Source organism: Variovorax sp. PvP013 (assembly GCF_050435945.1).
Classification (GTDB): Bacteria; Pseudomonadota; Gammaproteobacteria; order Burkholderiales; family Burkholderiaceae_C; genus Variovorax.
On the sequence record NZ_JBNDLF010000002.1, the window covers coordinates 394,313 to 451,206 of the forward strand.

A 56,894-nucleotide genomic window follows, 5' to 3' on the forward strand; every position below is an offset into this window, starting at 1 on the left:
CCCCGACGGCATGGCCCTGCGGTACAACGGGGAGCCGTCATGAACCACTCCGCTTCCGACGCTTCCCCGTCCGACCTCGACCGCCTCGCCCGCCGCCGCGCCGGCGCCAAGATGGGCTGGTACGTCCACGCCTCGGTCTACGTGCTGGTCAACCTCGCCCTGGCCGGGCTGTCGGCCGCCCGGGGCCATGCAGGGGCGATCCAGCCGCTGCTCGGCTGGGGGCTGGGGCTGCTGGTCCACGGCGCGGTGGTCTGGTTCGCGGCCTCGGGCAGCGGCCTGCACGAACGGCTCGTGGCGCGCGAGCGCCGCGCGCTGGGCGACCGGGACCGCGCGTGAGCCCGGACCCGACCGCGACCACCACCCCCCGCTCCATCGGGGACGACCTGCGCCACATGCTGCGCCACGGCCTGATCACCGCCACCTTCTCCTGCGCGATCGCTGCCGCCCTGAGCATCGCCGGCGGCGGCCGATGGACCTCGCACCTGGTCTATTCGCTGTCGATCGGCCTGCTGAGCTGGCTGTTCATCGACACCGGCCGCCTGCTGGCCACCCGGCACCGCGAGGTCCGCTGGCCGCCGGGCGCCCGGGGCTGGGTGATCGTCGCCGTCGGCGCCACGCTGGGGTTCCTGGGCGGCAACCTGATCGGCGACGCCTGGGTCGGCGCCCCGACCCTCGACTTCCTGGACCTCGCCGGCCGCAGGCTGGCCACGGGGGTGATCGTCACGCTCGCCGCGACGGTCGGCCTGTGCCTCTTCTTCTACGGCCTGGGCCGCAGCCGTCATCTGCAGGGCCAGGTCGACCAGGCGCGGCGCGCGGCCACCGAGGCGCGGCTGAAGCTGCTGGAGACCCAGCTCGAGCCCCACATGCTGTTCAACACGCTGGCCAACCTGCGCGTGCTCGTCACCCTCGACCCGCCGCGCGCCGTGGCCATGCTCGACCGCCTCGACCGCTACCTGCGCATGACGCTCGGCGGCTCGCGCGCGTTGGCGCATCCGCTGTCCGACGAGTTCGACCGGCTGGACGACTACCTGGCGCTGATGGCGGTGCGCATGGGCGAGCGCCTGCGCTACGCCCTGGAACTGCCCGACGACCTGCGCGACATTCCCGTGCCGCCGCTGCTGCTGCAGCCGCTGGTGGAGAACGCCATCCGCCACGGGCTGGAGCCCCGGGTCGAAGGCGGACGGATCGACGTGCGCGCGAGCCGCCAGGGCGACCGGCTGGTGATCGAGGTGAGCGACACCGGCGTCGGGCTCGACGCGGCGCCCGCCGCCGACGACGGTGGCGGCTTCGGCCTCGCCCAGGTGCGCGAGCGGCTGGCCGCCGTGCACGGCGACCGGGCCCGCCTGGACCTCGCGCCTTCGCAAGACGATGGCGGCACCCGCGCCACGCTGAGCGTTCCGCTGCCCGAGCGGCATTGACGCGCCGGCCACGACGATCCCCAAGGACCCCCGATGCACGCCACCGCCCTCGTCGCCGAAGACGAACCGCTGCTCGCGCGGGCCCTCGTGGCCGAGCTGGCCGCCGCGTGGCCCGACCTGCGCGTCGTCGCCACCGTGGGCGACGGCCGCGCCGCCGTGGAGACGGCGCTGCGGTTGCTGCCGCGGGTGCTGTTTCTCGACATCCGCATGCCCGGCCTCGACGGCCTGGGCGCCGCCGCCGAACTGGCCGAGCGCTGGCCGGTCGACGCGGCGCCGTTGCCGCAGCTGGTCTTCGTGACGGCCTACGACGAGTACGCGACCCGCGCCTTCGAGGCCCAGGCCCTCGACTACGTGCTCAAGCCGGTGCGGCCCGAGCGCCTGCGCCGGACCGTCGGCCGGCTGCGGCAGGCGCTGGCCGCGAACGCGCCGCCGGCCGTGCCGCCCGCGCCGTCGATGCCGTCGTCCGCGGTCGCGCTCGCGGTCGACGAGGCGCTGGAACGCGCGCTGGCGCGGTGGCGCGGCGCCCTGGACGCGGCGGGCGCCGCCGCCGCGGCGGGCGCGCGGGCGCCGACCCCGCTGCGCCTGCTTCCCGTCGGCGATGCCGGCGGCGGCACCGTGCGCCTGGTGCCGATCGACGAGGTGCTGTGCTTCGAGGCCGCCGACAAGTACGTGCGCGTGCTCACCGCGACGCACGAGCACCTGATCCGCACGCCGCTGCGGCAGCTGCTGCCCCGGCTCGACGCCGAGGTCTTCTGGCAGGTGCATCGGGCCGTGGTGGTGCGCGCCGCGGCCATCGACTCGGTGCGGCGCGACGAGGCCGGCCGGCTGCACCTGACGCTGCGCGGGCGGCCCGGGACGCTGCCGGTGAGCCGGCTGCACGCCCATCGGTTCCAGACCCTGTGACCCGCGTGCCGACGACGAAAAAAAAGCGCCCCGACCGGGGCGCTTCTTCCATCTGCGTCGATGGGCATCGGACCGCCGATGCCCGGGGTCTCAACCCCGCGCGTTCTGCAGCGCCGCGATGCGCTCCTCGATCGGCGGGTGGGTCGCGAAGAGCTTGCCGATCGAGCCGGTGATGCCCATCGCCTCGACCGCCTTGGGCAGTTCGCCGGCGGGCAGGCCGCCCAGGCGGGCCAGGGCGTTCATCATCGGCTGCTTGCGGCCCATGAGCTGCGCGGCGCCGGCGTCGGCACGGAACTCGCGGTGGCGCGAGAACCAGGCCACCACCATCGCGGCGGCGAAGCCCAGCACGATGTCCAGCACGATGGTGCTGACGTAGTAGCCGATGCCCGGGCCCGAGCTGCGGTCGTCGCCGCGGCGCAGGAAGCTGTCCACCGCGTAGCCGATCACGCGCGAGAGGAACACGACGAAGGTGTTCATGACGCCCTGGATCAGGGTCATGGTGACCATGTCGCCGTTGGCGATGTGGGCCACCTCGTGGCCGATGACGGCCTCGACCTCCTCGCGCGTCATGCCCTGGAGCAGGCCGGTGGACACCGCCACCAACGACGAGTTCTTGAACGCGCCGGTGGCGAAGGCGTTGGGCTCGCCCTCGAAGATCGCGACCTCGGGCATGCCGATGCCGGCCTTGTCGGCGAAGTTGCGCACGGTCTGGACGATCCAGGCCTCGTCGGCGTTCTGCGGGTTGTCGATCATGCGCAGGCCGGCGGTCCACTTGGCCATCGGCTTGCTGATGAGCAGCGAGATGATCGCGCCGCCGAAGCCCATGACGAGCGCGAAGCCCAGCAGCGACCCCAGGTTCAGCCCGTTGGCCGTGAGGAAGCGGTTGACGCCGAGCAGGCTGGCGACCACGCCCAGCACGGCGACGACCATGACGTTGGTCAGGACGAAGAGAAGGATGCGTTTCAAGTTGATTTCTCCGTGGGAGGAAGGACGGTTCCGGACGCGGCGGTTCGGTCCCTCCGACAGATGGGGACCGGGCCGCGCGCTTCAAGCCGCAGGGGGAGGACGCCGGTCGGCCGTCGGGGCGGCGCGTGTGGTTGTCGGTGTGGGACGGCGCGGCGGCCGGAAGACGTCGGCGTCATCATAGAAGCCGGGCGCCTCATTCCCTGCCCACCACAGGGGCACTCCCAGCACCGGCAGCGGAACGAAGGGCTTGGCGCGCAAGTGCGCCGGATCGAGCGCGGCGGCCAGCGCGGCGTCGTCGTCGGTCAGGCGCCGCGCGCCGGACGTGCCCGGCAGCAGCACGTGGGCGGTGATCGGCTTGCGCGGCGTCGCGAGTTTTTCGAGCAGGGCGTGGCCGAAGAGCTGGAGCCGCGCCTCGCGCCACAGCGCGCGATGCGTCACGAACAGGCTCCGCCAGTCGCGCGCGACGAGGGCGCGCCACAAGGCCGGCGGCGCGTCGAGCACCGCGCCGTTCTCGTCGAACAGCGTCAGCGCGTCGCGCAGCGGCCCGCGCGTGGCGCCGATGCCGCAGCGCGCGATCTCCGCCGCCTGCAGTGCGTTGAGCCGGCGCTTGGCCATCGGGCGATGCAGCCAGACCAGGCCGTTGAAGAAGTCGTGCAGGTTGTCGCGCGTGGGCACGCCGCCGGTCTCGGCGATGAAGCGCTCGTAGGGCTCGCCCGGCGGCAACCGGGACTGGGCGACGAAGCGGACGGGGAACGGCGCGCCGGGCGGCACGCGGGCGTCGAGCGCCTCGGCGACCGACGTCGCGAGGACCTGGTCGGGACCCCCCGTCGGGCCGCCGTCGCCGGCGGTCACGGCCCGCAGCGCCGGCTCGCCGAGCGCGCGGTACGGCGCGAGCCACGGCGCGGTCCAGTCGACGGCCGGCGGGTTCACCGCGCGTTCGCGGCGCCGATCCAGCGGATGCGGTCGGGGTGGTGGAAGACGGCGAACTCGGTGGGCAGCTTCTCGAACAGCTTCACCGAACTGGCGTTCCGACCCAGCAGCCCGGCCGTGCGCAGGGCCTGGGCGATGTCGTTGAGCGCCACCTCGCCGCCGCCGCGCAGGCTGGGCGCGGCGTCGAGGATGAAGCCGGCCGCCTCGGCGGCGGCGGCCGCGGCGGCATCGACCGGCGGCGTCGCCGCCTTGGCGCCGCGGGTCTTGCGGGCGGCCGTCTTGCGCGCCGGCGGCGGGGCCGTCGAGGCCGGCGATGTCGGCGCCGACGATGGATCGGCGACGCCGGCCGGGACGCGGGAGGACGGGGTGCGGGAGGCCGTGGCCGACGCGGGTTTCGCGGCGTCCGACACCGACGCGCGCGACGTCGCCGCCGGAGCTGGAGCTGGAGCTGGAGCTGGAGCTGGAGCTGGAGTCGGAGCCGGGGCCGGGGCCGGGGCCGCGTGGGATGCCACGGGCGCAGGTGCAGGTGCGGTCCTGGTCGTGGATGCGGGCTCGACAGGCGCAACGCGCGTGCCGGACGCTGCGCGCGTGGCGGACGCGCCGCCGGCCCGGCGCGCCGGGGCCGCGCCGCCATCGGCGCGATGGCGCAGGTCGGTGAAGGCGTCGTAGGCGGCGACGGTGTCCTCGCCGGTCTTGCCCTGCTGGCCGATGCCGCAGACGCGGCAGCCCTTCTCGCGCAGCCGGATCACCAGCGGCGCGAAGTCCGAGTCGGACGACACCAGGTAGACCACGCGCGGCCGCTCCGCCACGACCAGGTCCATGGCGTCGACCGCCAGGGCGATGTCGGTGCTGTTCTTGCCGGCGGCGAGGTTGACCATCGGCCGCACGCCCAGGCGCTTGAACAGCATCTGGTGCTTGAGCGCCGCCTCGGCGGTGCAGTAGGCACGCCGCACGTGCAGCGCGCCGTGCTCCGCCAGCACCTGGTGCACGGCCTGCTCGATGACGTCCCCCGAGACGTTGTCGGCGTCGATCAGCAGCATGGTGCGGTCGTTCATGGCGTCGTCCTTCATCGTGGCGGTGTTCAGACGAGCTTCCATTTCAGCGTCTCGCCCCCGCGCAGGGGCTTGAGCGTGGCCTCGCCGTAGGGCACGGTCTCGGGCACGGTCCAGGTCTCGCGGCGCAGCGTGACGGTGCCGGTGTTGCGCGGCAGGCCGTAGAAGTCGGCGCCGTGGAAGCTGGCGAAGCCTTCCAGTTTGTCCAGCGCGCCGGCGTCGTCGAAAGCCTCGGCGTAGAGCTCGAGGGCGGTCAGCGCGGTGTAGCAGCCGGCGCAGCCCAGCGCGTGCTCCTTGAGGTGGGCGGCGTGCGGCGCGCTGTCGGTGCCGAAGAAGAAGCGGTCGCTGCCGCTGGTGACGGCCTCGACCAGCGCCAGGCGGTGCGTCTCGCGCTTGAGCACCGGCAGGCAGTAGTAGTGCGGGCGGATGCCGCCGGTGAAGATGGCGTTGCGGTTGTAGAGCAGGTGGTGCGCGGTGACGGTGGCGGCGGTGAAGCGGTCGGCGGCACGCACGTACTGGGCGCCCTCCTTCGTCGTCAGGTGCTCGAAGACGATCTTCAGCTCGGGGAAGTCGCGCCGCAGCGGGATCAGCACGCGGTCGATGAAGACGGCCTCGCGGTCGAACAGGTCGACCGCCGGGTCGGTGACCTCGCCGTGCACCAGGAACAGCAGGCCGTGCTTCTGCATGGCCTCCAGCGTCGGGTAGGCGAGCCGCAGGTCGGTCACGCCGGCGTCGCTGTTGGTGGTGGCGCCGGCCGGATAGAGCTTGAGGGCGCGCACGCCGGCCTCGGCGGCGCGCGCGATCTCCTCGGGCGGCGTCCGGTCGGTGAGGTAGAGCGACATCACCGGGTCGAAGGCCGTGCCGGCGGGCACGGCGTCGAGGATGCGCCGGCGATAGTCCAGGGCCTGTCGCGCGGTCGTGACCGGCGGACGCAGGTTGGGCATGATCAGCGCCCGGCCGACCTGGGCCGCGGAGTGCGGCACGACGGCCCGCAGCGCGGCGCCGTCGCGCACGTGCAGGTGCCAGTCGTCGGGGCGGGTGATCGTGAGGGTGGAGGGCGATGCGGCGGGGGTGGGCTCGGCGGAACGGGTCATGCGGCGATTCTCCCATCGCGCCCGCGCGGCGGCCCCTCGGGCGCCGCCCCGTCCGCGACGATCACTCGGCCTTGATGCCCGCGCGGCGCACCACGTCGCCGAAGGTCACCAGGCGCTCGGCCATCATCTTCTCGAAGGCGGCCGGCGGCAGCTCCTCCGGCGGGATCACGCCGCGCTCGTTGAGCGCCTGGACCATGGCCGGCGAGACCGCCGCCCGGCGCACGGCGTCGTAGAGCGCGCGCACCACCGGCTCGGGCGTGCCGGCGGGCGCGGCCAGGCCGGTCCACGAGGTGATGTTGAGCTGCGGGTAGCCGACCTCGGCGAAGGTCGGCACGTCGGGCAGCTGCGGCATGCGTTTGTCGGCGGTGACGGCGAGCGCGCGCATCTTCCCGGACTGGATGTGCGGCAGCATGATCAGCAGGTTGTCGAGGATGAACTGCACCTCGTTGCCCAGCACGGCCGTGATCAGCGGCGAGCCGCCGCGGTAGGGGATGTGCGTGGTGTAGATGCCGGTGGCGGCCTTGAGCATCTCGACGTTGAGCTGGCCCATGCTGCCGACCCCGCCGCTGCCGTAGTTGAGCTTGCCGGGGTTCTTCTTCGCGTACTCGACGAACTCCTTGAAGGTCCTGACCGGCAGGCTCGAATGCACCACCAGCACGTTGGGCTGGCGGCCCAGGATGGTGATGTTCTCGAAGTCCTTGACCGGGTCGTAGCCCAGCTTCGGCTGCGTCAGCGGATTGGCCAGGTGGCTGCTCTGCGACGACACCACCAGCGTGTAGCCGTCCGGCTTGGCGTGCGCCACCAGCTGCGACGACACCGAGCCGCCGGCACCGGGGCGGTTGTCGACGATGACCGGCACGCCCAGCGCGCGCGACATCGGCTCGGCGTACTGGCGCGCCATCAGGTCGACCGAGCCGCCGGCCGGGAACGGCACCATCAGCGTGACCGGGCGCGACGGGAATCTGTCCTGCGCGCGGAGGCCCAGGGGCGCGGCCAGCAGGCCGGCGCCCAGCGACAGGCCGGCGCCCAGGAGGCCGCGGCGCAGGGATCGGAAACGAAGGTCGGGAGCGGAAGACATGGTGCGTGGATTCGATGGAGATGGAAGAACGAAGGCGGTGACACCCGGTCGAGGTCCTCAGTCGAGGTCCAGCAGCGCCAGGGCCAGCGCCTGGGCGCGCGGCACGAGGGTGTCGAGTTCGCAGTACTCGCGCTCGGTGTGCGGATGCCCGCCGACCGGCCCGGTGGCGCACAGCGTGGGCACGCCGATCGAGGCGGTCAGGCCGCTGTCGGCGGCGCCGCCGGTGAACTCGCCCTGGACGTCGAAGCCGACCGCCTGCGCGCTGCGGCGATAGAGCGCGAGCAGCGCCTCGGGCGTCTGGCGCATCGGCAGCGTGCGGCGCTCGGCGACGATGCGGCCCCGGGTGCGCGGCGGGTTCTCCGCCTCGACGATGGCCCGCACGCGCGCAAGCACCTCGTCGGGATCGAGCCCGGCGGTGTAGCGCAGGTCGACCTCGGCGCTCGCCTCGGGCGCGACCATGTTGGGCACGATGCCGCCCCGGATCACGCCGACGTTGACCGTCAGGCCGCGCTCCGGATCGTTGAGCGCGTGCAGCGCCACGATCTTGCGCGCCAGGGCATCGATGGCGCTGGCGCCGGCGGACGGATTGATGCCCGCGTGGGCGGCCACGCCGTCCACCGCGAACTCCACCACCATCGAGCCCTTGCGGCTGGTCACGACGTTGCCGTTGGCGCGGCCGGGCTCGGCGTTGAAGACGGCGCGGGCGCCGAGGGTCACCTCCATGATGCGATCGCGCGTGGCGGGCGAGCCGATCTCCTCGTCGCACGAGAACAGCAGCCGCAACGGCGCCTTGAGGCCGGCGGCGGCGCCCGTGCGCGCCAGGGCCTCGGCCACGAAGACGTTGAGCACCAGGCCCGACTTCATGTCGGCCACGCCGGGTCCGAAGGCGCGTTCGCCCTCGACGCGGAACGGCCGGCGCTGCGCGGTGCCGGCCGGATAGACCGTGTCCATGTGCCCCATGAGGAACACGGCCGGGCCCTCGGCGGCGTCCGGCAGGCGGGCCTGCAGCATGGGGCCGTGGCCGGCGACCGGATGGAAGTCCACCGCCAGGCCGGCCGCCTCCAGGTGCCGCCGCAGCACCGTGGCGACGGCCTCGATGCCCTCGACCTGGCGGCTGCCGCTGTCGATGTCGACGATCTCCTGCAACAGCAGTTGCATCGAGTGGCGTTGGTCCGCCAGCCACGCCAGCACGGCGGCGCGTCGGGCAGCGGGGTCGGTCTTCGGCATAGTCTGCATGGGAGTGCCTGCGATCAGGCCAAGGTTGGAGTGTCCGAAGTTTCCCATTCTTCGGGTCATTCTGCAATTAGCATTGCAAAAACGAGACGATAAATGACGAATTCATTGCAGAACCGGTTGCTGCCCGAACGCCTGTCGCGCCATGGGGCCGCCCTCACCGGCAGCGAACGCGGCCTCGCACAGGCCCTGACCGACGGTTGGCCCCACGCGCTCCTCGACTCCGCCACCGCATTGGCGTCGCGCACCGGCACCAGCGCCTCGACCGTGGTGCGGCTGTTTGCCAAGCTCGGCTACGAGAGCTATGCGCAGGCGCAGAAGGAGGCGCGCGAGGAGGTCGCCTCGCTGCTGCAGACGGCCGGCCAGCGGGCACCGGCCGCGCTGGGCACCCGGCGCAGCCTGCGCGAGTGCGTGGACGACGCGGCGGCCCACGACCAGCGCAACCTGGCCGCGACGCGCGACGGGCTCGACGGCGTCGCCTTCGAGGCCATCGCCACGCGGCTCGCCAAGCCCGAGGGCCGCGTGTTCGTCTTCGCCCAGCTCAACAGCGCCCCCGTCGCCGGCTGGCTGGCCCTGCACCTCAACATGTGCCGGCCACGGGTGCAGCAGCTGGGCGCGGGCGCGACCGCCGCGACCGACGAGCTGCTGTGGATCGCTCCGGACGACGTGCTGCTGGCCTTCAGCATCCGGCGCTACGCGGCCGGCCCGGCGCGTGTCGCGCAGCGCTTCCGCGAGGCGGGCGCCCGGGTGTTCGCGATCGTCGACGGCCCGGCCGCGCCGCTCGCCGCGTGCTCGGACGCCTGGATCCAGGTGCACACGGCCAACGCGTCGCCGTTCCGTTCGTACACGGCCGCCTTCTTCCTGTGCAACGCGCTGGTGTCGGCGGTGGCGCAGCTGCGCGGCCAGGCGGTGTCGGACGCGCTGCAGCGCCGCGATGCGCTGTGGAGCCATTTCGAGGACCAACTGGAGCTGCCGGTCGGCCGGACCGGCGGCCGCGCGCGGCGCCGCACCGGCTGACCGAGCGAGCAGTCGACGTCCGTGCCGACCCGAAGCGGCGCCGAGGCCGTCTCGGCGCTCCCGGCGCGTGCCCACGCCCTGGCGATCGCCGTCTCCACGCGGCATCGGTCGCGGCGGCGGCCTCCGCGCGCGGCCAGCGTCGCGTCTCGACGCCGTGCCCTCCCGGATGGAACGGGGGCGGCCAAGAAAAAGCCCCGCGATGCGGGGCCTCGTCGTGACGGGACGCGACGGGCGGGGCGCCCGGGCGCGCGACCTCAGTGCTGCAGGATCTTGTTCAAGAATTCCTTGGTGCGCGGCTGGCGGTTCTCGGGATGGCTGAAGAACTCGTCCTTCGAGCAGTCCTCCAGGATGCGCCCGCCGACGTCGATGAAGATCACGCGGCTGGCGACCTTGCGCGCGAAGCCCATCTCGTGCGTCACGCACATCATGGTCATGCCTTCCTTGGCCAGGCTCACCATGACGTCGAGGACCTCGCCCACCATCTCGGGGTCGAGCGCCGAGGTGGGTTCGTCGAACAGCATGACGATCGGGTCCATCGACAGCGCGCGGGCGATCGCCACGCGCTGCTGCTGACCGCCGGAGAGCTGGCCGGGGAACTTGTCCTTGTGCGCCATCAGGCCCACGCGGTCGAGCATCTTCAGGCCGCGCGTCTTGGCCTCGTCGGGCTTGCGGCCGAGCACCTTGATCTGCGCGATCGTCAGGTTCTCCGTCACCGACAGGTGCGGGAACAGCTCGAAGTGCTGGAACACCATGCCGACCTTGGAGCGCAGCTTGGGCAGGTTGGTCTTGGGGTCGTGCAGCGCGATGCCGTTGACCGTGATCTCGCCCTTCTGGAAGGGCTCGAGCGCGTTCACGGTCTTGATGAGCGTGGACTTGCCCGAGCCCGAGGGCCCGCACACCACCACCACGTCGCCCTTGCCGATGCTCACCGAACAGTCGTTGAGCACCTGCACCGGGCCGTACCACTTGGAAACGTTCTTGATTTCGATCATTTTTGAAACTCCTGTCTGGGGGTGCCGGTCACCGAATAATCGCGATCTTCTTGTGAAGCCGCTTGACGAAGTACGACAGCACGTAGCACATGACGAAATAGACGACCGCCGCGAGCAGGTAGGCCTCGATCGGGCGGCCGTAGTTCTTGCCGGCCGTCTCGATGCCCTTGAGCAGGTCGTAGGCGCCGATGGCGTAGACCAGCGAGGTGTCCTGGAACAGGATGATGGTCTGCGTCAACAGCACCGGCAGCATGTTGCGGAACGCCTGCGGCAGCACCACCAGCTTCATGTTCTGGCCGTAGGTCATGCCCACGGCCAGGCCGGCGTTGACCTGGCCGCGCGGGATCGACTGGATGCCCGCGCGCATGATCTCGCTGAAGTAGGCCGCCTCGAAGGCGATGAAGGTGATCACCGCCGAACCCTCGGCGCCGATGGGCCGCCCGATGGCGAAGGGCACCAGCAGGAAGAAGCCCAGGATCACCATCACCAGCGGCACGCTGCGCATGCCGTTGACGTAGACGGCCGCGGGCATGTCCAGCCACTTCTTGCCCGACAGGCGCATGAGCGCGAGCAGGGTGCCGAAGAAGATGCCGCCGAGGGTGGCGACGATGGTCAGGACGACGCTGAAGTACAGCCCGTTCAGCACGAACTTGCTGATGACGTCCCAGTTGTAGAACGAAAAGTCGAGATTGCTCATGTCAGTGGCCCCCGCCCGAGGCCGAGACGATGAAGCCCGGCACGCGCGAGCGCTTCTCGATGAAGGCCATGAGCCGGTTGATCGCGAAGGCCGAGACGATGTAGAGCGCCGTGACGCCCAGGAACATCTCGATGGGTCGCGAGGTCTCCTCGCTCGACTGGATGAAGAACATCGTCAGCTCGGGCACCGACACGGCGAAGGCGACCGACGAGTTCTTGAAGATGTTCATGGTCTCGCTGGTGAGCGGCGGGATGATGATGCGGTAGGCCATCGGCAGGATGACGTAGCGGTAGTACTGCGCCGTGGTGAAGCCCACCGCCATGCCCGCGTAGCGCTGGCCCTTGGGCAGCGCCTGGATGCCCGAGCGCACCTGCTCGGCGATCCGCGCCGACGTGAAGAAGCCCAGCGCCAGCACCACCAGCACGATGCTCGGCACGTCCTTCATGAACGGCAGCACCGCCGGGATGACGTGGTACCAGAGGAAGATCTGCACCAGCAGCGGAATGTTGCGGAACAGCTCCACCCAGGCATTGCCCAGGCGCACCAGCCACGGGCTGTCGGGCAGCGTGCGGATGATGCCCACCAGCGAGCCCAGCACCAGGGCGACGATCAGCGCCAGCAGCGCGACCGACACCGTCCAGCCCCAGGCCGAGAGCATCCATTCCCAGTAGGTCGGGTACTTCCCGCCCGGGTCCTGCAAATAGACCTGCCAATCCCAGTTCGATCCCATGGGGATACTCCTTCGCGTCGTCGTTGTCGTTGTGGTTCGTCGTCGGGGCGGCGCCGGCTCAAAGCAAACGCCCGCCGGGGATGGCGGGCGTTGGCCTCAATGCATCGGCGCGCGGATCACTTCTTCGCGGCGTAGTCTTCCATCGGCTTGTCGTTCGGGTTCGCCCAGGCGTTCTTGGTGGCGTCCGACAGCGGCAGGCCGATCGTCACGTTGGCCGGCGGGATCGGCTTGAGGAACCACTTGTCCCAGAGCTTGTTGAGTTCGCCGCTCTTGATCTGGCCCTTGATGCTGTCGTCCACGGCCTTCTTGAAGGCGGCGTCGTCCTTGCGGATCATGATCGCGATGGGTTCGACGCTCAGCACCTCGCCCACGAGCTTGTACTCGGCCGGGGCCTTCGACTTGGCGATGTTCGACGCCAGGATCGAGCCGTCCATCACGAAGGCGTCGGCGCGGCCGGATTCGAGCAGCAGGAAGCTGTCGGAGTGGTCCTTGCCGTAGAGCTCCTTGAAGTCGATGCCGCCGGCGCGCTCGTTCTTGCGCAGCGTCTGCACCGAGGTCGTGCCGGTGGTGGTGGCGACGGTCTTGCCGTTGAGGTCCTTGATGCCGGTGATGCCGGAGTTGGCCTTGACCGCGATGCGCACTTCCTCGACGTAGGTCGTGACGGCGAAGGACACGTCCTTGGCGCGCGTGGCGTTGTTGGTGGTCGAACCGCACTCGAGGTCGACGGTGCCGTTCTGCACCAGCGGCACGCGGTTCTGCGAGGTCACCGGCTGGTACTTGGTCTCGAGCTTCTTGCCGACGGCCTTCTCCAGGTCCTTGATGATGTTGGCGCAGATGTCGTAGTGGAAGCCGGTGTATTGGCCGTTGCCCAGCGTGTAGGACAGGCCGGAGGACTCGCGCACGCCTTCCGTGATCACGCCCGATGCCTTGATCTTGGCGAGCGTGTCGTTGGCTTGGGCGAACGCGCCGCCCGCGGCCAGCGCCGTGATGGCCATCGCCAGTAATTGCTTCTTCATGCGGAAAACTCCTGAGTGGGTGAGACGGACATGCAACGGGAATTCTAGACATCGGAATCTGCGGGAATACCCGCGAGAACCCACGAAATGGCCCTTGGTGCGCCGCCTTGGTGCACGGAATGCGCGCCGAGGCCCCTGATCCGACATCGCCGCGCGCCTTATGGGTGCATGGCGGTGTCGCTGCACTGTCTTTTCATGCTAAGCAGTCTTTGTGCCCGCGTCGGGCATCCGACCCTGCCGGCGGCCTCGGAAGCGCCGCGAGACCCGTTTCAGGACGTCGCCGGCGGCTGCGTGGCCAGCAGGTGCGCCCAGAGTGTGTCGACGGCGCGACTGCCATGCGACATCGGCATGACGCTCCCGGCCCCATGCGAGATCTGCATGTCGGTGCCGCGACCGCCCGCGCGGGCGGGTTTCGGGGTCGCGGCGATCGGTCGCGCCCGGTAGGCGCGGATCTCCAGGGTCGCCTCCAGGTGGCCGATCTCCGGCGGCAAGGCGCTCACCAGCGTGCGCTGGCGGACCTCCTTGCGCACCGCGTTCTGCGGCAGGAAGGCGATGCCGTGGCCCTCGAGCGCCATCGCCTTCAGGCCCTCGGACATGTCGGTCTCGTAGACGCGGTCGAGGTGGATCGGGATGTCGGAGTCCTTGATGAGCTGGTCGACCACGCCGCCGAGGTAGGCGCCGGGCGCATAGCCCAGGTAGGGCAGCGGCTGGCCCGGACGGCCGGGCAGCCTGAAGCGCGGCGCGCCGCCGGCGTCGGGCTTGACCCACGGCGCCACGACCTCGCTGCCCAGGCGCACCGTCTCGTAGCGCCCGGCGTCGAGCTGCAAAGGCTGCGACGGATGCTGATAGGCGATGAGCAGATCGCAGCCGCCCTCGATCAGGCGCAGCATGGCGTCGTGCACGTTGAGCGCCATCAGGCGGCTGCGCATCGGCCCGAAGTGCTCGCGCAGGGTGCTGACCCAGGCCGGGAAGAAGTTCAGCGCCAGCGTGTGCGGCACCGCGAACTCGATGACGTCGTGCGAGGTGGCCGAGTGTCCGCGCAGCATGGCGCGCGTGCTCTGCAGGCCCTGCAGCATCTCGATGGCCTGGCTGTAGAGCGTCTGGCCGGCCGGCGTCAGGCGCGTCGGATAGGAGCTGCGGTCGACCAGGTCGGTGCCGGCCCAGCCCTCCAGCGCCTGGATGCGGCGCGAGAACGCCGGCTGCGTGACGTGGCGCAGTTGCGCCGAGCGGCTGAAGCTGCGCGTCTCGGCCAGGCTGACGAAATCCTCGAGCCACTTGGTTTCCATGGGGCCGGATTATCGGGACCTCAACCGACCACCGACACCGCCCCGCGCCCCGAGAAATGCCCTTCGGCGTTGGCCAGCACGCGCCGCACCGATGCGCCCATCGCCTCCGGCGACCAGCCGGCGACGTGCGGCGTGAGGATCACGTTGTCCAGGTCCAGCAGCGCCTCGGGCGGACGCGGTTCGCCCTCGTAGACGTCGAGGCCGGCGCCGGCGAGCCGGCCCGCGCGCAGCGCGTCGGCCAACGCGGCCGTGTCGACCACGCTGCCGCGCGCGATGTTCACCAGCACGCCCCGCGCGCCGAGCGCCTCGATCACGGCGGCGTCCACCAGGTGCTTCGTGCCCGCGCCGCCGGGGGTGGCGACAACCAGGAAGTCGGCCCAGGCCGCGAGCGCCGCGAGGTCCTCGAAATGGCGGTAACCGACGTCGGTCACCGGCCGGCGGTTGTGATAGCCGATCTCCAGGTCGAAGGCGGCGGCGCGGCGGGCGATCTTGCGGCCGATGGCGCCCAGGCCGAGGATGCCCAGCCGGCGGCCCGAGAGCTGCGGCGGCAGCGGGATGTGGTCGCGCCAGACGCCGGCGCGGCATTGCGCGTCGAGCCGGCCGATGCCGCGCACGGCGGCGATCAGCAGGCCCAGGGCGTGGTCGGCGACGCAGTCCTCGTTGGTGCCGGCGCCGGTCGCCACGACGACGCCGCGCGCGCGCGCCGCGTCGAGCGCGACGTTCTCGTAGCCCGCGCCCAGAGTGCAGACCAGTTCGAGCTTCGGCAGCGCGGCGATCTCCTCGGCCGTGAGGCCGGTGGCGCCGTTGGTCAGGACGATGCGGCCCTCCGCGGCGTGGGCCGCCACGGCCTCGCGGCGCCGGGCGGGGTCGGGTTCGTAGGTGAGTTCGTGCGCCGCCTCGACCCACGCGCGGTGGTCGTCGGCCAGGCTGACGAGGCTCAGCATCGGGATCTTCGTCGTCATGCGTTCCTTGCTCCTTTCGATGAATGGACGGGTGCTCAGAGGACCTCGCCGGACTCGGCCCGCTGCAGGTTCCACATGCGGGCGTAGCGCGCCTGCTTCGCCAGCAACTGCGCGTGCGTGCCGCGCTCGACGATCACGCCGCCCTCCAGCACCAGGATCTCGTGCGCCTCGACCACGGTGGACAGGCGGTGCGCGATCACCAGCGTGGTCTTGTCCTGCGCGGCGCTCTTCAGTTCGGCCTGGATGGCGCGCTCGTTGGCCGAGTCGAGCGCCGAGGTGGCCTCGTCGAAGATCACGATCGGCGGGTTCTTCAGCAGCGTGCGCGCGATGGCCACGCGCTGCTTCTCGCCGCCCGAGAGCTTGAGCCCGCGCTCGCCCACCGTCGTCTCGTAGCCGCGCGGCGTGGCGGCGATGAAGTCGTGGATGCGCGCGGCCTGCGCGGCGGCGACGACTTCGTCGTGCGACGCGCCGGGCCGGCCGTAGGCGATGTTGTATTCGACCGTGTCGTTGAACAGCACCGTGTCCTGCGGCACGATGCCGATGGCCGCGCGCACGCTGGCCTGCGTGACCACCCGGATGTCCTGGCCGCCGATGGTGATGCGGCCCTGCTGCACGTCGTAGAAGCGGTAGAGCAGGCGCGCCAGCGTCGACTTGCCCGAGCCCGACGGGCCGACCACGGCGACGGTCCTGCCGGCGGGGATCTCGAAGCTGACGTGCTTCAGGATGGGGCGGGCGGGGTCGTAGGCGAAGCTCACGTCCTCGAAGCGGACGGTGGCGTCGACGGGAAGGCCGTGGCCCTCACCCCCGCCCTCTCCCGGAGGGAGAGAGCGTAGAGCCAGGGGCTGCGCGTCGGGGGCGTCGCGCACCTCGCGGTCCTTCTCCAGCAGCACGAACATCTTGTCGAGGTCGGTCAGGCTCTGCTTGATCTCGCGGTAGATCACGCCGAGGAAGTTCAGCGGGATGTAGAGCTGGATCATGAAGGCGTTGACCATCACCAGGTCGCCCAGCGTCATGCGCCCTTCCACCACGCCGGAGGTCGCGCGCCAGAGCATCAGCACCAGGCTGACGGCGATGAGCAGCTGCTGGCCGGTGTTGAGCATCGACAGCGTGCGCTGGCTCTTGATGGCCGCCTTGCGGTAGCGGTCGAGGCTGGCGTCGTAGCGGCCGGCCTCGAAGGCTTCGTTGTTGAAGTACTTGACGGTCTCGTAGTTCAGGAGCGAGTCGACGGCGCGGCTCTGCGCCACCGAGTCGAGCTCGTTCATGGTCTTGCGGAACTGCGTGCGCCATTCGGTCACGGTGACGGTGAAGCCGATGTAGAGCACCAAGGCGATGCCGGTGATGACGACGAACAGGATGTCGAACTTCACGCCCAGGATGGTCAGCACCAGCGTCAGCTCGATGAGCGTGGGCACGATGCTGTAGAGGGACATCGAGATCAGCGAATGCACGCCGCGCGTGCCGCGCTCGATGTCGCGCGTCATGCCACCGGTCTGGCGCTCCAGGTGGAAGCGCAGGCTCAGGGCGTGCAGGTGCTCGAACACCTCCAGGGAGATGCGCCGCGACGCGCCCTCGGTCGCCTTGGCGAAGACCAGCTCGCGCAGTTCGCCGAACAGCGAGGTCGAGAAGCGCAGCAGGCCGTAGGCCGCCAGCAGGCCGATCGGCACCACCAGCAGGGCCTGCGCCATGTCGGGCCGGGGCGTCATGGCGTCGATCAGGTGCTTGAGCAGCACCGGCACGCCCACGTTGGCGACCTTGGCGCCGATCATGAAGGCCAGCGCCGCCGCCACGCGCCACTTGTAGGGCCACAGGTAGGGCAGCAGCCGGCGCAGCGTCGCCACGTCGGAGCGGTCGGCGCGCGCGGGCTCGGAGCCGGGGGCGGAAGGGGAATGGTGGGGAGAAGAGGCGGCCGAGGGCGCCTCGCCGCTGCGGCGCATGGAGGGACAATCGTGGGTGTTGTTTGCTCCGGATTGTGCCCATGTCCTCCCTGCCGCCCGCCTCCCCCGCTCCGATGACCCCGCCGCACGCCGCCGCCACGGCCAGCCCCGCCGGCCGCGACGCCACGCTCCAGAGCCTGCCGCTGGACATGGAGCTGGTGCTCAAGGTGATCCCGATGCCCAAGGACTGCAACGTCAACGGCGACATCTTCGGCGGCTGGGTGATGGCCCACTGCGACATGGCCGCCTCGGTCATCCCGGTGCGCCACGCGCGCGGCCGCATGGCCACCGTCGCCGTCAACGAGTTCGTCTTCAAGCAGCCGGTGCGCCTGGGCGACATCCTGTCGTTCTATTCCAAGCTGCTGCGCATCGGCCGCACCTCCATCACGGTGAGCGTCGAGGTCTTCGCCGAGCGCGCCCTGGCCCAGGGCGCCTACGTCAAGGTCACCGAGGCCACCTTCACCTACGTCGCCATCGACGACCACGGCCGCCCGCGACCGATCCCGCGCGACTGAGGCGCCGCCGGGGTCGGCCCGGCGCGGCCCTCACAGCCCGTAGAAGTCCGGCTTGCGCTTCTCCATGAACGCCGCGAAGGCCTCGCGCGCGGCCGGCGCCTTCATCATGCGGCGGAAGCTGCGCGCTTCCTCCTCGATGCGTTCGAACACCACGGCCTGGTTCGACTGCTTGAGCAGGCGCTTGGTCTCGATCAGCGCGGCGAGCGGCTTGGCCGCCAGGCGGCGCGCCTGCGTCTGCGCGATGGTGTTGGCCTCCATCGGCGGCACGATGCGGTTGACCAGGCCGACCTCCAGGGCCGCCTCGGCCATGAAGGGATCGCCCAGCAGCAGGGCTTCGGCGGCCCGGTGGTGGCCGAGCATCTGCGGCACCAGCAGGCTCGACCCGGCCTCCGGGCACAGGCCGAGGTTGACGAAAGGCATCGAGAACGCCGCGTTGTCGCCGGCGTAGACCAGGTCGCAGTGCAGCAGCATCGTGGTGCCGATGCCCACCGCCGGCCCGCAGACGGCGGCCACGACGGGCTTCGGGAAGCCGGCCAGGCCGCGCAGGAAGCGGAACACCGGCTCGTCCAGCGCGATGGTGTCGTCGGCCTCTTCCTGCTTGGCCAATGCCCGCAGGAAGTCGCCGATGTCGTTGCCGGCGCTGAAGACCGCCGGGTCGCCCTGGATCAGCACCGCGCGCACGGCCGCGTCGTCGACGGCGCCCTCGAGCGCGTCGGCGAGCGCGGCGTACATGGCCGCGGTCAGGGAGTTCTTCTTGTCGACCCGGTTGAGGGTCAGGGTCATCACGCCGGCTTCGGTGTGGACGAGGATGTCGCTCATGGAGTGCGTCGCTTTCGAACGGAGGAAACGGGAAGGATGACGGGTCGCGGGCCCGTCGGGACGGGTCGAGTTTCGGGGATGGCGGCCGCGCGCGGTCCGGCGCGACCCCGCGGCGCTATTCCTTGAAGTAGACGATCTGGCTGCTGGTGGCCAGCAGCGTGCCGCTCGCGCTCCAGAGCTGCGCGGCCTGGTCGAAGAAGCCGTTTCGGAACTGCTGGCCGGTGGCGCGCGCGAGCAGGTGGCCGGTGCCGACCTCGGCCAGCTCGGCCGCGCCGGCGTGGAAGTAGGTGGTGATCGACACCGTGCCCGCCGGCACCCGCGTCGCGCGGCGCAGCCAGACGCGCGGGTAGAACAGGTCGCTCATGGAGGCCAGCGCCGGGAAGTCGAGCGCACGCGGCACGGCGTCGCGCACCCACAGGAGCGTCTCGCTGCGGTCGCCGCCGCCGTCCCAGCGCGCCGGGATGCCGCCGCTGATCGGCCGCATCTCGTACTGCTCGATCCAGGGCACGCCGGCCGGGCCGATCGTGACGCGCTCGACGGCCTGCGGCGCGGGCGCCTCGGGCACGGCCAGGTCGGTCGCGCCCCAGGTCTCGCGCCGCACCGCCGTCACGACCGTGGCCGTGGTCGTGACCTGCGACGCCCCGCTCGCGCCGGCCTGCGTGATCTGCACCGTCCAGTGCTGGGTCGAGCGATTGGTGCGCGCCGGCGTGGCCTGCACGTCGAAGGCGCCGGCCTCGATCGCGGCGGCGTAGTTCACCGTCAGCGCGATCGGCAGCCCCAGCAGGTCCGGATGCCGCAGCACCGCCTGCAGCACCACCGCCGCCGTCGTACCCCCGAACGGCCCGACCATGTTCCAGTAGTCCATGCTCGTCGTGCCCGCGAAGAGCCCAGCGCGCAGGTCGCTGTGGTCGAGCGCCAGGGCCCGGTCGAACGGATGCTGTGATTGCTGCGTCATTTCGGTTTTCCTCGATTCAGCCATGTCGTTCGCGGCGCACTGCCCTGCCAGGAATGCCGCAGAACCGGCTTTGCCGGGCTGTTGGCATTGCCCCCTGCAAGGGGGTGGGCGCTGCCACACGAAGTGAGCAAGCCTGGGGGTGAGCCAACTCTTCGACACGCAGTGCGCGAAGACTGGGGGTCGGGTCGTCAGACCCGTTCGAATACTGCGGCGGCCCCCTGCCCCATCCCCACGCACATCGTGACCATGCCGTGCTTCAGATTCTTGCGCCGCAGCGCATGAACCACTGTCGCCGAACGGATAGCCCCGGTCGCCCCCAGCGGGTGGCCCAGCGCGATGGCGCCGCCCATCGGATTGACCTTCGCCGGATCGAGCCCCAGCGTGCGGATGACCGCCAGCGACTGCGCCGCGAAGGCCTCGTTGAGCTCGATCCAGTCGAGGTCCTGCTGCGCGAGGCCGGCGTGACGCAGCACGGCGGGGATCGCCTCGACCGGGCCGATGCCCATCACCTCCGGCGGCACGCCCCGGCTGGCGAAGCCGGCGAAGCGCGCCAGCGGCGTCAGGCCGAAGCGCTTCACGGCCGCCTCGCTCGCCAGGATCAGCGCGCCGGCGCCGTCGGAGGTCTGCGAGCTGTTGCCGGCCGTGACCGTGCCGCGCGCGGCGAACACGGTGCGCAGGCGCGCCAGCCCTTCGAGACTCGTGTCGGGCCGGGCGCCCTCGTCGAGGTCGACGGTGCGCGTGGTGGCGACCGACTCGCCGCTGTCCAGGTCGGGCGCGCGGTCGGTCACCTCGACGGGCGTGATCTCGTCGGCGAACTCGCCGGCGCGCTGCGCCGCCAGCGCCTTCTGGTGCGAGGCCAGCGCGAAGGCGTCCTGGTCGGCGCGCGAGACCTTCCACCGCCGCGCGACCTGCTCCGCCGTCAGGCCCATGCCGTAGGCGATGCCGACGTCGCCCTCGCGCTCGAAGATCGCCGGCGACAGCGAGGGCGAATTGCCCATCATCGGCACCAGGCTCATGCTCTCGACGCCGGCGGCGATCATCACGTCGGCCTCGCCCACGCGGATGCGGTCGGCCGCCATCTGCACCGCCGACAGGCCCGAGGCGCAGAAACGGTTGACCGTGATGCCGCCGACGCTGGTCGGCAGCCCGGCGAGCACGGCGGCGATGCGCGCCACGTTGAGGCCCTGCTGCGCCTCGGGGATCGCGCAGCCGCAGACGATGTCCTCGATGGCCGCCGGATCGAGCGAGGGCACCGCCGCCAGCGCGGCGCGCAGCGTCGTGGCCAGCAGGTCGTCCGGCCGGGTGTTGCGGAAGAACCCGCGATGCGACCTGCCGATCGGCGTGCGCGTGGCGGCGACGACGTAGGCGTCCTGGATCTGTTTCATGGGGATGCTCCTGATGTGTGTCTTGCTTCCTCCGCAGCCGGTGGCAGAGGACTGCGTCTTGCTCCCTCCACAGCCGGTTGCAGAGGACTGGGTCTTGCTCCCTCTCCCGCGAGCGGGAGAGGGAGCAAGACCGGCACCGGACGGGTTGGGGTGGTCGCTCATGCGTCTGACGTCTCGTGCGAGGTCAATTCCTCACCGGCTTGCCCGTCCCCAGCATCCCCATGATCCGCTCCTGCGTCTTGGGGTGGACGATGAGCGAGCAGAAGGCCTTGCGTTCCAGCGCCATGAGGTATTCCTCGGTGACCAGCGAGCCGGCGTCGACGTCGCCGCCGGTCACCACGTGGGCGATCAGTCCGGCGATGTGGAAGTCGTGCGCGCTGGCGAAGCCGCCGTCGCGCAGGTTGACCAGCTGGCCGCGGATGGTCGCGGCGCCGCTGCGGCCGGCGACGCGGAAGCGGCGGCGCGGCGGCGCGCGCCAGCCGGCGTCGGCCATCGACCGCACCTGCTGCAGCGCGACGTGCAGCAGCTCGTCCTTGTGGGCCACGATCACGTCGCCCTCGATCAGGTAGCCCAGCCGCTTCGCGTCCAGCGCGCCGGTGCCGACCTTGGCCATCGCCGCGGCGGTGAAGCCCTCGGTGAGGAAGGGCAGCAGGTCGGTGCCGGTCGATGCCGCCGCGTTCTCGGCCGCGCGGCGGGCGATGCAGGTCAGGCCACCCGCCCCCGGCACCAGGCCGACGCCGACCTCCACCAGCCCCATGTAGCTCTCCATCGCCGCCACGCGCCGGGCCGAATGCATGGCCAGCTCGCAGCCGCCGCCCAGCGCCAGTCCGCGCACGGCCGATACCACCGGCACGGCGGCGTAGCGGATCTTCAGCATCACGTTCTGCAGCTCCTCCTCCGCGCCCTCGACCGCCCCGACGCCGGCGACCACGAAGGCCGGCAGCATCGCCTGCAGGTCGGCGCCGACGGAGAACAGATCATCCGGCGACCAGATGACCAGGCCCTGGTACTCGGCCTCGGCCAGCTCGACGGCGGCGCCCAGCGCCTCGGCGACGTCGGGGCTGATGGCGTGCATCTTCGACGTGATGCTGGCGATGAGCACCTCGCCGTCGAGCGTCCAGACGCGCACGTCGCCGTCCTCGCCGATCGTGGTGCCGGACTCGGCGGCCGTGGGCGCGGCGGCGCCGAGCACGTTTTCCGGGAACAGCTGGCGCGCGTGCACCGGCAGGCGGCGCAGCGGCACGAAGCGTTGCTCGGCGGCGCTCCACGAGCCCTCGGGCGTGTGCACGCCGCCGGCCTCGGCCACCGGGCCCTCGAACACCCAGGCCGGCAGCGGCGCGCGGCTCAGCGCCTCGCCTGCGTCGATGTCCGCCTGCACCCAGCGCGCGACCTGCGCCCAGCCGGCCTCCTGCCAGAGTTCGAACGGCCCCTGCTTCATGCCGAAGCCCCAGCGCAAGGCGAAGTCGACATCGCGCGCGCTCTCGGCGATGGTCGTCAGGTGCACGGCGGCGTAGTGGAAGCCGTCGCGCAGGATGGCCCACAGGAAGCGTCCCTGCGGCCCCTTGGCCTCGCGCAGCAGGCGCAGGCGCTCGCCGGCCGGCTTCTTCAGCATGCGGGTGTAGACCTCGTCGGCCTTGGCGCCACCGGGCACGTAGCCGCCCTGGCCGCCCTCGGCCGCCGGGTCGAAGCGCAGGATGTCGCGCCCCACTTTTTTGTAGAAACCGCCCTTGGTCTTCTGGCCGAGGAAGCCGCGCTCCAGCAGGGTCGCGAGCACCGGCGGCGTGGCGAAGTTGCCGTAGAACGGGTCGCTCGCCTCGTCGAGCTGGTCCTGCAATGTCTTCACCACATGGGCCATGGTGTCCAGACCCACCACGTCGGCCGTGCGGAAGGTGCCCGAGGAGGCGCGGCCGAGCTTCTTGCCGGTCAGGTCGTCGACCACGTCGGGCGTCAGGCCGTACTTCTCGGCCTCCTTCACCGTCGCCAGCAGGCCGGCGATGCCGACGCGGTTGGCGATGAAATTGGGCGTGTCGTGCGCGCGCACCACGCCCTTGCCGAGCGTGGTGGTGACGAAGGCCTCGAGCCGGTCGAGCACGTCGGCGCCGGTGGCCGGCGTGTCGATCAGCTCGACCAGGAACATGTAGCGCGGCGGGTTGAAGAAGTGGATGCCGCAGAAGCGCGGCCGCAGAGCCTCGGGCAATGCCTCGCTCAAGGTCGTCACCGACAGGCCCGAGGTGTTGGACGCCAGCAGCGCGTGCGGCGCGACGTGCGGCGCGATGCGGCGGTAGAGGTCGCTCTTCCAGTCCATGCGCTCGGCGATGGCCTCGATGACGAGGTCGCACTCGCCCAGGCGGGCGATGTCGTCGTCGTAGTTGGCGACCTCGATCAGCGCGGCGTCGGCGACGTCGCCCAACGGCGCGGGCTTCTGCTTCTTCAACGCCTCGACGGCGCGGGTGACGATGCCGTTCCTCGGGCCTTCCTTGGCGGCGAGGTCGAACAGCACCACCGGCACGCGCACGTTGACGAGGTGGGCGGCGATCTGCGCACCCATCACGCCGGCGCCGAGCACGGCGACCTTCTTGACTTGGAATCTGGACATGGCGGGATTCGGAATTGAGAGGGTTGAGGCGGCGGACGTCATTCCTGGCGCGTCCAGGTCTGCGTGCGCCAGAAGGGACCGAGGTAGCCGCGCACCTCCAGCCGGCGGCCGCCGTCGATCGGGGTGAAGCGGGCGCGGTACTCCTTGCCGTTCTCGGGGTCGAGGATGCGGCCGTCCTCCCAGACATCCTGGCCGTCGGCCTTGCGGCCGCCGCGGATGATCTCCAGGCCGGTGATCGGCCGGCCCTTGCGGTCGTCGGTGCAGGCCTCGCAGACCGCGTCGGCGGCGGTGTCCTTCTTCAGCGAGCGCTGCAGCCGCCCGCTGAGCGCGCCGCCCTGCTCGACGATGCGGATCTCGCCCTTCACCTCGCCGGTCCTGTCGTCCACGCTGTGCCATAGGCCGACCGGGGTCGCCTGCGCGAAGGCCATCGCGCCCGGCAATGCGAGCGCGAGGGCCAGCGCCCCGGCGCGCCAGCCGGTGCGGCGTTCCCTCGTCGTCGAGGAGCCGGTCATGCCAGGGCCTCGTCGGTGTCCATCAGCGATCGGGTGCCGGCGCGCGCGGTGCGCATCAGCGACGCGGTCTCGGGGAACAGGCGGGCGAAGTAGAAGCGCGCCGTCTGCAGCTTGGCGACGTAGAACGCGTCGGTGCTGCCGGCGTCGATCTGGCGCAGCGCGACCTGCGCCATGCGGGCGAACAGGTAGCCGAAGACGAAGTGGCCCGCCACGCGCAGGTAGTCGACCGCCGCGGCGCCGACCTCGTCGGCGTTCTGCGAGCCCTTGAAGCCGATCTCGGTGGTGAACTTCACCAGCTGGTCGCCCAGCGCGGCGATCGGGTTGACGAACTCGGCCATCGATTCGTTGACGCCCTCCTCCTCCACCAGACGGCCCACCAGCTTGCCGAACTTCTTCAGCGTGGCGCCGTTGTTGCCCAGGATCTTGCGGCCCAGCAGGTCGAGCGACTGGATGGCGTTGGTGCCCTCGTAGATCATGTTGATGCGGTTGTCGCGCGCGAACTGCTCCATGCCCCATTCGCGGATGTAGCCGTGGCCGCCGAAGACCTGCAGGCAGGCGTTGGTGGCGACGTGGCCGTTGTCGGTGATGAAGGCCTTGACGATCGGCGTGAGCAATGCGACGAGCTCGCCGCTGTCCTTGCGGACGCGCTCGTCGGGGTGGTGGTGCTCCTTGTCCAGCAGAAGCGTGCAGAAGATCTGCAGCGCCCGGCCGCCCTCCGCGTACGCCTTGGCGGTCAGCAGCATGCGGCGCACGTCGGGGTGGACGATGATCGGATCGGCCTCCTTGTCCTTCGCCTTGACGCCGGAGAGCGAGCGCATCTGCAGCCGGTCCTTGGCATAGGCCAGGGCGTTCTGGTAGGCCACCTCGGTCAGGCCCAGCGACTGGTTGCCCACGCCCAGGCGCGCCGCGTTCATCATCACGAACATCGCCTGCAGGCCCTTGTTCGGCTCGCCCACCAGCGTGCCGACGGCGCCCTCCATCACGATCTGCGCCGTGGCGTTGCCGTGGATGCCCATCTTGTGCTCGAGCCCCCCGCAGTGGATCGGGTTGCGCACGCCGAGCGAGCCGTCCTCGTTCACGTGGAACTTGGGCACGGCGAACAGGCTGATGCCCTTGCTGCCGCGCGGCGCGTCCGGCAGCCGGGCCAGCACCAGATGGACGATGTTCGGCGCCATGTCGTGCTCGCCGGCGGAGATGAAGATCTTGTTGCCCGTGAGGCGGTAGGTGCCGTCGGGCTGGGGCTCGGCGCGGGTGCGCAGCAGGCCCAGGTCGGTGCCGCACTGGGGTTCGGTCAGGCACATGGTGCCGGTCCACTCGCCGCTGACCAGCTTGGGCAGGTAGGTCTTCTTCTGCGCCTCGGTGCCGTGCGCGATCAGGGCGGCGTAGGCGCCGTGGGAGAGCCCGGGGTACATCGTCCAGGCCTGGTTGGCGCTGTTGAGCATCTCGTAGAGGCACTGGTTGAGCACCAGCGGCAGGCCCTGGCCGCCGTACGCGGTGTCGCACGACAGCGCGGCCCAGCCGCCCTCGACGTACTGCGCATAGGCTTCCTTGAAGCCCCGGGGCGTCTTCACCTCGTGCGTCGCGCGGTCGAGCACGCAGCCCTCGGCGTCGCCGACGGCGTTGAGCGGGAAGGCCACCTCGGCGGCGAACTTGCCGGCTTCCTCCAGCACGGCGTTGACGGTGTCGGCGTCGGTCTCGGCATGGGCCGGCATGGCCTTGAATTCGCTGGCGACGTCGAAGACTTCGTGCAGGACGAACTGCATGTCGCGCAGGGGTGGCGTGTAGAGAGGCATCGGGGAGGCTCCGTGGAAAGGTGTCGGGAAAGACGGAAGAAAGGGAAGGAAGACGGGACGACGGGAGGGGGCGAGGCCGGGGACGCGGCCGGCGTGCGCGCGGACGGCACGCGCGGGTGGCGCCTCGGCGTCAGCGGCCCGGCACGCGCTCGGACGCCACGGCGGCGTGGCGCGAGAGGATGTTGTCGAACCCGGCCTCGGCCCGCGCCAGCGAGCCCGGCGCGCGCAGGAAGCGCGCCTCGTAGTGCAGGGCCAGGATCAATGCGTGGATCTCGAAGGCGACCTGGCGCTCGTCAGCGTCGGCGCGCAGGTGGCCGGCCTCGCGGGCGAGCACGACGGCCCGCGTCATGGCCGCGAGCCAGATGTTCACGGAGTCGGCCAGCGCGTCGCGCACCGGGCCGGGCCGGTCGTCGAACTCCACCGCGCCGCTGATGTAGATGCAGCCCGAATCGATCTCGGTGGAGGTGCGCCGCATCCAGTTGGCGAACATCGCGCGCAGGCGCGGCAGGCCGCGCGGGGCGCCGAGCGCGGGGTAGAAGACTTCCTGCTCGAAGCGGTGGTGGTATTCGCGCACCACCGACAGCTGCAGCTCCTCGCGCGAGCCGAAGTGCGCGAAGACGCCCGACTTGCTCATCTGCATGACCTCGGCGATGGCGCCGATCGACAGGCCCTCCAGGCCGATCTGCGCGGCCAGCGCCAGCGCCGCGTCGACGATGGCCGACTTGGTCTGGCGGCCCTTCTGCGGGGCGCGGACGGGTGCGGCAGGGGTGCCGGAGGCGTTGGGAGCGTTGGAGACGTTGGCGTGGGCAGCGACGGACATGGCGGGCCTCCGGACAGGGAACGAGGGCGGTCTGCGACAAAAAGAACGACCGTTCTATTTTGCAGGAGTTCACACTCGTCCGGCAAGCGCGGGATTCCCCGCACGTCCTCCGCCCGGCCCGTCCTCACCCATCCATGGGACGCGTCGCCGGCGGATCAGAGTTTGAAAGGCACCACGTCCTGCCGCTGCTCGCCCAGGCCCTCGATGCCCAGCGTCATCACGTCGCCCTTCTTGAGGTAGAGCGGCGGCTTCATGCCCAGGCCGACGCCCGGGGGCGTGCCGGTGGTGATGACGTCGCCCGGCATCAGCGTCATGAACTGGCTCACGTAGCTCACGATCTTGGCGACGCCGAAGATCATGGTCTTGGTGCTGCCGGTCTGCATGCGCCGCCCGTTGAGGTCGAGCCACATCGACAGCTTCTGCGGGTTGGGCACCTCGTCGCGCGTGACCAGCCAGGGGCCGATCGGGCCGAAGGTGTCGCAGCCCTTGCCCTTGTCCCAGGTGCCGCCGCGCTCGATCTGGTACTCGCGCTCGCTGACGTCGTTGACGGTGCAATAGCCGGCGACGAAGTTCAGCGCCTCCTTCTGCGACACGTGGCGCGCCCGGGTGCCGATGACCACGCCGAGCTCGACCTCCCAGTCGCTCTTGACCGAGCCCTTGGGCAGCATCACGGGGTCGTTCGGACCCTGGATGCAGGTGGTGGCCTTCATGAACAGGATCGGCTCGGCCGGGATCGGCAGGTTCGACTCGGCGGCGTGGTCGGCGTAGTTCAGGCCGATGGCGATGAACTTGCCGACCTGGGCGACGGGGCTGCCCATGCGCGGTCTGCCGCGCACCGCCGGCAGCTTCTCGACCTTGAGCTTGCGCAGCTTCGCCAGGGCGGCGTCGCCGAGCTGGTCGGGGCCGATGTCGGACACGACGGCGCTCAGGTCGCGCAGCTGGCCGGTCTCGTCGATCAGGCCGGGCTTCTCCTTGCCGGGCTTGCCGTAACGCACGAGTTTCATCAGGGATTCCTTGGTTTCGGGTGGAAGAAGCCCGCGAGCCTAAGCCGTCCCGGCACCGGACCCACCGAATCAGATCGTGATGCCGCCGTCCACCGAGTAGGCCTGGCCGGTGACGAAGGCCGCGTCGTCGCTGGCGAGGAACACCACCAGCGGCGCGATCTCGTGCGCCTGCGCGAGGCGGCCGAGCGGCTGACGCGCGATGAAGGCCTGACGTGCCGCCACCGGGTCGGCGCTGGCGTTGATGCGCCCGGCCAGCGAGGGCGTGTCGACCGTGCCGGGGCACACCGCGTTGCAGCGCACGTTGCGCCCCACGTAGTCGGCCGCGACGCTCTTGGTCAGGCCCAGCACCGCCGCCTTGGTGGTGCCGTAGACGCAGCGGTTGGGCAGGCCCTTGATGCTGGAACACACGCTGGCCATGTTGACGATGCTGCCGCCGCCGGCCTCCAGCATGCGCGGCAGCACCGCGCGGATGGTCCAGAACTGCGCGCGCACGTTGAGGGCGAAGGCGAAGTCGAGGTCGTCGTCGGTGGCCTCCAGCGCGGTGCCGCCGTGCACGACGCCGGCGCAGTTGAAGAGCACGTCGACCTTGGGCATGGACGCCACCAGCGTGTCGATGGCGACGCGGTCGAGCACGTCGAGCACGGCCGTGCGGATGCCGGGCGTGTCGGCGTAGCTGCCGAGCAGTTCGGCGTTGACGTCGGTCGCCCAGACCTGGGCGCCCTCGGCCGCCATTGCGAGCGCGGTGGCGCGGCCGATACCCTGGCCGGCGGCGGTGACGAGGGCGGTCTTTCCCTGGAGTCGCATGGTGTGTGTGTCCTTTGATCGGGTAGAGGAATGGCGCGACCGAAAAGTCGAGAAGCCGAGGGGAGGAAAAGGAGGAAGAAGCGTTCGGCGGGGTCGGCGTCGCGCTCAAGGGTTTCGCCCGATGGCCGCTCGGCATCGGCAAACTTATTCTGGATTGGCCTGACCACTTGTCCAATTCAGGACAACCCTTAAGCGGTCCGGCGTCTCCCCGGACCTCCCGTTTCCAGCCCTGTGCCGATCCGCAGCCACCCGCCGTGCCCCTCCAGTCCATCGAACCGCAACGCCTCTACCGCCAGATCGCCGACCAGCTGCGCACGCTGATCGGCCAGGGCGAGTTCGAGGCCGGCGCGCGCCTGCCGGCCGAGCGCGACCTGGCGCGCCAGCTCGGCGTGAGCCGGCCGTCGGTGCGCGAGGCGCTGATCGCGCTGGAGGTCGAGGGCTGGGTCGAGGTGCGCACCGGCTCGGGCGTCTACGTGCAGGACCGCACCCACCGCAGCGCCGAGCGCGTGGCCGCGACCGAATGGGGGCCGCTGGAGCTGATCCGCGCGCGCCGCGTGGTCGAGGGCGAGACGGCCGCGCTGGCCGCCGCTGGCGCCCGGCGCAAGGACCTCGACGCCATGGCGCGCGCCGTCGCCCTGATGCGCGAACTGGCCGAGCGCGACGTGATGCCGCTCGACGGCGACCGCGCCTTCCACGTCGCCATCGCCACGGCCTGCGGCAACGTCGTGCTGACCGAGACGGTGCAGGGCTTCTGGGACTCGCGCCGGGGGCCGATCTTCACGCGCCTGGGCGGCCACTTCGAGACCCTGCCCTCGTGGCGCGCGGCCATCGCCGAGCACGGCACGGTGCTCGACGCCATCGCCGCGCACGACGCCGACGCCGCCCGCGCCGCGATGCACGCCCACATGGACAAGGCGCACCAGCGCTTCAGCGCGAGCTGGCGCCGTGCGCGCCGGGCGGCCTGACGCCCTCCTCTGCCTTTCCCGTTCCGACGTTCCTTTCATTCACAAGACCACCGACGGAGACACACCGATGAACGACTCGACGACGACACGCCATCACGGCCCGGCCCGCACCGCCCTCCGCCACGCCGCGCCCGCGCGCCGGCGGCTGCTGCTGCAGGGCCTCATGACCGCCACGCTGGCGGCCGCGGTCATCGCCACGCTGGGCGTGCCCGGCACCGCGCGGGCGCAGGCCAAGCTCAAGTGGGCGCACGTCTACGAGACCTCCGAGCCGTTCCACAAGTATTCGGTCTGGGCCGCCGAGGAGATCAAGAAGCGCAGCAACGGCAAGTACGACATCCAGGTGTTCCCGGCTTCCAGCCTGGGCAAGGAGGCCGACATCAACCAGGGCCTGACCCTGGGCACGGTCGACATCGTGCTGACCGGCGCGAGCTTCGCCGGCCGCAGCTACACGCCGCTGTCGATCTCCTACTTCCCGTTCATCTTCCGCGACGCCGAGCACCAGCTGAAGTACGCCAAGAGCGACGTCTTCCGCGAGCTCGCCAAGGGCTACGACGACAAGACCGGCAACCACATCACGGCGCTGAGCTACTACGGCGCGCGCCACGTCACCTCGAGCGCGGCGCGCCCGGTGGCCAAGCCCGAGGACATGAAGGGCCTGAAGATCCGCGTGCCCGACGCGCCGGCCTACCTGGCGTTCCCGAAGGCGCTGGGCGCCAACGCCACGCCCATCGCCTTCGCCGAGGTCTACCTGGCGCTGCAGAGCGGCACGGTCGACGCGCAGGAGAACCCGTTGCCCACCATCGAGGCGAAGAAGTTCTTCGAGGTGCAGAAGAACATTTCACTGACCGGCCACATCGTGGATTCGCTGCTCACCGTGGTCTCGGGCCAGCTCTGGGGCCGCCTGTCGGCCGACGAGAAGAAGATGTTCGCGGAGGTGATGGAGGAGGCCGCCGAGAAGACCGGGCGCGAGATCATCGCCTCGGAGACGCGCCTGGTGGAGGAGTTCAGGAAGCGCGGCAACAACATCATCACCGTCGACAAGAACGCCTTCCGCGACGCGGTGCTGAAGAACACCAAGCCGACCGACCACGGCTACCGCCAACAAGATTACGACCGCATCACGGCGATCAAATAAGGACTCGCCCCCAGGCTGCGCGCACGTCGCGTCGCGACGCCCACCCCCCGACCGGGGGCAACACCAGCGGCCCGGCAAAGCCGGTGCCACGGTGTTCTCGAACAAGAAGAACGGAGATATTTTCATGAGCGACAAACTCGTCGGCGACGACGGTGAGTTCCATGCGGTCGACGAGGCGGTCGACCTGTCGGGGACAACCTTCGAGGCCTGGATCGCGCTGGGCATCTTCTGGCTGCTGGGCGCGACGGTGCTCTACCAGTTCGTGACGCGCTACGTGCTGAACGACTCGGCCGCCTGGACCGAGGAGATCGCACGCTACCTGCTGGTAGGGGTGGTGTTCGTGGGCGCGGCCATCGGCGTGGCCAAGAACAACCACATCCAGGTCGACTTCTTCTACCGCCACATGCCGCCGTCCGTCGGCCGCGCGCTGGGCGTGGCGGTGGACGTGCTGCGCACCGGCTTCTTCGCCGCGGCGGTGGTGATGACGGTGCAGATGATGATCCGCATCGGCAACAACGCCAGCATGACGATCGTCGACCTGCCGATGAACGTGGTCTACGCCGTGTGCCTGTTCGGCTTCGTGGCGATGCTGGGGCGCTCGATCCAGGTCAGCGTGGTGCACTGGCGGCGCGGCTACTGCGCGCTGGAGCGGCCCGAATCCACCATGCAGGACCGCTGAGGCGGCCGGACGGAAACGCACCCTCATGCTCAAGATCGCATTCCTCCTGTTCATGAGCGCCGGCATCCCGGTCGCCGTGGCGATGGCCGGCGCCTCGCTGGTCTACATCTGGTGGTCGGGCAACCTGCCGGGCTTCGTCGTCATCCACCGCATGGTCAGCGGCGTGGACAGCTTCCCGCTGCTGGCGGTGCCGTTCTTCATCCTGGCGGGCAACCTGATGAACAACGCCGGCATCACCAACCGCATCTACAACTTCGCCCTCGCCCTGGTCGGCTGGCTCAAGGGCGGGCTGGGGCACGTGAACATCCTGGGCTCGGTGATCTTCTCGGGCATGAGCGGCACGGCCATCGCCGACGCCGCCGGGCTGGGCACGATCGAGATCAAGGCCATGAAGGAGCACGGCTACTCGACCGAGTTCGCCGTCGGCGTGACGGCGGCCTCGGCCACGCTGGGGCCGATCATCCCGCCGAGCCTGCCCTTCGTGATCTACGGGATGATGGCCAACGTGTCGGTCGGCGCGCTGTTCATCGCCGGCATCCTGCCCGGCGCGATCATGACGCTGCTGATGATGCTCACGGTGGCCTACTACGCCCACAAGAACGGCTGGGGCGCGGACGTCAAGTTCCAGTGGCCGCGCCTCATGAAGGCCCTGGTCGAGCTGCTGGTGGTGTGCGTCTGGCCCGCCGCGCTGTGGTTCGCGGTCGACCGGCTGGGCGTGCCGGCGCAGCCGGCCGTGGCGGTGGCCCTGGTCGTGCTGTTCGTGGCCGACAAGGTGTTCAGGTTCGAGGCCGTGCTGCCGATCATGACGCCCGTGCTGCTCATCGGCGGCATGGCCACCGGCCTGTTCACCGCCACCGAGGGCGCCATCGCCGCCTGCGTGTGGGCGATGGTGCTGGGCTTCTTCTGGTACCGCACGCTCAAGTGGAAGATGTTCGTCAAGGTCTGCCTGGAGACGGTGGAATCGACCGCCACGGTGCTCTTCATCGTCGCGGCCGCCTCGATCTTCGGCTGGATGCTGACGGCCACCGGCGTCACGGCGGACATCGCCGCCTGGGTGCTGAACTTCACCAAGGAACCCTGGGTGTTCCTGCTGCTGGCCAACCTGCTGATGCTGTTCGTCGGCTGCTTCCTGGAGACCACGGCGGCCATCACCATCCTCGTGCCGATCCTGCTGCCGATCTCCAACCAGCTGGGCATCGACCCGGTCCACTTCGGCGTGGTGATGGTGCTCAACCTGATGATCGGCGTGCTGCATCCGCCCATGGGCATGGTGCTGTTCGTGCTCGCGCGCATCGCCAACCTGAGCCTGGAGCGCACCACCATGGCGATCCTGCCGTGGTTGGTGCCGCTGCTGCTGAGCCTGGCGCTGATCACCTACTGGCCGGCCACCGTGCTGTGGCTGCCCCGGCTCATGCAGTGAGAACGACGCGGCGGGCGCCCATCGGGCCGCCCCGCCCGGAACAAGGAAGACCCCCGATGACCACCCCCTTCATCCGACTCCATCCCGCCGACGACGTCGTGATCGCGCGCGCGCAGCTCGTGGGCGGCACGCCCGTCGAGCACGTCACCAGCCGCGGCCTGATCCCGCCGGGCCACAAGGTCGCCATGCGCGCCATCGCGCCGGGCGAGCCGGTGCGCCGCTACAACCAGATCATCGGCTTCGCCAGCCAGCCGATCGCCCCGGGCGAGCACGTGCACACGCACAACCTCGACATGGGCCCGGACAAGGGCGACTTCGCGCGCGATTACGCCTTCGGCAGCGACGTCAAGCCGGCCCCGGCGAAGCGCGAGGCGACCTTCATGGGCATCCGCCGCGCCGACGGCCGCGTGGCCACGCGCAACTACATCGGCGTGCTGACCAGCGTGAACTGCTCGGCGACGGCGGCACGCGCCATCGCCGACCACTTCTCGCGCCGCACCAACCCGGCCGCGCTGGCCGCCTACCCGAACGTCGACGGCGTCGTCGCGCTCACGCACGGCACGGGCTGCGGCATGGACACCGAGGGTCTGGGCATGCGGGTGCTGGAACGCACGCTCACGGGCTACGCGACGCACGCCAACTTCGCCGCCGTGCTGGTCGTCGGCCTGGGCTGCGAGGCCAACCAGATCAACGCCTGGCTGGCCACCGGCAACCTCGCCGAGGGCGAGAACTTCCGCACCTTCAACATCCAGGACACCGGCGGCACGCGCAGGACGGTGGACAAGGGCGTGGCGTTGATCGAAGAGATGCTGCCGCGCGCCAACGCGATCGTGCGCGAGCCGTGCAGCGCGGCGCACCTCACCATCGGGCTGCAGTGCGGCGGCTCGGACGGCTATTCGGGCATCAGCGCCAACCCGGCGCTGGGCGCGGCGGTCGACCTGCTGGTGGCGCACGGCGGCACGGCCATCCTGAGCGAGACGCCCGAGGTCTACGGCGCCGAGCACCTGCTGACGCAGCGCGCGGTGCGCCGCGAGGTGGGCGAGAAGCTGGTCGAGCGCATCCGGTGGTGGGAACGCTACACCGCCCTCAACCAGGGCGAGATGAACAACAACCCCTCGCCCGGCAACAAGGCCGGCGGCCTGACGACCATCCTGGAGAAGTCGCTCGGCGCCGTCGCCAAGGGCGGCACCGGCAACCTGGAGGCGGTGTACGAGTACGCCGAGCCCGTGACCGCGCACGGCTTCGTCTTCATGGACACGCCGGGCTACGACCCGGTCAGCGCCACGGGCCAGGTCGCCGGCGGCGCCAACCTCATCTGCTTCACCACGGGGCGCGGCTCGGCGTACGGCTGCGCGCCCTCGCCCTCGCTCAAGCTGGCCACCAACTCCGCGCTGTGGCGCCGGCAGGAGGAGGACATGGACATCAACTGCGGCGAGATCGTCGACGGCACGGTGTCGATCCAGGCCATGGGCGAGCGCATCTTCCAGTTGGTGCTGGCGACCGCCTCGGGCGAGCCGTCCAAGAGCGAGCGGCACGGCTACGGCCAGAGCGAGTTCGTGCCGTGGCAGATCGGCGCGACCATGTGAGCTCGCCCCCAGGCTTCGCGCACTTCGTGTCGCTTCGCCACCCCCCTACCGGGGGCGACACCGGCGGCCCGGCGAAGCCGGTTCCGCGGTGTCCGCGAAGGGGCCGCGCTGCGCGGGCCCTGGGCGATTGGCTAGGGTGGGCGTGTTGAGGCTGTGGTTTGTTTACTGGGTTTTGATCGACGGAGGTTTCGATGTCACGGATTTTTCAGGCTTCGGTGTTGCGGGCGCATTGCGCGGGCATTCTGGAGGCGGCGGGCAGTTCGGCCGGAGAGGCGGCGCAGGTGGCCGACAACCTCGTGCTGGCCAACCTGAGCGGGCACGACTCGCACGGGGTGGGCATGCTGCCGCGCTACGTGGACGCGGTGGCCGAGGGCGGGCTGGTGCCCGGCGCGTCGGCGGCGGTGACGCTGGACATCGGCACGCTGCTGGCGCTGGACGGCCGGCGCGGCTACGGACAGATCGTCGGCGTGCAGGCGATGGAACTGGGCATCGCGCGGGCGCGCGCGCACGGCAGCTGCATCTTCACGCTGGCGCAGGCGCACCACCTGGGACGCATCGGCCACTTCGCCGAGATGGCGACGGCGCAGGGGCTGGTGTCGATGCACTTCGTCAACGTGCTCTCGCGTCCGGTGGTGGCGCCCTGGGGCGGCGGCGACGGACGCTTCGGCACCAACCCGTGCTGCATCGGGGTGCCGCTGGCGGGCGCGGAGCCTTTCGTGCTGGACTTCGCGACCAGCCGCGTCGCGCAGGGCAAGATGCGCGTGGCCTACAACAAGGGCGAGCGCGTGCCGCCGGGCTACCTGATCGACGAGCGCGGCCGGCCGACCGACGACCCCGGCGTGGTCGTGGTGCCGCAGCGCGACCCGGCCGATGCCGGCGACGACGCCTCGCCACCGGGCAGCGGCCTGTTCGGCGCGTTGATGACCTTCGGCGAGCACAAGGGCTACGGCATGGCCGTGGCCTGCGAACTGCTCGGCGGCGCGCTCACCGGCGGCGGCACCTGGCACCGCCCGGCCGACGCCGCGCGCTCGGTCTACAACGGCATGCTGACGGTGCTGATCGACCCGGCGCGCCTGGGCACGCAGGCCGCCTTCGCGCAGGAGGCCACGGCCTTCGTCGACTGGCTGCGCCGCAGCCCGCCCGGCGAGGGCCACGAGGCCGTGCGCATCGCCGGCGAACCCGAACGCGCCGCGCGCCAGGCCCGCGCGCAGGCCGGCATCGAACTCGACGACGCGACCTGGACCGAGATCGTCGCGGCCGGCGCGAAGGTGGGGGTGAGCGTCACGGCTTGACGGAAGTCACGCCCCGACCGTCGAGACGGCCTGTCGGAATTCCGGAGATACCGGGGAACCGGCTCCGCCGGGCCCCTGGTGTCGCTCCGTGCAAGGGGGTTGGCGAAGCGACACGAGGTGCGCGGAGATCGGGGGTCAGACGAGCCTTTCGAGTGCCAGCTCGAGGTGTTCGGTCGGCAGCCGCTTGAATCCCGAGCGCGTGAAGCGCTGCAGCCGACCGGCGACGAAGGAGGTCAGCACGCCCGAGCGCACCTGGGCATCGAGCGCGCTCAGGGGCATGCCGCTTTCGGCCGCATCATCCTGCAGGGCCTTGCCCAGGGTCGACTCGATGCGGTCGAAGAACTGGTTCATGCGGTTCTGCAGCCGTTCGTTCTCGTAGACGAGCGCATCGCCCACCATCACGCGCGCCATGCCCGCGTTCTTCTCGGCGAACTGCATCAGCGTGGTGACGATGCGCGCCGCACGGTCGCCGGGCGACGCTTCGCGCGCCAGGATCTCGTCGACGCCCACGAAGACGCTCTGCTCGATGAATTCGATCAGCCCTTCGAGCATCTGCGCCTTGCTGGCGAAATGGCGGTAGAGCGCCGCTTCGCTCACGTCCAGTTCGGCCGCCAGCGCGGCGGTCGTCACGCGCTCGCCGCCCGGGCGTTCCAGCATCGCGGCCAGCGTCTGCATGATCTGCACGCGGCGCTCGCCAGGCTTGGGACGCCTTCGCGTCAGCAGCGCAACGGCGCCTGACGACACGGTGGCGCCCGGGACGAGGACTGCCATGTTCTCTTCAATTGTCATTGCGTGTATACGAATGTAAAAAATTAATTCTCGCATGCGGCACTTCTCGGCACGAGCAAAGCACGGTGGAAAAGGCCTCTGCGTGAGAATAGATGCTCACTTCACGAATCGAACGAGGGAAACGACATGGGCAATTGCATCCTGGTGACGGGCGGCGCGGGATTCATCGGCAGCCACACCTGCGTGGCCCTGGCCGAGGCCGGTTACACGCCGCTCATCCTGGACAACCTAGGCAACAGCGACCTGCGGGTGCTTGAGCGCCTGGCGCGCATCAGCGGCACCGCGCCCGACTTCATCGAGGGCGACGTGCGCGACCGTGCCCTGCTCGACCGGGTGTTCGCCCGGCACGAGATCGCCGGCGTGATCCATTTCGCCGGCCTGAAGGCGGTGGGCGACTCGGTGGCCGAGCCGATGGCCTACTACCAGAACAACGTCCACGGCAGCTGGGTGCTGGCCGAGGCGATGCAGGCCGCGGGCGTGAAGACGCTGATCTTCTCGTCCTCCGCCACGGTGTACGGCGAGCCCGATAGCTCGCCGATCCCCGAAGGCGCGCCCTGCCGTCCGGCGAGCCCGTACGGCCGCTCCAAGTACATGGTGGAAGAGTCATTGCGCGACCTGCAGATCGCGCAGCCGGACTGGCGCATCGCCCTGCTGCGCTACTTCAACCCGGTCGGCGCGCACGAGAGCGGCCTGATCGGCGAGCACCCCCACGGCAAGCCCAACAACCTGATGCCCTTCGTCAGCCAGGTCGCGGTGGGCCTGCGCGAGAAGCTGGCGGTCCACGGCGGCGACTACCCGACGCCCGACGGCACCGGCGTGCGCGACTACGTGCACGTCATGGACCTGGCCGAGGGCCACGTCGCGGCGCTGCGCCACACCGAGAAAGCGCCCGGCCTGGTCACGCTGAACCTGGGCACCGGCACCGGCGCCTCGGTGCTCGACGTCGTCAAGGCCTTCGAACGCGCCAGCGGCCAGCGCATCGCCTACGACATCGGCCCGCGCCGCGCCGGCGACGTGCCGGCCTACTGGGGCGACCCGGCCCTCGCCGAATCCACCCTCGGCTGGCGCGCCCGCCGCAGCCTCGACCAGATGTGCGCCGACAGCTGGCGCTGGCAACAGGGCAACCCGCGCGGCTACGAATGAACGGGACTGGTCAGCGATCGCACGAGCGCCCGGACCGTGGAGTCGAGGCCGCGAAGCAGGCCGACTGCGCCAGGACATCCGAGGAACCGGCTTCGCCGGGCCGCAGGATGTGCCCCCGGTGGGGGTTGGCGAAGCGACACGCAGTGCGCGAAGCCTGGGGGCGAGCCTATCTGGCTCGGATCATGGTGCCGTACGCCTGATCGGTCAGGATCTCCAGCAGCATCGCGTGCGGCACGCGGCCGTCGATGATGTGGACGGCGTTCACGCCGCTCTTGGCCGCGTCGAGCGCGCCCTCGATCTTGGGCAGCATGCCGCCGGAGATGGTGCCGTCGGCGAACAGCTCGTCGATCTCGCGTGCGCTCAGGTTGGTCAGCAGCGTGCCGGCCTTGTCCAGCACGCCGGGCGTGTTGGTCAGCAGCATCAGTTTTTCCGCCTTGAGCACGGTGGCGAGCTTGCCGGCCACCACGTCGGCGTTGATGTTGTAGCTCTCGTTCTCCTCGCCGAAGCCGATCGGGCTGATGACCGGGATGAAGGCATCGTCCTGCAGCGCCTTGACCACGCTCGGATCGATCGAGACGATGTCGCCGACCTGGCCGACGTCGTGCAGCAGGCTCGGATCGGCGCGGTCGGCCAGCTTGAGCTTCTGCGCGCGGATCAGGCCGCCGTCGCGCCCGGTCAGGCCCACGGCCTTGCCGCCGGCCTGGTTGATGAGGCCGACGATGTCCTGCTGCACCTCGCCGGCGAGCACCCACTCGACGACCTCCATGGTCTCGGCGTCGGTCACGCGCATGCCCTGGATGAAGCTGCCCTTCTTGCCCAGCCGGTTGAGCGCCGCCTCGATCTGCGGGCCACCGCCGTGCACCACCACCGGATTCATGCCCACCAGCTTGAGCAGCACCACGTCCTCGGCGAAATCGGCTTGCAGGGCCGGATCGGTCATGGCGTTGCCGCCGTACTTGATGACGATGGTCTTGCCGTGGAACTTGCGGATATAGGGCAGTGCCTGGGCCAGGATCTCGGCCTTGTCGCGGGGGGGGATGTTGAGCACGGGATCGCTCGCGGTGACGGTCATGGAGACTCCGGTTCGAAGGAGGGCAAATTGTGCAGCACGGACGATGACGGAACTCGCCGGAAGATCCGCCGCTGGGCCACGATCAGCAGCAGCACGAGGTCGATGCCGACACGCAGACTCCAGGCCATGGCGGCGCCGATCAGCCCGAACTGGCTCATCCCCAGCCAGAGCAGCGGAAAGTAGATCAGCGCCTCGATCACGTGCAACTGCGCCGTGACGCGCGCGAGCCCGGCGGCCTGCACCGCCGCGAACGGCACGAAGGCGATGCCGTTGAGCAGCAGGCCCAGCGCCAGGAAGCTGACCACCGGCGCCGACCGGTCGGCGAAATCCGCGCCCAGCCAGTGCGACAGCCCCCAGTGCGCGCCCAGTCCCAGCGCCAGGCACAGCGGCAGCAGCGCCGCGGCGACCACGGCGATGCACTGCCGGTAGAGGCGGCGCGCGGCGCCGAGGTCGGTGGCGGTCATGAGCGAGGCCAGCCGTGGGAACAGCGCCCCGGTGAGCGCGGCGGGCAGGATGAGCACGCGCGCCATCACTTCCGAGGGCACCGTGTAGTAGGCCACCACGGCGGCACCCAGCACGGCCGAGATGACGAAGCGGTCGCCCGTCACCATCAGCGGGCTGACGATGTTCGACACCGTCATCCAGGCACCGAAGGTCAGCAGGCGGCGCAGGTCGACCCCGTGGAGCGCCGCCGTGCCGAAGCCGCCGGGCAGCCGGCGCCGCACCAGCATCCAGTGCGCCAGGCAGAACACCAGCCGCACCACCATCAGACCCGCCACCATCGGCACCAGCGACGGACCGAAACACCAGACGCTGAGCGCCGGCAGGCCGAAGTTGGCCAGCCCCAGCAGCATGCGCAGCAGGTTGACGTCGCGGAAGTCCTCGTAGGCCTCCAGCACGCCGCGCAGGCCGACCGTGACGGTGGTCACCGGCACGCTGACCGCCGCGATCAGCAGGGCGAACCAGACGTCGTGCTGCAGCCCCTCGGACACGCTCAGCCAATGGACGGCGAGCGGATGCGAGAAAGCGGCGAGCAGCACGCCACCGGCCAGTCCGGTGGCCAGCGTGAGGCCCAACCCGCCCTTGACCAGCGCCGGTACCTCGCCGACCGACCCGACGCCCAGCCGCTGCGCCACCTGCTGGGTCAGCGCGCGGCCGAGACCGAAGTCGAACAGGCTGAAGTAGCCGATCAGGGCCCAGACCAGCGTCAGGATGCCAAAGATCTCGACGCCGGCTTCGCGCAGCAGGTAGGGGATGAACGCGGCGCCCGCGAGCAGAGGCAGCCCGGCGCCGGCGAGGTTCCACAGGATGTTGCGGCGCAGGGACATCGGGCGGGTACGGGCAGAGGAAGCGAGGGAGTGCCCGGGGATCAGGGCCGCAGCCAGCGCGGCACCTTGAAGCGGACGATCATCAGGTAGGCCAGCACGTAGGTCGTGATGAAGAGGAGGCAGCACAGCATGAGCGCCAGCGTGTTGCGCCAGAACAGCACCGCCGGCACCACCGACAGCGCGGCGAACATCCAGAGATAGGGCGAGGTTCGGTTGTTGCGCGCGAGCAATTGACGGGCCTCGTCGTCGGTGAAGGCGACGCGCACGATGCGCCGGAAGATCAGCTGGTGGAAATGCAGCGCGTCGGCCGTGCCCGGCGACTGGCCGCGCGCGAGCTTGCGGTAGATGGAGAAGAGCGTCTCCCACACCGGATAGATCAGCAGCAGCATCGGGAACCACGGCGAGACGGCCGAGTGCCGCTGGACCAGCGCCACGCAGGACACCGCGATCACCATGCCCCACACGTAGGCGCCGCCGTCGCCGGCGAAGATCTTCCCGCTCGGGTAGTTCCACATCAGGAAGCCCATCGTCGCGCCGACCAGGCAGATCACCATCGCCGCCAGCTGCCGGTCGCCCACCTGCAGCGCCACGTGCGAGATCGCCAGGCACACCAGCACGGCCACCGTGCCCGCCAGGCCGTTGTAGCCGTCGATGATGTTGAACGCGTGCGGCAGCCCGCCGATGGCCAGCACCGCCAACAACACTCCCGCGAACGGCACGGCCCGCATCCCGGCGTCGACGAAACCCAGGCCCGTGCGATGCACGCCCAGGCCCAGCAGCCAGCACAGCAGCAGGGCCGAGCCCAGCGTGAGCGCCAGCCGCCAGCGCACCTGCACGCGCTGCGTCACGTCCTCGGCGATGCCGCCGACGACGGCCGGCGCCATGCACAGCAGCACCAGCGACGAAGCCGACGCCCGCCAGCCGACGTTGAACGGATCGCCGAACAATCCCGCCGCCAGCCATGCCGTCCCGGTGCCGACGAAGATGCCGGCGCCGCCGAGCCGCGGCACGTGGCCCTTGTGGAAGCGCTGCGGCATGTCCGCCGCATAGCGCCGTGCGTGCCGACGCGCCCTTCTCATGAACACCAGCACGGCGAACGCGGACACGACGAAGCTGATGACGATCAGGGCAATCATTGGGGAGAGACGGAAGAGAGGAGCGGGAACCTAGAATTCCCGGCGAAATTAGACCATGCCCACCACCGCCTCCCCCGCGCGCGAATCCGAATCGCTCCTCTCCTCGCCCACCGCTGCCACGGCACCGACACCACGGCCCATCACGGTGTCGATCGTGAGCCACGGACAACTCGCGCTGATTCGTCCGCTGCTCGACCAACTCGACCGCTGGAGTGCCGGATCGGTCGAGAAGGTGGTACTGACGGTCAACGTCCCGGAGTCGGACGATGCCATCGCCGACCTGCGGACGCGCTTTCCGATCGAACGCATCGACAACCCGAAACCGAAGGGTTTCGGCGCCAACCACAACGCCGCGTTCCGCCGGTGCGCGACGCCGTGGTTCCTGGTGCTCAATCCCGACATCCGGCTCGACGGCGACGTGCTGGCCGCGCTGATCGCCCAGGCACGGCCCGACAGCGGCCTGCTGACGCCGCGCATCCTGGAGCCGGGCAAGACGGCGCCGGAGCCGCACCGGGCGATAATCTCGCCGCTCGAGATCCTTGCACGCAAGCGGGCGACCTACGTGCCCCCGGCCGCGCCGGCCTGGATTCCCGGTCTCTTCATGCTGTTCCGCAGTGCCGCCTACCACCAGATCGAAGGCTTCGACGAACGCTTCTTCATGTATGGCGAGGACTTCGACATCTGCGCGCGCACCCGTCTGGCCGGTTGGCGACTGCAGGTCGCCGAGGGCCTGCAGGCCCGGCACGACGCCCAGCGCGCCAGCCATTCGAGCCGCAGCCATCTGGTCTGGCATGTGAGCAGTCTGGTGAAGGTCTGGCTGTCGGGTGCGTTCTGGCGCTATCGGTGGCATTTGAATCGCACGCGAGACGATGGCCGTCCTGACACCCATGTCTGAGACGAGCCCATCGAAATTCCTTGCCGTTTCGGTCGCCCTGTGCACCTACAAGGGTGCGTCTTACCTCGGCACGCAACTCGATAGCGTCCTCGCGCAAACGCGATTGCCCCAGGAGATGGTCGTCTTCGACGATGCGTCGCCGGACGGTACGTGGGCACTCCTTGAAGCCTTCGAGCCGCGCATCCGCGCCGCCGGTATCCGTCTCGTGATGAGTCGCAACCCTGTCAACGTCGGCTTCGTCGCCAATTTCGAGCAAGCTTTGCAAGCGACCACGGGCGACATCGTCTTTCTCTGCGACCAGGACGATGTCTGGCATCTCGACAAGATCGAGCAATTTCTGAAGGTGTTCGAGTGCCGACCCGACCTGATGATGCTGCACAGCGATGCACGGCTGGTCGATGGTCAAGGCAGCGACATGCACTGCAGTCTGTTCGAAGCGCTCGAAGTCGAGCGCGACGAGATCGATGCGATCCATGCCGGACGCGCCTTCGAGGTGCTCGTGCGCCGCAACGTCGTGACCGGCGCAACCATGGCGGTTCGCCGTCGGGTGCTGGAGAGAGGCCTGTCCGTTCCCGACGGGTGGATCCACGACGAATGGCTCGCGATGATCGCGACATTCATGGGGGCGGTCGATTGCCTCGAATCGTCGACCATCGACTACCGGCAGCACGGCGGCAACCAGATGGGAGCGCGTCGGCGTGGCTTCGTCGAGCGCGTGACCGGCAGTGGCACGTCGCGCCTCGACTTCATGACACGTACGGTACGACGCACGAAGACTTTGCTGGACCTGGCCGAAGCCAGCCCATTGCGCTTGAAGGAATCATCGCTGGAAATGCTGCGCGACCGCCTCGTCCATGCGCGTTTCCGCGCCGCGCCACCTGAGCGCTGGCCCGCTCGGCTGGCGGCAGTGCTGCGCGAATACGCGAGCGGCCGGTATTCGCGCTTTTCCAACGGCCCGCGCTCCGCCCTGAGCGACCTCCTGCTGTTGCGCCGATGAGCCATCCACATCCGTCCACCGCGCCGGCGACGCTGCCGTCGGCGTCTTCGCTCTCGCCTCGCTGCGACGACGTCCTCGCGGTGATCGTCACGTACCAGCCCCAGATCGACGTGCTGCGTCAGGTCCTCGAGAGCGTCGCGCCCCAGGTCGGCCGGGTCCTGATCTTCGACAACGCCACCGCCTCAACGGCGGTCGAGGCGCTTCCTGCTTTCCTGGCCCAAGCCGAATCCGATGGCGCGAGCGTCGTCCGCTCGCCGACGAACGTCGGTCTCGGCGCGGCCATGAACCGGGCCGCCGACCACGCGCGGGCGGCCGGCTTCGCCTACCTGCTGCTGCTCGACCAGGACAGCCTGCTGGAGCCATCGATGGTCTCGACACTCAAACTCGCCCACGAGGAACTCGCCGCTTCGCGACCGGTCGCGGCGGTCGGTCCGCAATTCAGCGACCGTCGCAACGGCCACGTCGCGCCCTTCGTCGAAATCGCCTTCCCGATCAGTCGCAAGCTGTTCGGCGGACCGGGCCGGCGCGTGCCCTGCGATTTCCTGATCTCGTCGGGAAGTCTGATGCGACTGGACACGCTGGAGCGCATCGGCGGCATGGACGAGCGGCTGTTCATCGACAACGTCGACCTGGAATGGTGTTTCCGTGCGCGCCATCGCGGCTTCGGCCTCTTCGGGATCTGCGATGCCCGCATGCGCCACAGCATCGGCGACACCGTGCGCGCCGCATGGCTCAAACCGGGCGGCGTGATGATCCACAAGCCGATCCGGCTCTACTACATCATGCGCAACCGCGTGCTGCTCTACGGGCGGGAGGAGACGCCGGCGGTCTGGATCGCGCAGGATCTGCCGCGACTCGTGCTCAAGTTCATCGGCACGGCGCTGTTCGTGGCGCCACGCCCGGCCTACCTGCGCATGATGCTCGGCGGGCTGTGCGATGCGCTACGCGGGCGCAGCGGGCCGTTTCCCGGCCGCTAGCGCCGGCGTGCCGGTGCGTTCACTGCACCGGCACGGAAACCATGCGCCGATGCACCAGCCGCTTCGGCGACGCCTGCGGATCGATCGCCCAGCGCGTGCTCGTGTGTGAGAGCGACGGATGGAAGTACGGATCGCCCACGGCCAGGAAGTCGGCCCAGCGCGCCCTGAACAGCGCCGAGTCCTCGGGATGCGGATCGTTCGTGCTCTTGCCTCGGCTGATCGACTCGTGATGGATCAGCTGCGCGTTGGCGCACAGCACCACCAAGTAGTCGGCCGCGCGGATCCTCAGGCACAGGTCGACGTCGCCGAAGCCGACGGCGAGTTGCTCGTCGTAGCCGTGGACCTGCTCGAACACGTCCTTGCGCACCAGCATGCAGGCGGCGGTCACGGCCGACATCTCGCGGTTGGCGATCAGGCCGCCCATGTAGCCCCGCTCGGGATCGCCGTCGGCGGTGTGCACCTTCATGAACTTTCCATAATGCTCTGCCGCGCCGAACATCCCCACGCCCACGCCGGCATGCTGGCAGACCTCGGCGCCTGGATAGAGCAGCTTCGCGCCCACCGCACCGGTCCCGGGTCGCTGACCCAGCTCGAGCATGCGATCGAGCCAGCCTTCCTCGATCGCCTCGATGTCGTTGTTGCAGAAGAGGTAGTGCGTGCAGTCGAAAGGAATCCGGCGCACCGCCCAATTGTTGATCGCCGAGAAGTTGAAGGGGCCGGTGTAGTTGAGCACGACGTGACGCTCGCGCAGCGAATCGAAGTAGACGACCGACTCGGCATCGTTCGAATCGTGGTCGACCAGGACGATCCGGTAGTCGACGCCCAGGACCGTGCGCTCGATGCTCTCGATGCACTGTCGCACCAGCGCGCCATGGTTCTTCGTCGGGATGACGATCGCCACTCTCGACCCCGGCTCCAATGGATAGCGGATCTCGAAGAAGTTGAAGTCCAGCCCGTCGTGCACTTCTCCCGGCGTGTGCGTGCGAGCCAGATGCGCAGCGAGAACCGCTTTGGAACTCTCCATGACCCGGTCCTTGCGCTGGTGGCCGACCGAGCCCGGCTGAGTACGCCAGCGATAAAGAACTTCCGGGATGTGGACGATCCGCTCGGCGCGCTCGACGGCGCGCAGGATGAGATCGTAGTCCTGGGAGATCGCCAGCGACGTGTCGAGACCACCGAGATCGCGCAGCAGTGTCGTCCTGAAGGCGATCAGGTGCACGATGTAGGGATGCGATCGCAGGTATTCCAGCGAGAACTGCGGCCGCAGCGCGAAGCCCAGGACCTCCTGGCCATCCGGCCCGACGATCGCCTCGTCGGAATAGACGAAATCGGGATCGTCGGCCACGACCGCCTCGGCGATGCGGAAGATCGCCTGTCGTTCGAGGATGTCGTCGTGGTCGAGCAGAGCGACGAATTCCCCGGTGGCCAGCGCGAGTGCCCGGTTGGTCGCCGACGAGACGCCTTCGTTGAGGTGGCCGACGTCGATCTTGATCCGGGCATCGGACCGCGCATACGCCTCCAGGATCGTGCGGACCTGTGGATCGGTCGAGCCGTCATCGCCGATGCACAGTTCCCAACGTTCGTAGAGCTGTCCCCGGACGGAATCGATCGCCTGACGCAGCACGTCCGCAGGCGTGTCGTACGTGGGCATGAGAATCGAGATCGTCGGCTGCCTGGGCCAGGCGGCCATGCTCTCGATCATCTCCCGGCCGAGCGCATCGCTGAACTGGAGCAAGCGCTGCTCTGGCTTGTCTTGGCCGTCGGCGCCGGCCGCCACGATGAAAAGCGCCCGCTTGACGCCTTCCAGGCCACCGGCGCGCCATTCTTTGCGCACGAGTTCGCACGTGCTCGCGATACGGTCGGGTTCGCGCGCGAGGAGTCGCACGATGCGCCACAGGGTGCGCGCATTGCGCATGCGACGACCGCCCCAGCGGATCGGCGCGGTCAACTGCCAGCTGCGCGACGCATGCATCTCCTGCAGCCGGGTCTCGAGCGCGAGATTGCGGGCACGCGCGGCCTCGAGTTCGAAGCGCAGGACCGCCATCTCCCTGGAGATCGGATTGCGACGGCCGGCCGGTCTGCTGGGGGCAGGCATGGAATTTTCTTTGATCATCTGGGTGGTCTGTGGAGTCGGCGGATGCTTGACGGCCTGTCGTTCTTGACGGAAGCCAAGTCTCGTGAATCTGATGTCACACACGACCGGTAGACATGCGACTGATGCCCGATGGCTCAAGAACGTCAAGAACGTCAAGGACGCCCAGAGCCAATCCGTCGAATCAATTTCAGCGTAATGGAGAGGATGAACCGTGCTCGGCTCCGGACCGGGCTGCAGGCGTGTTCATCCAGAATGACACTGAAACCGCAATCAGTATCGCGGCCATGAAATTCGACGCGAGCATGTAGCGCATCTCCACAGCCCAAGCCTCCGAATCCAGCATCGCGTAGAAAAATACGCGCAGGAGGAACATTGCCAACACCAGGAGAATGAATATGCGAATTCTAGATTGCCCTTTCCGAACATGCGCGCTGGCAAAAAACGGCAGGATTGAAAGCACGAAGAGCACGATCACTAAAGCGCCGGACACGATGGGAATATTGACGACGGACGAAAGCAGAGATTGAAGCCGGTGACGATATCCGGTTCTTACGACAGGCTCAGCAGTCGAAAAATCGATGCCTTGGAGCAGACCGGGACTGGCACTGCCCGGTCCGATGCTTTTGACGCCTGTCGCCAACTCATCAACGAACATGGTCGAACCATCTTGAAACAGGTAGAGGAGCTTGCCAGCCGTCCTCGAGGAGGAATAGAAGTCGAACTTGAAGCCGATCACCGAAGGGATTGATCCATCCGGTTTCTTGAAAGCCTGCTCGACATCTTTGCGTGGCATATAGGAAACGGTCACGGGTTTCTGGCCCGCCCCTCCAACAGACATCACCGACTCGATCTTCCTGTCCGATCGATCGTTCACGAAAGCCCAGCCTTGAATGGCATGTTTATAGCCGCCGCCCGTGAGCGCGGAACGACGCAGGGCGACGGCATCAAACAACTCCTTCTCTTGACCCACGTCGCTCCCCTGCGGATAGGTTTGGAAGGTCTTTTTAGCCACCTCCCAAACGCCCTCCGGCAGTCTCCTCAAGATCTCGGAGACAGGAGCGGCGGCAAAGGAATGCAGGATGAATCTTTTCTTCAACAGGCCCGATTCGAATCCCGAAGCCAACTCGGCATTGATCCTCTCGTATTCCCGCGCGCCTTGAACAACGCCATTGGCCTCCAGAATAGCTACGTTGAACACATGCCAGATCCAGCCTGCGCCTATCTCCCCAAGCGGTAAACCTGCTTCTCTGCTCACGTTCTGGAAAATGCTGTCGCGGTTCTCAATGGCCCCCGCATACTTTCCCAGGGTGGGGCTTGCCCGATAAGCAAGCGAACGCGCTTTCGCCGACACAGGAACGTAGTGAATGTCCGCCTCACCAGTCTTGATCTCCGCCAGCTGGCGAAGCATGCGCATGTGTCCCGGCAGTCCAGGAAGCGTCCGGGCGAAAACACCCGACTTGTGCCAATGAATCAGGTTGACACCTTGGACAAGTCCAGCCGCAGGCCCAGCTATCGCGATTCCGACGAGGATCACGTGGCTGAACGGAAATCGAACGGACTCGTTCGATCTCATCCTGAACCAGCGTAAAGCCAGCAGTGAGAGGAGCATTCCGACCCAGGCCACCAGAAGTGGGTCTTCGTTCCTGGAAAGCGCCATCCACCCTAGCACGATCCCTAATGCCACTCCTGAGACGATTTGAATCCGCCGTCGAGCGGAAAAGATCAAGATGCCGGACAGGGTGATGGCCAGGATGCTCAAGCAACCGTAAAACCCGTCGGTCAGCGCATAGTCAAACAGAAAATACGTCGCTGGTGACAAAACGATCATCGAAAAGGTAAGCAATGCACACAACTCCCCGAACATTCTTTTCAACCAGCAGGACAGGACGAAGCTGGAGAATATAAGGAGGATCTCGATCGAGATGCGTTGTGGTACTCCGCTCAGTCCTGACAAAGCAAGCCATAAGGGATATCCCGGGGGAGCTCCCAATTCGTATAGATGACTGGCGGCTTGCCGAATGTAACCTTCCGAGTCATAAGGGATCGCGACGATCTCGTTCCTAGCGACGAGCGCCAATTTGAGGATTGAGATGATCAGCAAAAGATAAAAGAACCGTCTGCTCTTTGGAATGTCCATGGCATCTCTAGGATAGTTTGACAACGTGCTTTGGCACGGCACCGACTCGACCCCCTCTGATTCGAAGCGAGTCCGCAGAATTTGTGGAGGGAGATTTACAAAGCGATCACAGTGGAGCTTGGGCGACGCGGTCGCCGATCGACCGGGCGCATGCTCATTTCGCGAGCGACTTACGCATGTAATCGACAGTTCTACGTATTCCTTCTTCCAGATCCACCCTCGGTCGCCACATCAACTCGTCGCCTGCCAAGGTGTTGTCCAACACGCTCAAAGGCACATCGAATGCTCTCCCCGGCTTGAAGATCCGAGCCACGGGTAGCCTCGTGATACGTTCGATCAAGGTGATCAGATCATTCAGACTGGTTGCCTTACCGGAGCTGATGTTGAAAACCGATTTCGGTCCGTCGTAGGCGACTGCGAGGGCGAACGCTTCGGCGACATCGCCAACATAGAGGTAGTCACGCGCCACACTACCGTCACCCCAAATTTCGATCGGCAGATCCTGCAAAGCGCGACTCAGGAAAGCCGCCACTGCGCCTTGAGCCGTCTCGATGCGTTGACGATCGCCGAATGGATTGGCGACTCTGAGGATGTTCGCCTTGATCCCATGCATCGCCTGGTACATCAGCAGGTATTTCTCGATCGCGAGCTTGGTGATGCCGTAGGAGACCAGGGGTTCGGTCGGATGCTTCTCGTCGATCGGCAGGTAGCAAGGATTGCCGTAGACCGTGCCTCCCGACGAGATGAATACGATCTTCTTCACGCCCTTCGCGACCATGATGTTGAGCAACTGGATGGTCGCGACGAGGTTGCTTTGGACGTCGAAGATCGGATCGTCGTTCGAACTCTTGGGCAGCGTCGTCGAAATCAGGTGCAGCACGATGTCGACACCGTCGATGACTTCTGCGACATCGTGGGCGCTCATGAAGTCGCCCGTCATCCACTCGACCCGTTCCTGGACGGCGAACTCACGGTAGGGCGGCACGCGCGGCCGTTCGAAGACGCGCAGGTCATGGCCGTCGAGCAGCAGGCGGTCGGCGATGGCCGAGCCTATGAATCCTCCGCCACCGAAAATTGCAATCTTCATCGCGTCACCCCCCTCACGTTCGTCGTCCCGATCCTCCAAGTGTCCGCCGGCACGGCCAAGGCGATCAGTCGTTCCAAGGCATGCAGCATGCTGCCGTCATAGGGCAGCGGCTCGGGCGGGTAATCCTCCCACCGCAGCTTCAGATCGGCGATCGGTCGCAGCGCCGCGGGGCGCGCCCAGAACATCGTGCCCACCGGATAGTTGAAGTACTCCGGAATGGCCGTGATGCCGAGCCTCTGCATCCACGGCTCGGCGAAGCTGCGATTGGTTTCCATGCCCGAGATGTACGGGTCGTCCGCGAACACCATGCCGATGCCCGGGTCGCGTTCGAAGCTGCCCAATACCACGTCCACCATCCCGCGCGTCGCGTTGCCGAGCAGGTTGTCGGCCAGGAAGGAGAACCAGCGCCTGCCCATTAGCTCCTCCTTGAGATCGACGCTCTTCTTGGTGTGGAAGTGACCGACGATGTCGTAGCCGTCCTGCATCGCGTCGAAGAATTCGGTGAAGAAGGGGCCGATGTCGCGACCGCGGTTCGGCACGGTCCGCACGCTCACCACGCGGCCGGCGTAAGTCGCTGCATGTGCCTGTGCTACCTGGAGCGCCTCGTCGTTCGCGACACTGATGAACAGATCTACCTTGTGTCGGTTCGTCGCCAGGCGTTCGATGATTTCTGGCAGCATTTCGACATAGTAGGCGTGGACATGAAGTGCCACCCGCATCCCGGACGGCGTTCCGGTGCGTGCGCTTTCGGGCGTGATGACCGTGTAGTTCCAGGGACCCTGCGGTCTTCCAGCGCGCAGATAGTCGGCCAGTGGATCGCCTCCCGCGACGGCGACACCATGCCGCTCGAGATAGATGCCTGGATGGAAACCCGGAAATGGCTTGCGCCGTCCGATGCCCGACGCCCATGTCCGGACATAGCGGCGAACCATGTGCTGCACCGGCGCGTCAGCTGGCAAGTCCGCAAAGTCCGGACGCATCACGCCGGCCTCGAGGATCGTCGCGCAGTCCGCGGCCTCCTGTTCCACCCGCGAGCGAATTTCCTGCGCCAGTGATTCGAGCCGCCCGACGTAGCCCGCCATGTTGAAGTATTCCGCAGCCCGCGCTCGACACCGGGCGCCGATCTCGGCGATCGTCTCGCGCGAGTCCGCGAAGCCGATGATCCTGGCGGCGATGCCTTCGGTGTCGAAATAGCCTGCGACACAGGCCTCGCCGAGCCCGACGTCGTGCAGGAAGTCGGCGATGCCGGTTGTCTTGTCGAAACACAGCACCGGCACGCCCTGCGACATCGCGTCGATGGCGACGTTGGGCAATGGATCCAGTCTCGAGGACAGCAGGAACAGATCGGCCACTTCGTAGGCGGCTTCGATCGCCGAACTCTCGCCGAGGAAGACGACGTCGGAGGTCAGGTCGGCGCGCCGGATCTGGTCCTGCAGGTAGACGGAATATGCGACGTCCACGTCAGGGTCGTAGCCGTTGCCGATCCAGACGAAGCGGAATTTGCGTTCGCCTGCCTGGCGCTTGACGCGTGAAGCGCATTCGATGAAGAGGTCGACACCCTTGCGCAATTGCACGAAACCCGCACCCAGCACGACGAGGGTCTCCGGTGGCAGATCGTTCGGCCGGATCAGCCGCTGCAGGCGTTCGCCCTCTCGCCGTTCGGCCTCCCGGTCATCGGAGGAAGATGGCAGGAGGCACTTGCCCTGCGGCAGCACGGTCGCCGATGCCTCGGCCAGTTCGGTAAAGGTCGACAGGGCATTGTCCCGCGTCACGTTGGCCGAGAAGACGACTTCGCTCGACCATTGGAGCGCCTCCCTGAAAGCCTCCCTGGGTCGGGTGTAGGACGCGAATTCATGGACCAGACTGATCGTCGGCACGAAGCGTTCCGCCAATGCCGGCAGCACCGCGCGTGACTCGATGCTGTTGACCAGCGCGAAGTCGAATTCGAATTGCTCGCAGATCTGCGAGATCACGTAGTCGGCGACAAAGGGATTTCCACGCGCCGCCGATGCCGTGAGAACCGTCGCTCCCGTGGCCTCGAAAGCCGCGATCAGCGCCCCACCACCGAGCAGCAACACAACGACGTTGTGCTTGCGAGCCAACGTCTGTGCGAGATTCAGGCTGAGGATCGGCGCCCCGGTGCGCGATGCCTCGTGACTGACCAGAAGGACCGTGGTCAGCGCCGCATCGAACCGAGGACTGCGTGCGACATTGAAATCCGGCAAGGCATAGCGGCGATTTTCGCGCTGACCATGCGAAAGGAAATGGGCCACCGGATCGACGCCGGCGGCCTTCAGATCGGGATTCAACTTCAGATAGACGCTGCCGACGAAATCCGGGGGTAGTTGCGACGCGATCTTCCCGGCGATTGAACCGGTGCCTGTGATGGCAGGACGGTCGAGCACGATGTCCCCGGCATTCGGGAGGACGTGTGGCGCCATGTCGGCGTCCACGGCTCCTTTCTTCATCAGACGAGAGAGCAAGCGCAAGGGTCTGGTGACTCGCCAGCTCGTCGAAGTCCGCAATGCGTGTATCTCTGCAAGAAGTGCCGATGCTGACGAATCGCTCGCCGGCATGGCATGGGCTTGGGCGGGAGCCGCTCTGCGAGTCTCGGCGATCGCGCTGGCGTCTTTCTCGATCTGCAGCCGGCAGTTCGCGATCGCACCGAGTTCCCTTCGGATCTCTTCGAGATTCGCCTCGAGCGCCATGCCGACGCGCAATGCGTCCTGACGCTGACTGTCGATCTCCTTGCGATGACTCACGAGTTCGGAGCAACAGTCGAAGATCTCCTGTCGACTCCTTTCCATCTCGGACAGGCCATTCCCGATCTGCGTATTCGCCTCGCTTCTCGCTTTCGCCAGTTCCGATTCCGCCATCGATGCTCTTTCCGTCATGCGGATCAGTTGAGCCTGGAACTCTTGGGCCTGCGCTTCGTAGGCGTCGAGTTCTGCAACCTGTGCCTCGATGCGAAGTCGGCTCGCTTTAGCGTCGACCTCCCGCATGCGCTTGTCGTCGAGAAAGCATTCGAGATCGTCGCTGCGGAAGTCGGTCAACGGTGGAATAACCGATTCGTCCTGCGGACGATCGAAATCGCAGGAAGCGACAAGCAGTTCGTCGCTGTGGTATTTCTCGTAATGATGACGTGCCCGTGCGGAATGATCGGCCAGCATGGTCGCATCAATGCCCTTGAGAATGCTGAGCAACTCCGCCGCGTCGCGCCAGACGAACGCACCACGATAGGCGATGTCAACGCCGCCATGAAAGCGGGTCTTGTAGCTTTGGTGCATCAGAACGGGAATGCCCGACGCCATGGCTTCAAGCAAAGCCTTTCCGCCACCCAGAGGAAACGATGAGATGTACAGATCGACTTCCAGATCCACGAGCGCGCGCGCAACGGAATCGACCCAAGGCATGTGGATGAACCGGGAGACATCGACACCCGCCGACGTCATCCCCTGCTCGAGTTGCCGCAAACGTGCCGGATCGAGATTGCCGATGTGCACATGACGACCGCCGGTGGTACGCATTACCTCGGGAAGCAGCTCGAAGTAATCGTAGAGGTATGTCCCGGCCTCGAACTTTTCAGCCCGTCCGCTGGTGCTGGTCGTCAAGGTCCCCGCGCCCAGGAAAGGCGTCCGGCGATGCTGGCCCGCAGATACGCCGACGGTCAAGGGCCAGTAATGATTGCAGCGGTTTCCCAACTCGTCGCGGCAATGGAAGTAGCCGATGTTGTGCGGATCCACATGTATGAAGTCTGTCGTGGCCGCTCCCAGACTCAAATGATGATCACCGTGGTGGATATAGACGACTTGCTGCACCGGCGACGAAGCCTGGGCCGCGAAGGCAGTGGCAATTGCAAGAGCATCTTGGTTGTGGGCCAACAGCAGAATCTTCTCGGGCGGGGCATGACGCACGGACTCGACGAGCCAAGAGAATTTCTCGCCCAGAGAACCGCCTTCCGCCCGACAGACGCCAATGCCCGCTTCCGCGGCGAACGATTTGGCCACATCCATGTCGATCCGCTCGAAGCAATCTGTCAACACGAGCCGCAAAGGCTCCGGGAACAGTTTCAGGCGAACGATGTCCCTGATGAGTTCGTTGTGCCCGCCGGCCTTGGAGAGTTCGGTGGCCAGAATAAGGGTGCCGGCGCCATCGGCCGATCCGGCGGGACCGAGTGCTTGCGTCTTCCGGAGCGCGACCGCCTTGCACAGCATGTCCAGTTCAAGACTCGCGAAGACCTTGGTGACGGATGCCGGATCGAAGATCACCTGTTCGACGAACTGCTGCACAGCGAGAAGCGCCGCGCCGAAATCCTCCCGGTCGGTCATCGATTCATCGATGCTGGCGGCGAGGGTGTCGAGCTCCGACACCTGTGACTCTTGAATCCTCATTTAAACGATGCCATTGAGTTGGGTGCAGACATGGCGGACTTGATCCGCCGAAATGTGAGGTCCGATCGGCAGGCTGAGAATGCGATCGGCCATCTGCTCGGCGATCGGTTGATCGCCTCTTCGAAATCCCGCATCGCTATACGCGGGCTGAAGGTGCGGCGGAATCGGGTAATGGATCAACGATCCAATGCCCGCCTTCGCGAGATCGGCCTGCACCCTGTCGCGCTGCGCGACCTGCACGACGAACTGATGCCAGACCGGTGTCGCCCAATCGGGCACTGTCGGCAGCACGGCCGAAGTCCCACGGAGCGCTGCCAAGTAGTACTGGGCCACCGATGCGCGTCGCTCGTTCCACTGATCAAGGAACTTGAGTTTCTCCCGAAGGAACGCCGCATGCAGTTCATCCAGCCGGGAATTGAAACCCTTGACCTCGTTTTTGTATTTGACTTCGGAGCCATAGTTTGCAAGCACGCGGACCTTGCGGGCGAGCACCTCGTCGTTGGTCGTGACGCAGCCGCCGTCGCCAAGCGCGCCGAGGTTCTTGCCAGGATAGAAACTGAAAGCAGCCGCATCGCCCAGCGAGCCTACCTTTCTGCCCTTGTAGCGCGCGCCATGCGCCTGCGCCGCATCCTCGATGACCTTGAGTCCATGCCTGCAGGCAACGGCGTTGATGGCGTCCATGTCGGCGGGCTGGCCGTAGAGGTGGACGGCGATGATCGCCTTGGTCTTCGACGTGACTGCGCGTTCGATCCTGTCGGGATCGATGTTGTATGTCGATCGGTCCGGCTCTACCGGAACGGCGCGCGCGCCCGCTTGGTCCGCCGCAAGCCAAGTGGCGATGTAGGTATTTGACGGCACGATGACCTCGTCGCCGATGCCGACGTCGCAGGCCCGCAGGATGAGATGCAGGGCATCGAGCCCATTGCCGACGCCGACGCCATGACCGACCTCGCAGTACTTGGCGAACTCTTTTTCGAAGCATTCGACCTCGTTGCCCAGGATGAGCCAGCCGGAGTCCAGCACGCGGTCGAACGCCGACTGCAACTGCGAACGGAGTTCGCGATGCGGCGCCTGCAGGTCAAGGAACGGAACGTTCATCTGTTGTTCATTCATTCGCGATCACCGCGGCCATGAATTCCCCATGGTCGCGGATGTAGTCTTTCTCGTTGAAGTGCGCGGAAGCCAGCACCATGCAGACCGCGCCGGAAGAAAAGTTGTCCAGGTATCGCCACATCATTGGACAGACGTACAGCCCATAGTAGGACCGGTTGAGGTGGATGCGCTTCTGGGCCCGACCGTCGTCGAGCACGACGTCGAAGCTCCCCGACATTGCGACGATGAACTGGTGCAGGGTCTTGTGTGCATGGGAGCCACGGTCCGACCCGCCCGGCACATCGTAGAGATAGTAGACCCGCTTGATATCGAACGGGATGTGCTGCCCCGACTCGATGAAGGACAGATTGCCACGAGGATCCGAGATCTTGGGCAATTCGATCAGCTTGCATCGCTCGATGGTCATATCGTCTCCTTACTGTCGTCCAATCGGCGCTCGTAGAACTCATGCGCGATGCCGCCACCGCCGAAACTCGACTTGAATTCATAGAGCCCTTCGTTGAGTACCCAGCCACCATCCTCATTGCTGATTCCGAAGTCGAACCAGCGCTTCCCGGCCTCGGTCGCAGAGGCGATGCAAGACTCGAACACCGCGTCGAGCGCACAGGTCGCATGGCCTTCGGCACCGGATGCGATGTATTGGGCATGTATCGCGGTCGGTGTCTCGAACAGCACGACGCCCGCAACCACTCGCTTCTCCATGAACCCGCAGACGAAACGGATGTGAGCTGGAAAACGCTCGTGGAGCATGCGGATTTCTTCGACGGTATGCACGGGCCTGGCATCGAACCGAGTCCTGAGGTTGTCCGAAAGTACGCTCCAGAATGGTTCGATATGGGCGGCACCGCAGGCCACCTTGACGCCGCCCTTCACGGCCTTCCTCAACGCACGGGTCCGGCGATGAGAGACCGGCAGCCGGTTGGCTGTATCGATCGCGCTGCTGATGTCGCAGCGCGTGCGCTGGAATCCAAGCCGGAATAGCGCATACAGATCGTCCTGAGCCGGAACGCGGTGATAGATCGAAGGTACCGCCTTGTACGAAAGCCGCGAGAAGCCAGCCTCCGCGCACCGCGTGCAGATCGCGCGCAGCGCCTCGACCATCCGCTCGCCACGCAGGGCACCCTGGTGTACCACGCCGCCATAGGTCGCGCCCGGGTGCGACACGACCAACGACCGATCCGAAGGAGCGACAGCCGCGGGCAGAACGCCGACCCAGACGCCATCGTTCTCGACGATCAGCGAGAAGTCCTCGAACCGTTCACCGTGATAGGACAGGAACCGACGCGAATGCAGGAAGGTCGCCTGCAGTCCCTCTTCGCAGAAGGCATCCCACGCCTGGGCATCGGCGTGCTCGTAACGGCGTGCGATGAGGGTCACTCAGACTCCAGACGAGCCACGGCAAAACCGTCGCGACCGAAGTCGTTGCCGTTGTAGAAGACGTACAGCACGCCGTCGATGTCCAGCGGCGCGGCGTACATGATGGCGTCCGAATCGAAACTGCCGGGCGTGACGTCGAGTCCCAGTCGACCGTCCATGCGAGTCCATTGCCGGCCGTCGGACGATTCCGCATAACCCATGCGGTAGGCACCAAGCGATCTGCGGCGTATCGAATAGAACATCCGATAACCTCCACCAGGCTTCGCGATCACACATGGGCGCCCGAAGCCGTGTTCATCGGCCTTCGAAACCTGGATCTGCACTTCGCCTTCGCGCGGCCAATGGATGCCGTCAGCGGATTCGACATAGCGCACGTCGTAGACCGGCATCGCTTTGCCGTCCAATTCGGTCCATTGACTCCCAGCGACGTACCAGAGTCTGAACACGTCATCGCCACGGAGGCAGTACGGCCCACCGCGAAAGAAAAGCTCGGATGCAGAACGTTCGAGGATCGGTGTCGAAGATTGGCGCTGAAAGGATTCGCCGCCATCGGTGCTAATAGCCAAGCCACTGAGCAGCCGGTACCGTATCTTGGTTCCCAGTTCGAAGCCGACGTAGTACATGTACATGTGACGGTCGCCCAGGTCTATCACCGAGCAGGTCAGCAATCCGTTTTCGTCGAACGTACCGGGAATCCCCAGGTCCAGCAGTGGCGTGTCCGAAACGCGGAGTACACGGCGTGGATCGCTCGCAGACACATCGACGAAGC

At 68.1% G+C, this 56,894-nt stretch carries 50 protein-coding genes (2 of these 50 running past the window's edge); 16 read left to right on the top strand and 34 right to left on the bottom strand.

The window, feature by feature from the left end:
* The 4 genes in view from ABID77_RS09655 to ABID77_RS09670 are tightly spaced (at most 56 nt apart) and all read left to right on the top strand, a layout consistent with a single transcriptional unit that may run on beyond the window.
* A protein-coding gene (locus ABID77_RS09655; RefSeq protein ID WP_429594351.1) for a DUF6622 family protein crosses the window boundary here: on the top strand, positions 1-43 show its 3' portion. 485 nt of this gene lie to the left of the window's left edge; the window shows 43 of its 528 coding nt (coding positions 486-528); its start codon lies beyond the left edge, outside the window; its stop codon occupies positions 41-43.
* Positions 40-336 carry a 2TM domain-containing protein gene (locus ABID77_RS09660; RefSeq protein WP_429594353.1) on the top strand — a complete coding sequence of 99 codons (297 nt, stop codon included), beginning with the start codon at positions 40-42 and terminating at the stop codon, positions 334-336. Before ABID77_RS09655 ends, ABID77_RS09660 begins: the two co-directional genes overlap by 4 nt.
* A gap of 56 nt (positions 337-392) precedes the next feature.
* A complete protein-coding gene (locus tag ABID77_RS09665) occupies positions 393-1,418 on the top strand; it encodes a sensor histidine kinase (protein ID WP_429594782.1) in 1,026 nt (341 codons plus the stop codon).
* Between the two features lie 33 nt (positions 1,419-1,451).
* Positions 1,452-2,321 carry a LytR/AlgR family response regulator transcription factor gene (locus tag ABID77_RS09670; protein ID WP_429594356.1) on the top strand — a complete coding sequence of 290 codons (870 nt, stop codon included), beginning with the start codon at positions 1,452-1,454 and terminating at the stop codon, positions 2,319-2,321.
* Positions 2,322-2,411: 90 nt separating this feature from the next.
* On the opposite strand, the gene htpX is transcribed toward ABID77_RS09670, so the two are convergent.
* From htpX to ABID77_RS09700, 6 genes are all read right to left on the bottom strand, one after another.
* Positions 2,412-3,287 (bottom strand): protease HtpX, encoded by an 876-nt coding sequence (htpX, locus tag ABID77_RS09675; RefSeq protein ID WP_429594359.1) that lies wholly within the window; start codon positions 3,285-3,287, stop codon positions 2,412-2,414.
* A gap of 81 nt (positions 3,288-3,368) precedes the next feature.
* A complete protein-coding gene (locus tag ABID77_RS09680) occupies positions 3,369-4,217 on the bottom strand; it encodes a DUF3025 domain-containing protein (RefSeq protein ID WP_429594361.1) in 849 nt (282 codons plus the stop codon).
* Positions 4,214-5,314: an NYN domain-containing protein gene (locus tag ABID77_RS09685; protein WP_429594364.1), complete on the bottom strand. Its 1,101-nt coding sequence runs from the start codon at positions 5,312-5,314 to the stop codon at positions 4,214-4,216. The genes ABID77_RS09680 and ABID77_RS09685 overlap by 4 nt, the downstream gene beginning before the upstream one ends.
* Positions 5,299-6,363, bottom strand: a complete 1,065-nt coding sequence (pyrC, locus tag ABID77_RS09690) for a dihydroorotase (RefSeq protein ID WP_429594367.1) — start codon at positions 6,361-6,363, stop codon at positions 5,299-5,301. Before pyrC ends, ABID77_RS09685 begins: the two co-directional genes overlap by 16 nt.
* A gap of 61 nt (positions 6,364-6,424) precedes the next feature.
* Positions 6,425-7,441, bottom strand: coding sequence for a Bug family tripartite tricarboxylate transporter substrate binding protein (locus ABID77_RS09695; protein WP_429594370.1), 1,017 nt, complete (start codon positions 7,439-7,441; stop codon positions 6,425-6,427).
* A 57-nt stretch (positions 7,442-7,498) separates the two neighbouring features.
* Complete coding sequence (locus ABID77_RS09700; RefSeq protein ID WP_429594785.1) at positions 7,499-8,668, bottom strand: M20 family metallopeptidase; 1,170 nt, start codon at positions 8,666-8,668, stop codon at positions 7,499-7,501.
* A 102-nt stretch (positions 8,669-8,770) separates the two neighbouring features.
* Here ABID77_RS09700 and ABID77_RS09705 point away from each other — a divergent pair, with 102 nt between their 5' ends.
* Entirely contained in the window at positions 8,771-9,691 is a 921-nt protein-coding gene (locus tag ABID77_RS09705; RefSeq protein WP_429594373.1) for a MurR/RpiR family transcriptional regulator, read from the top strand.
* Between the two features lie 254 nt (positions 9,692-9,945).
* Here ABID77_RS09705 and ABID77_RS09710 read toward each other — a convergent pair whose 3' ends face one another.
* From ABID77_RS09710 to ABID77_RS09740, 7 genes are all read right to left on the bottom strand, one after another.
* Positions 9,946-10,683 (bottom strand): amino acid ABC transporter ATP-binding protein, encoded by a 738-nt coding sequence (locus tag ABID77_RS09710; RefSeq protein WP_429594376.1) that lies wholly within the window; start codon positions 10,681-10,683, stop codon positions 9,946-9,948.
* A 28-nt stretch (positions 10,684-10,711) separates the two neighbouring features.
* Positions 10,712-11,380 (bottom strand): amino acid ABC transporter permease, encoded by a 669-nt coding sequence (locus tag ABID77_RS09715; RefSeq protein WP_429594379.1) that lies wholly within the window; start codon positions 11,378-11,380, stop codon positions 10,712-10,714.
* A gap of 1 nt (position 11,381) precedes the next feature.
* Positions 11,382-12,110, bottom strand: coding sequence for an amino acid ABC transporter permease (locus ABID77_RS09720; RefSeq protein WP_429594382.1), 729 nt, complete (start codon positions 12,108-12,110; stop codon positions 11,382-11,384).
* A 116-nt stretch (positions 12,111-12,226) separates the two neighbouring features.
* A complete protein-coding gene (locus tag ABID77_RS09725) occupies positions 12,227-13,126 on the bottom strand; it encodes a transporter substrate-binding domain-containing protein (protein WP_429594385.1) in 900 nt (299 codons plus the stop codon).
* Between the two features lie 269 nt (positions 13,127-13,395).
* Positions 13,396-14,412 carry a LysR family transcriptional regulator gene (locus tag ABID77_RS09730; protein WP_429594387.1) on the bottom strand — a complete coding sequence of 339 codons (1,017 nt, stop codon included), beginning with the start codon at positions 14,410-14,412 and terminating at the stop codon, positions 13,396-13,398.
* Between the two features lie 20 nt (positions 14,413-14,432).
* Complete coding sequence (locus ABID77_RS09735) at positions 14,433-15,374, bottom strand: 2-hydroxyacid dehydrogenase (protein WP_429594390.1); 942 nt, start codon at positions 15,372-15,374, stop codon at positions 14,433-14,435.
* A gap of 35 nt (positions 15,375-15,409) precedes the next feature.
* Positions 15,410-17,308: an ABCB family ABC transporter ATP-binding protein/permease gene (locus ABID77_RS09740; protein WP_429594393.1), complete on the bottom strand. Its 1,899-nt coding sequence runs from the start codon at positions 17,306-17,308 to the stop codon at positions 15,410-15,412.
* 74 nt (positions 17,309-17,382) lie between these two features.
* On the opposite strand from ABID77_RS09740, the gene ABID77_RS09745 reads away from it, so the two are divergent.
* Positions 17,383-17,823 carry an acyl-CoA thioesterase gene (locus ABID77_RS09745; protein WP_429594788.1) on the top strand — a complete coding sequence of 147 codons (441 nt, stop codon included), beginning with the start codon at positions 17,383-17,385 and terminating at the stop codon, positions 17,821-17,823.
* Between the two features lie 30 nt (positions 17,824-17,853).
* Here the strand turns inward: ABID77_RS09745 and ABID77_RS09750 are convergent, their stop codons facing one another.
* The 9 genes from ABID77_RS09750 to ABID77_RS09790 all read right to left on the bottom strand — a co-directional run bounded on the left by ABID77_RS09750 (position 17,854) and on the right by ABID77_RS09790 (position 28,511).
* Positions 17,854-18,642, bottom strand: a complete 789-nt coding sequence (locus ABID77_RS09750) for an enoyl-CoA hydratase (protein ID WP_429594396.1) — start codon at positions 18,640-18,642, stop codon at positions 17,854-17,856.
* A 115-nt stretch (positions 18,643-18,757) separates the two neighbouring features.
* Complete coding sequence (locus tag ABID77_RS09755) at positions 18,758-19,597, bottom strand: acyl-CoA thioesterase (protein WP_429594399.1); 840 nt, start codon at positions 19,595-19,597, stop codon at positions 18,758-18,760.
* Positions 19,598-19,785: 188 nt separating this feature from the next.
* A complete protein-coding gene (locus ABID77_RS09760) occupies positions 19,786-20,982 on the bottom strand; it encodes an acetyl-CoA C-acyltransferase (RefSeq protein WP_429594402.1) in 1,197 nt (398 codons plus the stop codon).
* Positions 20,983-21,166: 184 nt separating this feature from the next.
* On the bottom strand, positions 21,167-23,578 hold the full coding sequence (locus ABID77_RS09765) for a 3-hydroxyacyl-CoA dehydrogenase/enoyl-CoA hydratase family protein (protein ID WP_429594405.1): 2,412 nt from the start codon (positions 23,576-23,578) through the stop codon (positions 21,167-21,169).
* Positions 23,579-23,616: 38 nt separating this feature from the next.
* A complete protein-coding gene (locus ABID77_RS09770) occupies positions 23,617-24,006 on the bottom strand; it encodes a DUF2147 domain-containing protein (protein WP_429594790.1) in 390 nt (129 codons plus the stop codon).
* A gap of 80 nt (positions 24,007-24,086) precedes the next feature.
* Positions 24,087-25,883, bottom strand: a complete 1,797-nt coding sequence (locus ABID77_RS09775) for an acyl-CoA dehydrogenase C-terminal domain-containing protein (protein WP_429594408.1) — start codon at positions 25,881-25,883, stop codon at positions 24,087-24,089.
* Between the two features lie 130 nt (positions 25,884-26,013).
* Positions 26,014-26,703 (bottom strand): TetR/AcrR family transcriptional regulator, encoded by a 690-nt coding sequence (locus ABID77_RS09780; RefSeq protein ID WP_429594410.1) that lies wholly within the window; start codon positions 26,701-26,703, stop codon positions 26,014-26,016.
* Between the two features lie 155 nt (positions 26,704-26,858).
* Positions 26,859-27,707 carry a fumarylacetoacetate hydrolase family protein gene (locus ABID77_RS09785; RefSeq protein ID WP_429594413.1) on the bottom strand — a complete coding sequence of 283 codons (849 nt, stop codon included), beginning with the start codon at positions 27,705-27,707 and terminating at the stop codon, positions 26,859-26,861.
* Between the two features lie 69 nt (positions 27,708-27,776).
* Positions 27,777-28,511, bottom strand: a complete 735-nt coding sequence (locus tag ABID77_RS09790) for an SDR family oxidoreductase (protein ID WP_429594416.1) — start codon at positions 28,509-28,511, stop codon at positions 27,777-27,779.
* A gap of 254 nt (positions 28,512-28,765) precedes the next feature.
* Here ABID77_RS09790 and ABID77_RS09795 point away from each other — a divergent pair, with 254 nt between their 5' ends.
* The 6 genes from ABID77_RS09795 (at position 28,766) to ABID77_RS09820 (ending at position 35,588) form a co-directional block, all read left to right on the top strand.
* Positions 28,766-29,476 (top strand): FadR/GntR family transcriptional regulator, encoded by a 711-nt coding sequence (locus ABID77_RS09795; RefSeq protein ID WP_429594419.1) that lies wholly within the window; start codon positions 28,766-28,768, stop codon positions 29,474-29,476.
* A gap of 163 nt (positions 29,477-29,639) precedes the next feature.
* Positions 29,640-30,611 (top strand): sialic acid TRAP transporter substrate-binding protein SiaP, encoded by a 972-nt coding sequence (locus ABID77_RS09800; RefSeq protein ID WP_429594793.1) that lies wholly within the window; start codon positions 29,640-29,642, stop codon positions 30,609-30,611.
* Positions 30,612-30,735: 124 nt separating this feature from the next.
* Complete coding sequence (locus ABID77_RS09805) at positions 30,736-31,290, top strand: TRAP transporter small permease (protein ID WP_429594422.1); 555 nt, start codon at positions 30,736-30,738, stop codon at positions 31,288-31,290.
* 25 nt (positions 31,291-31,315) lie between these two features.
* Positions 31,316-32,710, top strand: a complete 1,395-nt coding sequence (locus ABID77_RS09810) for a TRAP transporter large permease (RefSeq protein WP_429594425.1) — start codon at positions 31,316-31,318, stop codon at positions 32,708-32,710.
* Between the two features lie 56 nt (positions 32,711-32,766).
* A complete protein-coding gene (locus ABID77_RS09815; RefSeq protein ID WP_429594428.1) occupies positions 32,767-34,296 on the top strand; it encodes a UxaA family hydrolase in 1,530 nt (509 codons plus the stop codon).
* Positions 34,297-34,487: 191 nt separating this feature from the next.
* Positions 34,488-35,588: a malate/lactate/ureidoglycolate dehydrogenase gene (locus ABID77_RS09820; RefSeq protein ID WP_429594431.1), complete on the top strand. Its 1,101-nt coding sequence runs from the start codon at positions 34,488-34,490 to the stop codon at positions 35,586-35,588.
* Between the two features lie 135 nt (positions 35,589-35,723).
* Here the strand turns inward: ABID77_RS09820 and slmA are convergent, their stop codons facing one another.
* Positions 35,724-36,359, bottom strand: a complete 636-nt coding sequence (gene slmA / locus ABID77_RS09825; RefSeq protein ID WP_429594434.1) for a nucleoid occlusion factor SlmA — start codon at positions 36,357-36,359, stop codon at positions 35,724-35,726.
* A gap of 144 nt (positions 36,360-36,503) precedes the next feature.
* On the opposite strand from slmA, the gene galE reads away from it, so the two are divergent.
* Complete coding sequence (galE, locus tag ABID77_RS09830) at positions 36,504-37,520, top strand: UDP-glucose 4-epimerase GalE (protein WP_429594436.1); 1,017 nt, start codon at positions 36,504-36,506, stop codon at positions 37,518-37,520.
* A gap of 166 nt (positions 37,521-37,686) precedes the next feature.
* Here galE and argB read toward each other — a convergent pair whose 3' ends face one another.
* Genes argB through ABID77_RS09845 form a run of 3 tightly spaced genes read right to left on the bottom strand, consistent with a single transcriptional unit; the run spans position 37,687 to position 41,056 of the window.
* Positions 37,687-38,592 (bottom strand): acetylglutamate kinase, encoded by a 906-nt coding sequence (argB, locus tag ABID77_RS09835; RefSeq protein WP_429594439.1) that lies wholly within the window; start codon positions 38,590-38,592, stop codon positions 37,687-37,689.
* The gene (locus ABID77_RS09840) at positions 38,589-39,920 is read right to left on the bottom strand and encodes a flippase (RefSeq protein WP_429594442.1); all 1,332 of its coding nucleotides are present in this window, start codon (positions 39,918-39,920) and stop codon (positions 38,589-38,591) included. The genes argB and ABID77_RS09840 overlap by 4 nt, the downstream gene beginning before the upstream one ends.
* Before the next feature lie 41 nt (positions 39,921-39,961).
* Entirely contained in the window at positions 39,962-41,056 is a 1,095-nt protein-coding gene (locus tag ABID77_RS09845) for a glycosyltransferase family 4 protein (RefSeq protein ID WP_429594445.1), read from the bottom strand.
* 55 nt (positions 41,057-41,111) lie between these two features.
* Here ABID77_RS09845 and ABID77_RS09850 point away from each other — a divergent pair, with 55 nt between their 5' ends.
* The 3 genes from ABID77_RS09850 to ABID77_RS09860 are packed head-to-tail and all read left to right on the top strand — an operon-like array spanning position 41,112 to position 43,925.
* Complete coding sequence (locus ABID77_RS09850) at positions 41,112-41,951, top strand: glycosyltransferase family 2 protein (protein WP_429594448.1); 840 nt, start codon at positions 41,112-41,114, stop codon at positions 41,949-41,951.
* Entirely contained in the window at positions 41,944-42,948 is a 1,005-nt protein-coding gene (locus ABID77_RS09855) for a glycosyltransferase family 2 protein (RefSeq protein WP_429594451.1), read from the top strand. Before ABID77_RS09850 ends, ABID77_RS09855 begins: the two co-directional genes overlap by 8 nt.
* Positions 42,945-43,925, top strand: a complete 981-nt coding sequence (locus tag ABID77_RS09860) for a glycosyltransferase family 2 protein (RefSeq protein WP_429594453.1) — start codon at positions 42,945-42,947, stop codon at positions 43,923-43,925. The genes ABID77_RS09855 and ABID77_RS09860 overlap by 4 nt, the downstream gene beginning before the upstream one ends.
* Before the next feature lie 19 nt (positions 43,926-43,944).
* Here the strand turns inward: ABID77_RS09860 and ABID77_RS09865 are convergent, their stop codons facing one another.
* The 8 genes from ABID77_RS09865 to ABID77_RS09900 all read right to left on the bottom strand — a co-directional run.
* Positions 43,945-46,038: a glycosyltransferase family 2 protein gene (locus tag ABID77_RS09865; protein ID WP_429594456.1), complete on the bottom strand. Its 2,094-nt coding sequence runs from the start codon at positions 46,036-46,038 to the stop codon at positions 43,945-43,947.
* A gap of 169 nt (positions 46,039-46,207) precedes the next feature.
* Complete coding sequence (locus tag ABID77_RS09870) at positions 46,208-48,157, bottom strand: hypothetical protein (RefSeq protein WP_429594459.1); 1,950 nt, start codon at positions 48,155-48,157, stop codon at positions 46,208-46,210.
* A gap of 154 nt (positions 48,158-48,311) precedes the next feature.
* The gene (locus ABID77_RS09875; protein ID WP_429594462.1) at positions 48,312-49,244 is read right to left on the bottom strand and encodes an NAD-dependent epimerase/dehydratase family protein; all 933 of its coding nucleotides are present in this window, start codon (positions 49,242-49,244) and stop codon (positions 48,312-48,314) included.
* A complete protein-coding gene (locus ABID77_RS09880) occupies positions 49,241-53,614 on the bottom strand; it encodes a rhamnan synthesis F family protein (protein ID WP_429594465.1) in 4,374 nt (1,457 codons plus the stop codon). Before ABID77_RS09880 ends, ABID77_RS09875 begins: the two co-directional genes overlap by 4 nt.
* A gap of 21 nt (positions 53,615-53,635) precedes the next feature.
* The gene (locus ABID77_RS09885; RefSeq protein WP_429594467.1) at positions 53,636-54,733 is read right to left on the bottom strand and encodes a DegT/DnrJ/EryC1/StrS family aminotransferase; all 1,098 of its coding nucleotides are present in this window, start codon (positions 54,731-54,733) and stop codon (positions 53,636-53,638) included.
* 7 nt (positions 54,734-54,740) lie between these two features.
* Entirely contained in the window at positions 54,741-55,154 is a 414-nt protein-coding gene (locus ABID77_RS09890; RefSeq protein WP_429594470.1) for a sugar 3,4-ketoisomerase, read from the bottom strand.
* Entirely contained in the window at positions 55,151-56,125 is a 975-nt protein-coding gene (locus ABID77_RS09895) for a GNAT family N-acetyltransferase (protein WP_429594473.1), read from the bottom strand. Before ABID77_RS09895 ends, ABID77_RS09890 begins: the two co-directional genes overlap by 4 nt.
* Positions 56,122-56,894: the 3' portion of a hypothetical protein gene (locus ABID77_RS09900; RefSeq protein WP_429594476.1), read on the bottom strand. The gene runs 154 nt beyond the window's last position; only the last 773 of its 927 coding nucleotides appear in the window; its start codon lies off the right edge, out of view — the gene reads right to left on this strand; the stop codon is at positions 56,122-56,124. The genes ABID77_RS09895 and ABID77_RS09900 overlap by 4 nt, the downstream gene beginning before the upstream one ends.

Excerpts from the sequence above, each read along its gene's own strand:
- ABID77_RS09660 (WP_429594353.1), top strand. The coding sequence starts at position 40 with ATGAACCACTCCGCTTCCGACGCTTCCCCGTCCGACCTCGACCGCCTC.
- ABID77_RS09665 (WP_429594782.1), top strand. The coding sequence starts at position 393 with ATGCTGCGCCACGGCCTGATCACCGCCACCTTCTCCTGCGCGATCGCT.
- ABID77_RS09670 (WP_429594356.1), top strand. The coding sequence starts at position 1,452 with ATGCACGCCACCGCCCTCGTCGCCGAAGACGAACCGCTGCTCGCGCGG.
- ABID77_RS09685 (WP_429594364.1), bottom strand. The coding sequence starts at position 5,314 with ATGGAAGCTCGTCTGAACACCGCCACGATGAAGGACGACGCCATGAAC.
- pyrC (WP_429594367.1), bottom strand. The coding sequence starts at position 6,363 with ATGACCCGTTCCGCCGAGCCCACCCCCGCCGCATCGCCCTCCACCCTC.
- ABID77_RS09695 (WP_429594370.1), bottom strand. The coding sequence starts at position 7,441 with ATGTCTTCCGCTCCCGACCTTCGTTTCCGATCCCTGCGCCGCGGCCTC.
- ABID77_RS09700 (WP_429594785.1), bottom strand. The coding sequence starts at position 8,668 with ATGCCGAAGACCGACCCCGCTGCCCGACGCGCCGCCGTGCTGGCGTGG.
- ABID77_RS09705 (WP_429594373.1), top strand. The coding sequence starts at position 8,771 with ATGACGAATTCATTGCAGAACCGGTTGCTGCCCGAACGCCTGTCGCGC.
- ABID77_RS09710 (WP_429594376.1), bottom strand. The coding sequence starts at position 10,683 with ATGATCGAAATCAAGAACGTTTCCAAGTGGTACGGCCCGGTGCAGGTG.
- ABID77_RS09715 (WP_429594379.1), bottom strand. The coding sequence starts at position 11,380 with ATGAGCAATCTCGACTTTTCGTTCTACAACTGGGACGTCATCAGCAAG.
- ABID77_RS09720 (WP_429594382.1), bottom strand. The coding sequence starts at position 12,110 with ATGGGATCGAACTGGGATTGGCAGGTCTATTTGCAGGACCCGGGCGGG.
- ABID77_RS09725 (WP_429594385.1), bottom strand. The coding sequence starts at position 13,126 with ATGAAGAAGCAATTACTGGCGATGGCCATCACGGCGCTGGCCGCGGGC.
- ABID77_RS09730 (WP_429594387.1), bottom strand. The coding sequence starts at position 14,412 with ATGGAAACCAAGTGGCTCGAGGATTTCGTCAGCCTGGCCGAGACGCGC.
- ABID77_RS09735 (WP_429594390.1), bottom strand. The coding sequence starts at position 15,374 with ATGACGACGAAGATCCCGATGCTGAGCCTCGTCAGCCTGGCCGACGAC.
- ABID77_RS09740 (WP_429594393.1), bottom strand. The coding sequence starts at position 17,308 with ATGCGCCGCAGCGGCGAGGCGCCCTCGGCCGCCTCTTCTCCCCACCAT.
- ABID77_RS09745 (WP_429594788.1), top strand. The coding sequence starts at position 17,383 with ATGACCCCGCCGCACGCCGCCGCCACGGCCAGCCCCGCCGGCCGCGAC.
- ABID77_RS09750 (WP_429594396.1), bottom strand. The coding sequence starts at position 18,642 with ATGAGCGACATCCTCGTCCACACCGAAGCCGGCGTGATGACCCTGACC.
- ABID77_RS09755 (WP_429594399.1), bottom strand. The coding sequence starts at position 19,597 with ATGACGCAGCAATCACAGCATCCGTTCGACCGGGCCCTGGCGCTCGAC.
- ABID77_RS09760 (WP_429594402.1), bottom strand. The coding sequence starts at position 20,982 with ATGAAACAGATCCAGGACGCCTACGTCGTCGCCGCCACGCGCACGCCG.
- ABID77_RS09765 (WP_429594405.1), bottom strand. The coding sequence starts at position 23,578 with ATGTCCAGATTCCAAGTCAAGAAGGTCGCCGTGCTCGGCGCCGGCGTG.
- ABID77_RS09770 (WP_429594790.1), bottom strand. The coding sequence starts at position 24,006 with ATGGCCTTCGCGCAGGCGACCCCGGTCGGCCTATGGCACAGCGTGGAC.
- ABID77_RS09775 (WP_429594408.1), bottom strand. The coding sequence starts at position 25,883 with ATGCCTCTCTACACGCCACCCCTGCGCGACATGCAGTTCGTCCTGCAC.
- ABID77_RS09780 (WP_429594410.1), bottom strand. The coding sequence starts at position 26,703 with ATGTCCGTCGCTGCCCACGCCAACGTCTCCAACGCTCCCAACGCCTCC.
- ABID77_RS09785 (WP_429594413.1), bottom strand. The coding sequence starts at position 27,707 with ATGAAACTCGTGCGTTACGGCAAGCCCGGCAAGGAGAAGCCCGGCCTG.
- ABID77_RS09790 (WP_429594416.1), bottom strand. The coding sequence starts at position 28,511 with ATGCGACTCCAGGGAAAGACCGCCCTCGTCACCGCCGCCGGCCAGGGT.
- ABID77_RS09800 (WP_429594793.1), top strand. The coding sequence starts at position 29,640 with ATGACCGCCACGCTGGCGGCCGCGGTCATCGCCACGCTGGGCGTGCCC.
- ABID77_RS09805 (WP_429594422.1), top strand. The coding sequence starts at position 30,736 with ATGAGCGACAAACTCGTCGGCGACGACGGTGAGTTCCATGCGGTCGAC.
- ABID77_RS09810 (WP_429594425.1), top strand. The coding sequence starts at position 31,316 with ATGCTCAAGATCGCATTCCTCCTGTTCATGAGCGCCGGCATCCCGGTC.
- ABID77_RS09815 (WP_429594428.1), top strand. The coding sequence starts at position 32,767 with ATGACCACCCCCTTCATCCGACTCCATCCCGCCGACGACGTCGTGATC.
- ABID77_RS09820 (WP_429594431.1), top strand. The coding sequence starts at position 34,488 with ATGTCACGGATTTTTCAGGCTTCGGTGTTGCGGGCGCATTGCGCGGGC.
- slmA (WP_429594434.1), bottom strand. The coding sequence starts at position 36,359 with ATGGCAGTCCTCGTCCCGGGCGCCACCGTGTCGTCAGGCGCCGTTGCG.
- galE (WP_429594436.1), top strand. The coding sequence starts at position 36,504 with ATGGGCAATTGCATCCTGGTGACGGGCGGCGCGGGATTCATCGGCAGC.
- argB (WP_429594439.1), bottom strand. The coding sequence starts at position 38,592 with ATGACCGTCACCGCGAGCGATCCCGTGCTCAACATCCCCCCCCGCGAC.
- ABID77_RS09840 (WP_429594442.1), bottom strand. The coding sequence starts at position 39,920 with ATGTCCCTGCGCCGCAACATCCTGTGGAACCTCGCCGGCGCCGGGCTG.
- ABID77_RS09845 (WP_429594445.1), bottom strand. The coding sequence starts at position 41,056 with ATGATTGCCCTGATCGTCATCAGCTTCGTCGTGTCCGCGTTCGCCGTG.
- ABID77_RS09850 (WP_429594448.1), top strand. The coding sequence starts at position 41,112 with ATGCCCACCACCGCCTCCCCCGCGCGCGAATCCGAATCGCTCCTCTCC.
- ABID77_RS09855 (WP_429594451.1), top strand. The coding sequence starts at position 41,944 with ATGTCTGAGACGAGCCCATCGAAATTCCTTGCCGTTTCGGTCGCCCTG.
- ABID77_RS09860 (WP_429594453.1), top strand. The coding sequence starts at position 42,945 with ATGAGCCATCCACATCCGTCCACCGCGCCGGCGACGCTGCCGTCGGCG.
- ABID77_RS09865 (WP_429594456.1), bottom strand. The coding sequence starts at position 46,038 with ATGATCAAAGAAAATTCCATGCCTGCCCCCAGCAGACCGGCCGGCCGT.
- ABID77_RS09870 (WP_429594459.1), bottom strand. The coding sequence starts at position 48,157 with ATGGACATTCCAAAGAGCAGACGGTTCTTTTATCTTTTGCTGATCATC.
- ABID77_RS09875 (WP_429594462.1), bottom strand. The coding sequence starts at position 49,244 with ATGAAGATTGCAATTTTCGGTGGCGGAGGATTCATAGGCTCGGCCATC.
- ABID77_RS09885 (WP_429594467.1), bottom strand. The coding sequence starts at position 54,733 with ATGAACGTTCCGTTCCTTGACCTGCAGGCGCCGCATCGCGAACTCCGT.
- ABID77_RS09890 (WP_429594470.1), bottom strand. The coding sequence starts at position 55,154 with ATGACCATCGAGCGATGCAAGCTGATCGAATTGCCCAAGATCTCGGAT.